The 55,722-nt window shown below is 72.0% G+C and carries 55 protein-coding genes and 1 pseudogene (2 of these 56 only partly in view); 30 read left to right on the forward strand and 26 right to left on the reverse strand.

The features are described 5' to 3' along the window. Positions 1-330: the 3' portion of a DUF7715 family protein gene (locus ABD333_RS03445; RefSeq protein WP_344537562.1), read on the forward strand. The gene continues 75 nt to the left of window position 1, outside the view; only the last 330 of its 405 coding nucleotides appear in the window; its start codon lies beyond the left edge, outside the window; the stop codon is at positions 328-330. A gap of 27 nt (positions 331-357) precedes the next feature. On the opposite strand, the gene ABD333_RS03450 is transcribed toward ABD333_RS03445, so the two are convergent. The 3 genes from ABD333_RS03450 to ABD333_RS03460 form a co-directional block, all read right to left on the reverse strand. Continuing rightward, entirely contained in the window at positions 358-747 is a 390-nt protein-coding gene (locus tag ABD333_RS03450) for an STAS domain-containing protein (protein WP_344537564.1), read from the reverse strand. A gap of 179 nt (positions 748-926) precedes the next feature. After that, complete coding sequence (locus tag ABD333_RS03455) at positions 927-1,121, reverse strand: CsbD family protein (protein ID WP_344537566.1); 195 nt, start codon at positions 1,119-1,121, stop codon at positions 927-929. Positions 1,122-1,178: 57 nt separating this feature from the next. After that, positions 1,179-2,669, reverse strand: a complete 1,491-nt coding sequence (locus ABD333_RS03460; RefSeq protein WP_344537568.1) for an FAD-dependent oxidoreductase — start codon at positions 2,667-2,669, stop codon at positions 1,179-1,181. A gap of 213 nt (positions 2,670-2,882) precedes the next feature. Here ABD333_RS03460 and ABD333_RS03465 point away from each other — a divergent pair, with 213 nt between their 5' ends. The 5 genes from ABD333_RS03465 (at position 2,883) to ABD333_RS03485 (ending at position 9,094) form a co-directional block, all read left to right on the forward strand. Then, a complete protein-coding gene (locus ABD333_RS03465) occupies positions 2,883-4,994 on the forward strand; it encodes a catalase (RefSeq protein ID WP_344537570.1) in 2,112 nt (703 codons plus the stop codon). Positions 4,995-5,261: 267 nt separating this feature from the next. Further along, positions 5,262-6,308, forward strand: coding sequence for a S1 family peptidase (locus ABD333_RS03470; RefSeq protein ID WP_344538828.1), 1,047 nt, complete (start codon positions 5,262-5,264; stop codon positions 6,306-6,308). Positions 6,309-6,425: 117 nt separating this feature from the next. Continuing rightward, the gene (locus ABD333_RS03475; protein ID WP_344537572.1) at positions 6,426-6,812 is read left to right on the forward strand and encodes a diiron oxygenase; all 387 of its coding nucleotides are present in this window, start codon (positions 6,426-6,428) and stop codon (positions 6,810-6,812) included. A 151-nt stretch (positions 6,813-6,963) separates the two neighbouring features. Further along, on the forward strand, positions 6,964-8,160 hold the full coding sequence (locus tag ABD333_RS03480; RefSeq protein WP_344537574.1) for a PucR family transcriptional regulator: 1,197 nt from the start codon (positions 6,964-6,966) through the stop codon (positions 8,158-8,160). 106 nt (positions 8,161-8,266) lie between these two features. After that, positions 8,267-9,094 (forward strand): phytanoyl-CoA dioxygenase family protein, encoded by an 828-nt coding sequence (locus tag ABD333_RS03485; protein WP_344537576.1) that lies wholly within the window; start codon positions 8,267-8,269, stop codon positions 9,092-9,094. 29 nt (positions 9,095-9,123) lie between these two features. Here ABD333_RS03485 and ABD333_RS03490 read toward each other — a convergent pair whose 3' ends face one another. Continuing rightward, entirely contained in the window at positions 9,124-9,843 is a 720-nt protein-coding gene (locus tag ABD333_RS03490; protein ID WP_344537578.1) for a 3-keto-5-aminohexanoate cleavage protein, read from the reverse strand. Between the two features lie 115 nt (positions 9,844-9,958). Here ABD333_RS03490 and ABD333_RS03495 point away from each other — a divergent pair, with 115 nt between their 5' ends. Together ABD333_RS03495 and ABD333_RS03500 are read left to right on the forward strand one after the other, a co-directional pair. Further along, complete coding sequence (locus ABD333_RS03495; RefSeq protein WP_344537579.1) at positions 9,959-10,762, forward strand: SAM-dependent methyltransferase; 804 nt, start codon at positions 9,959-9,961, stop codon at positions 10,760-10,762. Between the two features lie 33 nt (positions 10,763-10,795). Continuing rightward, on the forward strand, positions 10,796-12,022 hold the full coding sequence (locus ABD333_RS03500; RefSeq protein WP_344537581.1) for a cytochrome P450: 1,227 nt from the start codon (positions 10,796-10,798) through the stop codon (positions 12,020-12,022). Here ABD333_RS03500 and ABD333_RS03505 read toward each other — a convergent pair. The 5 genes from ABD333_RS03505 to ABD333_RS03525 all read right to left on the reverse strand — a co-directional run bounded on the left by ABD333_RS03505 (position 12,009) and on the right by ABD333_RS03525 (position 18,376). Further along, positions 12,009-13,313 carry an adenylosuccinate synthetase gene (locus tag ABD333_RS03505; RefSeq protein WP_344537582.1) on the reverse strand — a complete coding sequence of 435 codons (1,305 nt, stop codon included), beginning with the start codon at positions 13,311-13,313 and terminating at the stop codon, positions 12,009-12,011. The genes ABD333_RS03500 and ABD333_RS03505 overlap by 14 nt on opposite strands. 4 nt (positions 13,314-13,317) lie before the next feature. Further along, positions 13,318-14,286 (reverse strand): hypothetical protein, encoded by a 969-nt coding sequence (locus ABD333_RS03510; RefSeq protein WP_344537584.1) that lies wholly within the window; start codon positions 14,284-14,286, stop codon positions 13,318-13,320. Positions 14,287-14,301: 15 nt separating this feature from the next. Beyond that, entirely contained in the window at positions 14,302-15,393 is a 1,092-nt protein-coding gene (locus ABD333_RS03515) for a molecular chaperone DnaJ (RefSeq protein ID WP_344537586.1), read from the reverse strand. After that, entirely contained in the window at positions 15,390-16,208 is an 819-nt protein-coding gene (locus tag ABD333_RS03520) for an NUDIX hydrolase (RefSeq protein WP_344537588.1), read from the reverse strand. The genes ABD333_RS03515 and ABD333_RS03520 overlap by 4 nt, the downstream gene beginning before the upstream one ends. Positions 16,209-16,363: 155 nt before the next feature. After that, on the reverse strand, positions 16,364-18,376 hold the full coding sequence (locus tag ABD333_RS03525; protein ID WP_344537589.1) for an APC family permease: 2,013 nt from the start codon (positions 18,374-18,376) through the stop codon (positions 16,364-16,366). A gap of 237 nt (positions 18,377-18,613) precedes the next feature. Between ABD333_RS03525 and ggt the strand changes: the two genes are divergently transcribed. The 3 genes from ggt (at position 18,614) to ABD333_RS03540 (ending at position 21,872) form a co-directional block, all read left to right on the forward strand. Beyond that, on the forward strand, positions 18,614-20,464 hold the full coding sequence (gene ggt, locus ABD333_RS03530; protein WP_344537591.1) for a gamma-glutamyltransferase: 1,851 nt from the start codon (positions 18,614-18,616) through the stop codon (positions 20,462-20,464). A 48-nt stretch (positions 20,465-20,512) separates the two neighbouring features. Next, on the forward strand, positions 20,513-20,875 hold the full coding sequence (gene cutA, locus ABD333_RS03535; protein ID WP_344537593.1) for a divalent-cation tolerance protein CutA: 363 nt from the start codon (positions 20,513-20,515) through the stop codon (positions 20,873-20,875). A 145-nt stretch (positions 20,876-21,020) separates the two neighbouring features. After that, complete coding sequence (locus tag ABD333_RS03540) at positions 21,021-21,872, forward strand: oxygenase MpaB family protein (RefSeq protein ID WP_344537595.1); 852 nt, start codon at positions 21,021-21,023, stop codon at positions 21,870-21,872. Positions 21,873-21,905: 33 nt separating this feature from the next. Here ABD333_RS03540 and ABD333_RS03545 read toward each other — a convergent pair whose 3' ends face one another. The 5 genes from ABD333_RS03545 to ABD333_RS03565 form a co-directional block, all read right to left on the reverse strand. Continuing rightward, positions 21,906-22,202: a metal-sensitive transcriptional regulator gene (locus ABD333_RS03545; RefSeq protein WP_344537597.1), complete on the reverse strand. Its 297-nt coding sequence runs from the start codon at positions 22,200-22,202 to the stop codon at positions 21,906-21,908. A 141-nt stretch (positions 22,203-22,343) separates the two neighbouring features. Next, entirely contained in the window at positions 22,344-22,937 is a 594-nt protein-coding gene (locus tag ABD333_RS03550; protein WP_344537598.1) for a histidine phosphatase family protein, read from the reverse strand. A 20-nt stretch (positions 22,938-22,957) separates the two neighbouring features. Further along, entirely contained in the window at positions 22,958-24,073 is a 1,116-nt protein-coding gene (gene ald, locus ABD333_RS03555) for an alanine dehydrogenase (protein ID WP_344537600.1), read from the reverse strand. A 208-nt stretch (positions 24,074-24,281) separates the two neighbouring features. Next, positions 24,282-25,091 (reverse strand): SAM-dependent methyltransferase, encoded by an 810-nt coding sequence (locus ABD333_RS03560; protein WP_344537602.1) that lies wholly within the window; start codon positions 25,089-25,091, stop codon positions 24,282-24,284. Positions 25,092-25,127: 36 nt separating this feature from the next. Continuing rightward, a complete protein-coding gene (locus tag ABD333_RS03565; RefSeq protein WP_410558606.1) occupies positions 25,128-26,309 on the reverse strand; it encodes a glycerate kinase in 1,182 nt (393 codons plus the stop codon). Between the two features lie 165 nt (positions 26,310-26,474). Here ABD333_RS03565 and ABD333_RS03570 point away from each other — a divergent pair, with 165 nt between their 5' ends. Beyond that, positions 26,475-27,023, forward strand: coding sequence for a MauE/DoxX family redox-associated membrane protein (locus ABD333_RS03570; protein ID WP_344537605.1), 549 nt, complete (start codon positions 26,475-26,477; stop codon positions 27,021-27,023). 39 nt (positions 27,024-27,062) lie between these two features. Here the strand turns inward: ABD333_RS03570 and ABD333_RS03575 are convergent, their stop codons facing one another. Then, complete coding sequence (locus ABD333_RS03575) at positions 27,063-28,514, reverse strand: NCS2 family permease (protein WP_344537607.1); 1,452 nt, start codon at positions 28,512-28,514, stop codon at positions 27,063-27,065. 102 nt (positions 28,515-28,616) lie between these two features. Continuing rightward, the gene (gene uraH / locus ABD333_RS03580) at positions 28,617-28,946 is read right to left on the reverse strand and encodes a hydroxyisourate hydrolase (RefSeq protein WP_344537609.1); all 330 of its coding nucleotides are present in this window, start codon (positions 28,944-28,946) and stop codon (positions 28,617-28,619) included. Between the two features lie 89 nt (positions 28,947-29,035). Between uraH and ABD333_RS03585 the strand changes: the two are divergent. The 8 genes and pseudogenes from ABD333_RS03585 to ABD333_RS03620 all read left to right on the forward strand — a co-directional run. Next, positions 29,036-29,359: pseudogene (locus ABD333_RS03585) on the forward strand (PucR family transcriptional regulator); the annotation flags it as partial. A gap of 25 nt (positions 29,360-29,384) precedes the next feature. Beyond that, entirely contained in the window at positions 29,385-30,701 is a 1,317-nt protein-coding gene (locus ABD333_RS03590; RefSeq protein WP_344537611.1) for a tetratricopeptide repeat protein, read from the forward strand. Positions 30,702-30,768: 67 nt separating this feature from the next. Further along, positions 30,769-32,376 carry an AMP-binding protein gene (locus ABD333_RS03595; RefSeq protein ID WP_344537613.1) on the forward strand — a complete coding sequence of 536 codons (1,608 nt, stop codon included), beginning with the start codon at positions 30,769-30,771 and terminating at the stop codon, positions 32,374-32,376. Between the two features lie 90 nt (positions 32,377-32,466). Continuing rightward, the gene (locus tag ABD333_RS03600) at positions 32,467-33,045 is read left to right on the forward strand and encodes a copper resistance CopC family protein (protein ID WP_344537615.1); all 579 of its coding nucleotides are present in this window, start codon (positions 32,467-32,469) and stop codon (positions 33,043-33,045) included. Further along, the gene (locus ABD333_RS03605) at positions 33,042-35,069 is read left to right on the forward strand and encodes a bifunctional copper resistance protein CopD/cytochrome c oxidase assembly protein (RefSeq protein WP_410558607.1); all 2,028 of its coding nucleotides are present in this window, start codon (positions 33,042-33,044) and stop codon (positions 35,067-35,069) included. Before ABD333_RS03600 ends, ABD333_RS03605 begins: the two co-directional genes overlap by 4 nt. Before the next feature lie 76 nt (positions 35,070-35,145). Continuing rightward, positions 35,146-36,381 carry a sensor histidine kinase gene (locus ABD333_RS03610; protein ID WP_344537618.1) on the forward strand — a complete coding sequence of 412 codons (1,236 nt, stop codon included), beginning with the start codon at positions 35,146-35,148 and terminating at the stop codon, positions 36,379-36,381. After that, the gene (locus ABD333_RS03615) at positions 36,378-37,031 is read left to right on the forward strand and encodes a response regulator (RefSeq protein ID WP_344537620.1); all 654 of its coding nucleotides are present in this window, start codon (positions 36,378-36,380) and stop codon (positions 37,029-37,031) included. Before ABD333_RS03610 ends, ABD333_RS03615 begins: the two co-directional genes overlap by 4 nt. Before the next feature lie 59 nt (positions 37,032-37,090). Beyond that, entirely contained in the window at positions 37,091-38,641 is a 1,551-nt protein-coding gene (locus ABD333_RS03620) for an FAD-binding oxidoreductase (RefSeq protein ID WP_344537622.1), read from the forward strand. Between the two features lie 11 nt (positions 38,642-38,652). Here ABD333_RS03620 and ABD333_RS03625 read toward each other — a convergent pair whose 3' ends face one another. Further along, complete coding sequence (locus tag ABD333_RS03625) at positions 38,653-39,714, reverse strand: S1C family serine protease (RefSeq protein WP_344537624.1); 1,062 nt, start codon at positions 39,712-39,714, stop codon at positions 38,653-38,655. Positions 39,715-39,897: 183 nt separating this feature from the next. On the opposite strand from ABD333_RS03625, the gene ABD333_RS03630 reads away from it, so the two are divergent. After that, a complete protein-coding gene (locus ABD333_RS03630; RefSeq protein WP_344537626.1) occupies positions 39,898-40,992 on the forward strand; it encodes a baeRF3 domain-containing protein in 1,095 nt (364 codons plus the stop codon). A gap of 57 nt (positions 40,993-41,049) precedes the next feature. Here the strand turns inward: ABD333_RS03630 and ABD333_RS03635 are convergent, their stop codons facing one another. Beyond that, positions 41,050-42,816 (reverse strand): hypothetical protein, encoded by a 1,767-nt coding sequence (locus ABD333_RS03635; protein ID WP_344537628.1) that lies wholly within the window; start codon positions 42,814-42,816, stop codon positions 41,050-41,052. A gap of 100 nt (positions 42,817-42,916) precedes the next feature. Between ABD333_RS03635 and ABD333_RS03640 the strand changes: the two genes are divergently transcribed. From ABD333_RS03640 to ABD333_RS03650, 3 genes are read left to right on the forward strand one after another with little or no spacing between them, the layout of a single operon-like run. After that, positions 42,917-43,591, forward strand: coding sequence for a response regulator (locus tag ABD333_RS03640; RefSeq protein ID WP_344537630.1), 675 nt, complete (start codon positions 42,917-42,919; stop codon positions 43,589-43,591). Positions 43,592-43,596: 5 nt separating this feature from the next. Continuing rightward, the gene (locus tag ABD333_RS03645) at positions 43,597-45,054 is read left to right on the forward strand and encodes a sensor histidine kinase (RefSeq protein ID WP_344537631.1); all 1,458 of its coding nucleotides are present in this window, start codon (positions 43,597-43,599) and stop codon (positions 45,052-45,054) included. Continuing rightward, a complete protein-coding gene (locus tag ABD333_RS03650; protein WP_344537633.1) occupies positions 45,051-45,602 on the forward strand; it encodes a hypothetical protein in 552 nt (183 codons plus the stop codon). The genes ABD333_RS03645 and ABD333_RS03650 overlap by 4 nt, the downstream gene beginning before the upstream one ends. 6 nt (positions 45,603-45,608) lie before the next feature. On the opposite strand, the gene ABD333_RS03655 is transcribed toward ABD333_RS03650, so the two are convergent. After that, positions 45,609-46,328, reverse strand: coding sequence for a metal-dependent hydrolase (locus ABD333_RS03655; protein ID WP_344537635.1), 720 nt, complete (start codon positions 46,326-46,328; stop codon positions 45,609-45,611). 163 nt (positions 46,329-46,491) lie between these two features. After that, positions 46,492-46,848 (reverse strand): winged helix-turn-helix transcriptional regulator, encoded by a 357-nt coding sequence (locus tag ABD333_RS03660; RefSeq protein ID WP_344537637.1) that lies wholly within the window; start codon positions 46,846-46,848, stop codon positions 46,492-46,494. 89 nt (positions 46,849-46,937) lie between these two features. Here ABD333_RS03660 and ABD333_RS03665 point away from each other — a divergent pair, with 89 nt between their 5' ends. Beyond that, complete coding sequence (locus ABD333_RS03665) at positions 46,938-47,561, forward strand: NAD(P)-dependent oxidoreductase (RefSeq protein ID WP_344537639.1); 624 nt, start codon at positions 46,938-46,940, stop codon at positions 47,559-47,561. 48 nt (positions 47,562-47,609) lie between these two features. On the opposite strand, the gene ABD333_RS03670 is transcribed toward ABD333_RS03665, so the two are convergent. From ABD333_RS03670 to map, 3 genes are read right to left on the reverse strand one after another with little or no spacing between them, the layout of a single operon-like run. Continuing rightward, a complete protein-coding gene (locus tag ABD333_RS03670; RefSeq protein ID WP_344537640.1) occupies positions 47,610-48,647 on the reverse strand; it encodes a DNA polymerase ligase N-terminal domain-containing protein in 1,038 nt (345 codons plus the stop codon). 57 nt (positions 48,648-48,704) lie between these two features. Then, the gene (locus tag ABD333_RS03675; RefSeq protein WP_344537642.1) at positions 48,705-49,391 is read right to left on the reverse strand and encodes a ComEA family DNA-binding protein; all 687 of its coding nucleotides are present in this window, start codon (positions 49,389-49,391) and stop codon (positions 48,705-48,707) included. A 53-nt stretch (positions 49,392-49,444) separates the two neighbouring features. After that, positions 49,445-50,296, reverse strand: a complete 852-nt coding sequence (gene map / locus ABD333_RS03680) for a type I methionyl aminopeptidase (RefSeq protein WP_344537643.1) — start codon at positions 50,294-50,296, stop codon at positions 49,445-49,447. 67 nt (positions 50,297-50,363) lie between these two features. On the opposite strand from map, the gene ABD333_RS03685 reads away from it, so the two are divergent. Next, positions 50,364-50,561, forward strand: a complete 198-nt coding sequence (locus ABD333_RS03685; protein ID WP_344537644.1) for a hypothetical protein — start codon at positions 50,364-50,366, stop codon at positions 50,559-50,561. An 8-nt stretch (positions 50,562-50,569) separates the two neighbouring features. On the opposite strand, the gene ABD333_RS03690 is transcribed toward ABD333_RS03685, so the two are convergent. Together ABD333_RS03690 and ABD333_RS03695 are read right to left on the reverse strand one after the other, a co-directional pair. Beyond that, positions 50,570-51,472, reverse strand: a complete 903-nt coding sequence (locus ABD333_RS03690; RefSeq protein ID WP_344537646.1) for a cyclase family protein — start codon at positions 51,470-51,472, stop codon at positions 50,570-50,572. Positions 51,473-51,520: 48 nt separating this feature from the next. After that, on the reverse strand, positions 51,521-52,129 hold the full coding sequence (locus ABD333_RS03695) for a hypothetical protein (protein WP_410558583.1): 609 nt from the start codon (positions 52,127-52,129) through the stop codon (positions 51,521-51,523). 75 nt (positions 52,130-52,204) lie between these two features. On the opposite strand from ABD333_RS03695, the gene npdG reads away from it, so the two are divergent. From npdG to ABD333_RS03715, 4 genes are all read left to right on the forward strand, one after another. Beyond that, positions 52,205-52,897, forward strand: a complete 693-nt coding sequence (npdG, locus tag ABD333_RS03700; RefSeq protein ID WP_344537648.1) for an NADPH-dependent F420 reductase — start codon at positions 52,205-52,207, stop codon at positions 52,895-52,897. Between the two features lie 56 nt (positions 52,898-52,953). After that, positions 52,954-54,030: a potassium channel family protein gene (locus ABD333_RS03705; protein ID WP_344537650.1), complete on the forward strand. Its 1,077-nt coding sequence runs from the start codon at positions 52,954-52,956 to the stop codon at positions 54,028-54,030. A gap of 62 nt (positions 54,031-54,092) precedes the next feature. Continuing rightward, positions 54,093-54,449, forward strand: coding sequence for a hypothetical protein (locus ABD333_RS03710; RefSeq protein ID WP_344537652.1), 357 nt, complete (start codon positions 54,093-54,095; stop codon positions 54,447-54,449). Beyond that, positions 54,449-55,186, forward strand: a complete 738-nt coding sequence (locus tag ABD333_RS03715) for a hypothetical protein (RefSeq protein WP_344537654.1) — start codon at positions 54,449-54,451, stop codon at positions 55,184-55,186. The genes ABD333_RS03710 and ABD333_RS03715 overlap by 1 nt, the downstream gene beginning before the upstream one ends. Before the next feature lie 59 nt (positions 55,187-55,245). Here ABD333_RS03715 and panB read toward each other — a convergent pair whose 3' ends face one another. Next, positions 55,246-55,722: the 3' portion of a 3-methyl-2-oxobutanoate hydroxymethyltransferase gene (gene panB / locus ABD333_RS03720; RefSeq protein ID WP_344537655.1), read on the reverse strand. 372 nt of this gene lie beyond the right edge of the window; the window shows 477 of its 849 coding nt (coding positions 373-849); its start codon lies beyond the right edge, outside the window — the gene reads right to left on this strand; it ends in the stop codon at positions 55,246-55,248.

Genomic DNA, 55,722 nt, shown 5'->3' on the forward strand with positions numbered 1-55,722 from the left:
CTGGTGCACATCGGCGTGACCTGCGCCCGCGACCAGGCCGACCCTGACGGCGGGTGCGGCTGCGGGCGCGCCTTCGCCGGGCTCAACTCCCACCGCGCCACGACGACGGCCATGATCCGGGAGATTCCCGGCTTCTCCGACGACGACTACGTCCTGGCGATCCGGTCCAGCCTGGAGCAGCAGGGCTACGACTCCTCCTACGCCGAGCACGAGGCCGCCGAGCTGCGCATCCTGGTCCGTGACTGGCCGGTCGGCGCGATCGTCGAACGCAGGCTGAACGAGATCGTGGTGCGCGAGGTGATGCAGCCGGACCAGGAGGCCGACACTTGATCGGCCTCGGCCGCCCTGAGCCCCGCGTCAGTCGCGCAGCCAGTCGGCCAGGTCGGCGTCGGTGATCGGCAGCAGGCACCAGAGCGCCTCCTCGGTGGAGGAGCAGAGCGGGATGCGCTCGTGCAGCCGCAGCAGGCGGAACATCTTGGCCGCGAACGGGCGCACGCCCACGGTGGCGAGACCGATCCCGAGCTCGTCGCAGCGGCGGGCGGCGGCCGACACGACCCGCAGGCCCTCGGCGTCGAAGAACGACACTCCCGCCAGGTCCAGCACCAGCGGGCGGCCGGCGGCGCCCGCCAGGTCGAGCAGGCGATACCGCACCGCGGGCGCGGACACGCGGTCCATCTCGCCGGAGAGCAGCACGGTGACGTGCCGTTCCCTCTCCACGACGACCATGTCGACGGCGGTGTCCCTCATGGCGACCTCGCAATCCGATGCATCGGTAACTCAGAAGCATTGCGCGAGTACGGAGTGTTGCCAAGAGGGAAGCCGAAGTTTGTTTCGAGCGGCGTGGCCGCGAGCCGGAGCGCGAGCGGCGCGAGGAGCATGAGAAAAGCCCCTCGCCATCGAGGGGCCTTTCTCAGCGGGGCCTCAGATCACCGCTTGAAGGTGTCACGCGCCTCCTTGGCGGCGTCCTTCGCCTGCTCGCCGACCTGCTTGGCGCCTCCGGCCACGCGGTCCTTGCGGCCTTCGGACTCCAGGTACGGGTCGCCAGAGTCGCGCCCGGCCTGTTCCTTGCCCCGGCCCTTGGCCTTCTGGGCCTTGTTCTTGAGCTTGTCGAGGAATCCCATGACCCCTCCTTCCGTACGATCGTCGTACGCCGACGACCTTGCCCGCTCTTCCGTGATCTATGCGCCCGGTTCGTCCTGTTCGTTTGATTCGTCGGACGGGCCGCCGGATGGTTCGCCCGAGTCGAGCCTTCTGAGCGGCATCGTCGCCGGACCTTGGAGAACGGACCCGTCCGGCGCGAACCGGGAGCCGTGACACGGGCACTCCCACGCCTTCTCGGTGTCGTTGAAGGCGACGACACAGCCCAGATGGGTGCACTTGGCCGACAAGACCTGAAGCTCGCCGTCGTCATCGCGATGGACCGCGCAGGGCCGGCCGTGCCGCTGGACGACGGCACCCGAGCCCGGGCCGATGTCCTCGACGGACGTGGGCCGGGGACGGACACGGCCGGTCACGACGCGGCGCCCGTACGAGGCGGCGGTTTTGAGCACGGGGATCGCCTCCCGGGCCACATGGACCCGGCGCGGAGCGTACAGGTCCGTCCACTCCGCCCGCTCGCCGGTGAGCAGCCCGGCGAGCAGGCGGCCCGACATGACGCCATGGCTCATGCCGGACCGGGCGTATCCGGTCGCCACGTACAGGTGCTCGTCCATCTGGCCGACGTACGGGACCTTGTCGGCGGTGTCGAGGTCCTGGGCCGTCCACCAGTAGTCCACCTCGGAGATCTTGAAGTGCTCGCGCGTCCACTCCACGAGCCGCCGCTGGTGGTCGGCCACGTCGTTGTAGCCCGGAGGGAAGGACTCGCCGGTGATGAGCAGCAGCCGCTGCCCGTCCTTGTAGGGCGCGGTCCGGACCGAACGGGTGTTCTCCTCGCGGGTGATGAACATCGCGCCGGGGTCGTCCTCCTCGGCGATCGGCGCGGCCACCACCAGCTCGCGCAGCGGCGTCAAGCGGAAGGTGAGAAGACCCTGGTCGAACAGCGGGAAAAGGGTGGCGATCACGATGTCGCCGGCGGTGACGGCCCGTCCGCCGTCGGTGCACAGGCGGTGCGGCCCTTCCTGGCTCACGACCCGCGTGCGTTCGTAGATCCGGCCCCCGCGGCGGACCAGGTCCTCGGCGAGGCCCAGCAGGTAGCGGCGGGGATGGAACTGCACCTGGTCCTCGACGCGCATGGCCCCCGCGATGTCGTAGGGCAGGCTGGTCTCGGTCACGAACGACACGTCCAGCCCGGCCTCCTGGACGGCCTCGACCTCCGTCCTCAGATCGTCCACACGTTCCCCGGGCTCGACGTAGACGTGTGACGGGCGCCGTTCCAGGTCGCAGTCGATGCCGAGCTCGCCGGCCACGCGGCAGACGTGCTCGACGGCCTCCTGCTGGGACCGTGCGTACGACCGCGTGGCCTCCGGGCCGAGCGAGTCCCGGAGCGGCGCGTAGATCCAGGGATGTGCCGACGACAGCCGGCCGGTCGTGTGGCCGGTGACGCCCGCCGCGATCCGGTCCGCCTCCAGCAGCACGACCGAGCGGCCCGCCCTGGCCAGCTCCCACGCCGTGCTGATCCCGGCGATGCCGCCCCCGACGACCACCACGTCCGCCTCGATGTCCTCGGTCAAGGTTGGATAAAACGTCCGCTCACTCGACGCCATCCAGTACGACCGCGAAATCCCTTCGATCACAGGCCTTTCCTCACCTTCCGCGATGTCCCGTCACACCCGTACCCGCGGCTCCGGCGGGAAACGGGCGGCGCATGGCGGGTGGATCTCCGGGTAGCGCTGCTGTCAGACGGCCGAAACAGGCACAGGGCACGCGGAGTCGGAGGAAACAACATGACGGACCCGGGCGGGCTCGGCGATGACAAGCAGCGGCAACTGGAGCACCATCGGGTGCGGCCGGACGGCACCCGGCTGACCACCGACCAGGGCATCGTGGTGGACGACACCGACAACTCCCTGAGCGTGGGGGAGCGCGGCCCGACGCTCATGGAGGACTTCCACTTCCGGGAGAAGATCACCCACTTCGACCACGAGCGCATCCCCGAACGGGTCGTCCACGCGCGCGGCGCCGGCGCCTACGGCCACTTCGAGGTGTACGAGTCGCTCGCCGAGTACACCTCCGCCGAGTTCCTGTGCGACCCGTCGATCAGCACGCCCGTCTTCGTGCGGTTCTCGACCGTCGCCGGGTCGCGCGGCTCGGCCGACACCGTCCGGGACGTGCGCGGGTTCGCCACGAAGTTCTTCACCCGGCAGGGGAACTTCGACCTGGTCGGCAACAACATGCCGGTCTTCTTCATCCAGGACGGGATCAAGTTCCCCGACTTCGTGCACGCGGTGAAGCCCGAGCCGCACAACGAGATCCCGCAGGCCCAGTCGGCGCACGACACGCTCTGGGACTTCGTGCGGCTCCAGCCCGAGACCATGCACATGATGATGTGGCTGATGTCGGACCGGGCGGTGCCGCGCAGCTACGCGATGATGGAGGGATTCGGCGTCCACACGTTCCGGCTGGTCAACGCCGAGGGACGCGGCACGTTCGTGAAGTTCCACTGGAAGCCCAAGCTCGGGGTGCACTCGCTCGCCTGGGACGAGACGCAGAAGCTCGCCGGCAAGGACCCCGACTTCAACCGCCGCGACCTTTGGGACTCGATCGAGAACGGCGACTTCCCCCAGTACGAGCTGGGCCTGCAGCTGATCCCGGAAGAGGACGAACACCGCTTCGACTTCGACCTGCTCGACCCGACCAAGATCGTGCCGGAGGAGGAGGTCCCGGTCCGGCGCGTCGGGCTGCTGACGCTCGACCGCAACCCCGACAACTTCTTCGCCGAGACCGAGCAGGTCGCCTTCCACACCGCCAACGTGGTGCCGGGCATCGACTTCACCAACGACCCGCTGCTCCAGGCCCGGTTGTTCTCGTACCTGGACACCCAGCTCATCCGGCTCGGCGGGCCCAACTTCACGCAGATCCCGGTCAACCGGCCGGTCGCCGACGTGCACAACCACCACCGCGACGGCTACCACCAGATGGCGATCCACCAGGGCCAGGCCAGCTACCACAAGAACTCGCTGTCGGGCGGCTGCCCGGCGGTCGGCGGCAGCGGCGCGTACACCCACTACCAGGAACGGGTCGACGGCAACAAGATCCGCAAGCGCAGCGAGAGCTTCGCCGACCACTACGGTCAGGCGACCCTCTTCTGGAACAGCATGTCCGACTGGGAGAAGGGCCACATCGTCTCGGCCTTCCGTTTCGAGCTGGGCAAGGTCGTCGCCATGGACGTCCGCGCCGGCGTGGTCGAGCATCTCAACCAGGTCGACCACGAGCTGGCCGTCAAGGTCGCCGAAGGCATCGGTGTCGAACCGCCGGAGGCCCGGGTCACCACGCACGATCGCGGCTCGCCCGCGCTCAGCCAGGTCGGCCAGCCGGGCAGCGCCAAGGCCCGCAAGATCGCGGTGCTGGTGGCCGACGGCAGCGACTCCGGGGCCATCGGGGCCGTCGGCGACGCCCTGACCGAGGCCGGCGCGCAGGTGGAGGTGCTCGCGGCCAAGGACGGCTCCGTGCTCAGCGCCAACGGAGGGCGGATCGAGGTCACGCGTGCCCTGCCCACCGCGCCCTCGGTCACCTACGACGCGGTGCTCGTCCCAGGTGGCGCCGATGCCGTGGCCACGCTCCTGGCGGACGGGGACAGCGTGCACTTCGTGGCCGAGGCGTTCAAGCACTGCAAGCCGATCGCCGCGGTGGACGACGGGATCGCCCTCCTCGAACGCGCCCGGGTGGCCGGCGTCCGGCTGGCGGGCGAGGACACCTCGTCCGACCAGGGCGTCGTGTCCGACCAGGGCGTCATCACGTGCCGCGGGCCCGTCGGCGCGACCTTCGTCGACGAACTCGTGAACGCGCTGGTCCTCCACCGGCACTGGACGCGCGAGATCAGCGCCGTCCCCGCGTGAGCACACCCGCACGAGTGCACACGCGTGACACTGTTCGTCACGCTGTTGGTTCCCCCGCTCGTGGCCGCATCCGGCCACGAGCGGACGGGGCGGCCGGGACGGAACGATCCATTTGTCCCTGACATGGGGCTTGCGCAGGTTTGCCAGAGGAAGTCAGGCTATTGAGCAATTTCTCCCCCTTGTAGCCAACACGAGGCTTCTTCACGATTCACATGACTCAGGGCATGTCACCCGGACCTGCCTTGACTCGTTGGAGGCACAGTGAGGATGAGACCCATCCGCCCCGTCACTGTCGTAAGCCTGGCGGCCGCCACCGCCGCCGCCATGCTGACCGCCGTCCCTGCCGCGCAGGCGGCGCCCCCGTCCCCGTCCCCCGCGCCCGACGCGAGCACGCTGGCCACGTCCCTGGCCAAGAAGCTCGGCGCCCGCAGCGCCGGCTCGTACCTCGACGGCGGCAAGCTCGTCGTCACGGTCGCCGACGCCGACGCCGCCCGGCAGGTGCGCGCGGCCGGTGCCGTTCCCAAGACCGTCCTGCGCAGCGGCGCGGCCCTGAAGAAGGTCACCGACGCCATCGACCGCGCGGTCAGGGTGTCCGGCACGGCATGGGCCGTGGACTCGACGTCGAACCAGGTCGTGCTCTCCTACGACGACTCCGTCACCGGGGCGCGGCTCGCCAAGGTGCGCGCGGCGGCCGCGCGGCACGGCTCCGCCGTCCGGCTGGAGCACGTCCCCGGCACGTTCAACCTGACGATCTCCGGTGGCCAGGCCATCTACACCGGAGGCTCCCGCTGCTCTCTCGGCTTCAACGTGCGCAACAGCGCCGGCACCACGTTCTTCCTGACCGCCGGCCACTGCACCAACATCGGTGCCACCTGGTCGGCCTCGGGCGGGACCGTGCTCGGCACCCGGACCGGGTCCAGCTTCCCCGGCAACGACTACGGCATCGTCCGTTACACCAACACGACGATCGCCAAGGGCGGCGACGTCTACCTCTACCCCGGCACCCAGGACATCACCACGGCGCGCAACGCGGTCGTCAACGAGTCCGTCCGCCGCAGCGGCAGCACCACGCAGGTGCGCAGCGGACGCGTGACCGCGCTCAACCAGACCGTGCGCTACCCGCAGGGCACCGTGACCGGCATGATCCGGACCACGGTCTGCGCGCAGCCCGGTGACAGCGGCGGCTCGCTGTTCGCCGGCTCCGCGGCCCTCGGCCTGACCTCCGGCGGCAGCGGCAACTGCTCGACCGGCGGCACCACGTTCTTCCAGCCCGTCACCGAACCGCTCAGCGTCTACGGCGTGAGCGTCTACTAGTCCCCGGAAGGCTGGGATCCCCGGCGCCGGGCCGACGGCGCCGGGGATCCCGCGTGTCAGGACACTTCGCGGGCGTACTCGCGGTAGGCGGCCATGAAGAGGGTCGTGAGGAGGTCGATGACCTTCCAGCGCGCCGCGATGGACGACGAGCGCGTCCAGCCGATCGTGCGGCCGATCAGCCGCATCCACGTCGTCGAGGAGGCGCGCCACGTGCGCTACGCGCGGGAGGAGCTCGTGCGGAGCATGGCGGGCGCCGGCCGGGCCCGCCGGTCGGCGCACCGTCTGGTGGCGGCCGTCGGGGCCACCGCGGCGATGGAATACATGATCGATCCGGAGGTCTATCGCAGCGTCGGCATTCCACCGCGCGCCGGGCGCGAGCTCGCCCTGGCCAATCCCCACCACCGGGACACCCGGTTCTGGATGGGCGAGAAGATCGTTCCCTTTCTCGCCGAACTCGGCCTGGTCACCGGTCCGCTCTGGCGTCAGACGGGTCTCGTCCGCTGAACGCGCGGCCCCACGGCGACCGGACCGATGTTTTGCCTCACCGTGCCTCTTGAGCAATTGATGTTGCGTCGGTTACAAGTAGCTTGCCGTAATTTCACGGCAAGCTGTCTCCGACGACGAGAGGTGACGGCGTTTGGGTGCATCGGGTCGCTTGATCGATCTGCGGTTGCCCGTCGAAGGCGTGCCCGCCAAGGCCGCCGCGTTGCGCAAGTACGTGCCCGGCATCGCGGCAGAGGCGGTCCGCGAGATCGAGCGCGAGCTGCCGGAGTACGTGCGCCCCCACGATCCGCGGTACGCCGAGGTGATCGGGCAGGCCGTCGAATGGGTGATCGGGCACTTCGTCGACCTCATGATCGAGCCCGATACGCCGTCCGACGAGATCCTGGAGTTCCACCGGCAGATCGGCGTCGGCGAGGCCAAGGAGGGCCGCAGCCTCGACACCTGGCAGGCCGCCATGCGGATCGGCGCCGGCATCGCGGTCCAGCGGCTCACCGCCGAGTCCGAACGGCAGAGCCAGGGGTTCACGCCGACCGCCACCGGCATGGTCGCCCAGGCGGTCTTCGCCTATCTGGACCAGATCGCCCTCGCCGTCGCCGAGGGCCATGCCGAGGCCTCGGCGCGGGCCGCCGGGCAGGTGGAGGGCGGGCGGCGCCGCCTGCTGGAACTGCTGGCCGGCGACGCGCCCCAGCTGCGCACGATCAAGGAACTGGCCGGCGCGGCGGGCTGGCCGGTGCCCCAGACGGTCGCCGCGATCGCCCTGGTCGAACGAGGCCGTAACACCGGGCGGCCGAGCCTGCCCCCGGACGTCCTGGTCGGGCTGCACGTCGACGAGCCGTTCCTGATCCTGCCGGACCCCGACGGCCCCGGCCGCCGCCAGCTCCTCAAGAACGGGTTGCGCGGCTGGATCGCCGCGATCGGCCCGACCGCCGAGGTCACCGACGTCCGCACCTCGCTGCGCTGGGCCCGGCACGCCCTGGACCTGACCCGCCGGGGCATCATCTCGGACCCCAGCCCGGTGATCGCCGAGGAGCACCTGCCGGTCATGCTCCTGATGCAGGACCGCGACCTGGTCGAACGTGTCGCGGCCCGCCGGCTGGCCCCGCTCCAGGACGCCCGGCCGGCCCACCGCCGCCGCCTGGCCGAGACGCTGCTGGCCGCCCTCGAATGCGGCTTCAACGCGACCGAGGTGGCCGCCCGCCTGCGGGTCCACCCGCAGACCATCCGCTACCGGATGCGCCAGCTGGAGGCCCTGTTCGGCACCGACCTGGCCGACCCGGCCCAGCGCCTGGAGCTGCACATGGTCGTCTACACCTGGTTGATCACCCATGCCGATGCCGACGCGGGTTAGGGTGAGGATCATGACGACCGGTTTCACTTGACGCTGACGCGCGCGTGCTCCCCCGCCGTCTCGGACGTGTCCACGACCCGTACGAGACGAGCAAGGAGTAACACACGTGTCACAGCTGTTCAGCCACACCGACGTCGCGCACTACGAGGCGTTCGGCTTCGTCGTGCTCCGCGGCCTGCTCACCACCGCCGAGGCCGCCCGCCTCCGCGCCGAGGTGACCACCGAGCTGACCGCCGCGTTCGGCGGGCTCGGCACCGATCCCGGCGACGAGGGCGGCATCTCGGGGGACTACCTGCCGCTGACGGTGGACCGGGCGCCGTTCGCGCAGTCCCTGGTCGCCGACGATCCGCGGTTCTTCCAGGGCGCCACCGAACTGACCGGCTCACCGATGGTGCCGACGCCCGGCATGGCCGTCTGCTTCACGGCCAACGCCGGCTGGCACACCGACATCGGGCCCGACGTCCGCGGGGTGAAGTTCCTCGTGCACCTCGACGCGAGGACGGCCGAGACCGGGGCGCTGCGCGTTCTCCCGGGCTCGCACGAGCCCGCGTTCGCCCGCCGCGTCGAGCGGTACCTGTCCCGGGACCCCGCGAACCAGGGTTTCCGGCCGGGACTTCCCACGCCGGACACGGTCCTGGAGACCGAGCCCGGTGACGTGCTGGCGTTCGACGTGCACCTCCGGCACTCCTCCAAGGGCGGGCACAAGCGGCTCGCCTGGTCGATCGAGTACCTGGAGTGGCCAGGCATCGTCGACGAGGACAGGAAGCGGCTCGTCTGCGACCTGATCGACACCGACGCCGACCACTCCGACGAGGGCTTCGACCAGGACCGCTGGCCGGTCTGGCGCGAGTGGGCCGCGGGGGCCTCCGGCCGGCCCTCACGCCTGACCGCCCTTGAGCGGCTCCAGTTGCTCGGAGTGCCCGGCCTGGCGTAACAGGCCCCGGCCTGGTGTGACCGGCCGGGCTAGGCGGCGTTCCCGGAGAGGATGTCCCGGGCGGCTCTGACGAGCGCGGCGTTGTCGGGCGCGGCGGAGCCGTCCGGGAGCAGCAGCGTGTCCTCCAGACCGATCCGCGTGTCCAGCCCGAGTGAGGCCGCCAGGCGCAGGACGGGCCAGGCGCCGCCCTGCTCGCCGTGCAGCAGGACCGGACGTTCGTTCGGCGCCAGCTCGGTAAGCAGGGCGGCGGCCGTCGCGGGCGCCGTCTCCGGATCGGGGTCGACCACCTCGGCGAGCACGCGCAGCACACGGTGCCTGGACGGCCAGGCGAGGAAACGCCGGACCGCGCCGGCGGACGAGGCGCCGGAGAAGATGCCCGCCTCGATGTCCACGCCGTGGTCCAGCAGCGCGTCGGCCACCGGCTCGGCGCCCTCCTCGTGCCAGTTGACGGAGGCGTGGTCGGGAAGGACCTTCCAGGACTCGACGAGTTCGAGGCGGCGGCGCGGATCCGGGCACGCCCAGGCGCCGGTCGTGACGCCGACGCGGATTCCGGGCGCCGCCTCGCGGACGGCCGTCACCGCCGCGGCGACATGGTCGGGGTGCAGGGAGTCGGTGCCGTCCGGGGCCTTGGGATGCAGATGGACGTCCTCGGCGCCCGCGACGACCGCCTCGCGCACGGAGACGGCCAGTTCGCCGGGCGTGAGCGGCACGGAGCGGGCGAGGGGACCGTTGGGGCACACCTGGAGCATGGACCGATCCTGGCAGAGGCTTCTCGTGCGGCCATGGTGGAAACCTCGCCGTAGCTCGTAAGATCAAGTGAAAAGTCAACGCGGCGATGCCCGGTTCCCGGTCGGGGTGATGCTGATGGACGGCTGCCAAGGGCCTGGCGGCGTCGATCTGAACGTGCCGAACGTCGCCCGCATGTACGACTACTACCTCGGAGGCAAGGACAACTACGCGGCCGACCGCGCCCTGGCCGACCAGGTGCTCCGGGTGGCGCCGCAGACGCCCGCCCTCGCCCAGGAGAACCGCGCCTTCCTCCAGCGGGCGGTCCGCCACCTGGCGGGTCCCGCGGGGATCGGCCAGTTCGTCGACATCGGGGCCGGCCTTCCCACGCTCGAGAACACCCACGAGGTCGCGCAGCGGACGGCGCCGGGCGCGCACGTCGTCTACGTCGACAACGACCCGGTCGTGCTCGCGCACGGCCGCGCGCTGCTCCAGGGCGCCGCGGGCACCAGGGTGATCCAGGGCGACCTCCGCCGGCCGGACGAGATCCTCGGCTCGCCCGAGCTGACCGGGCTGATCGACCTCGCCCGTCCGGTGGCGATCCTGCTGGTGTCCGTCCTGCACTGCGTGCGCGACGAGGAGGACCCCTGGAAGATCGTGGCCTGGCTGCGCGACACGATGGCGCCGGGCAGCCATCTGGTGATCTCGCACATCACCGCCGCCGACCACGCCGAGAACGCGGAGGCGGGCGCGGACGTCTACCGGCGCGCCAGCACCGACATGACGCTGCGGACCCACAGCGCCATCCGGCGCTTCTTCGACGGTTTCGAGCTCCTCGAACCGGGCCTGGTACGGCTCACCGAATGGCGCCCACCCGAGGGCGTCACGCCCCGGCAGGACCTGCCGACCTGGTTCTTCTGCGGCGTCGGCCGCAAGACCTGAGACACCGAAGACTCTGAGAGCGGAGGCACCCGGGTGACGCAGCAGGACACGACGCGGCAGGACACGGTACAGCGGGACGCGGCACAGCAGGCCACGACGCATCCGCGGATCGACTTCAACCCGCTGGCGGGCACCCGCCCTGTCGGGACCACGGCCGGGCTCCTCGACGGGCTCCGCGACGCGCATCCCGGCTTCCACTCGACGTTCGGCCGCGGTTTCTGGGTGGTGACGCGGCACGAGGACATCCTGGCCGCCTTCCAGGACGCGGAGACGTTCTCCAACCGCTCGGTGACCGTGCTCGATCCGGAGCCGCGCTACCGCTGGATTCCCGAGATGCTCGACCCGCCCGAGCACACGCCCTGGCGGCGGCTGCTGCGCCCGCACTTCACCCCGGCCACGGCCAAGGCGATGGAGGGCCGGATCCGCGAGCACTGCGCCGGTCTCATCGACGGACTGGCGGATCGCGGCTCCTGCGATCTCGTCACCGACTTCGCCGTGAAGTATCCGTCGGTCATCTTCCTGGAGTTGATGGGGCTGCCGGTCGAGCGGCTGGAGACGTTCCTGGAGTGGGAGCGCGCCATCCTGCACGCCCCGCCGGACGCCAACGCGGCGCGTCTCGCCGCGATGGGCAAGGTGACGGAGATGTTCGCCGAGCTGATCGGCGAGCGGCGGGCCGAGCCGCGCGACGACCTGGTGAGCGCGGCCGTGTCGTGGCGGATCGACGGCGAGCCGATCTCCGACGAGGATCTGCTGGCGTTCTGCCTGCTGATGTTCATGGCCGGGCTCGACACGGTGACGGCGCAGTTGTCGTACGCCTTCTGGCACCTGGCGACGCACCCCGGCGACCGCGCGCGGCTGCGCGAGGACCCCGCGATCATGCCTTCGGCGATCGAGGAACTGCTGCGCGCGTATTCGGTCGTTCTGCCGGGACGCAAGGCGACGCGTGACGTCACCGTCGCCGGGTGCCCGGTCAAGGCGGGCGAGATGGTGATGCTCCCGCTGACCATGGCCAACCGCGACCCGGCGGTCTTCCCCGAGCCGGAACGGGTCGTCCTCGACCGGACGCCCAACCGGCACCTGGCCTTCGGAGCCGGGGCGCACCGCTGCCTCGGCGCACATCTGGCGCGCCTGGAGATCAGGATCGCGCTGGAGGAGTGGCACCGCCGGATACCGGATTACCGGATTCCCGACGATGCCGAGGCGGTCGAGCACGCCTACGGTCTCCTCGGACTGGACACGCTTCCCCTCACCTGGTCGTAGGAGCGCCGGGGTAGAGCGAGCCGGTGAAGGACTTATGGATGGCGGCCGGACCGTACGAGCGCAACCTGACAGGCGCCCCCGAGATCTCCTCCACCTTGGCGATCGCTGCCACCGCGTCGCCGAGGGGTTCGTAGACCGGGCGCGCCGTGAGCAGGCGCCGCGTCAGCGCGGCCTGCCGTACGAGGTCGCCCGGCGGGCCGGCCGGCAGCCGTTCCACGCGCCGCCCGCCGATCTCGTACGCCCGGCACACCAGCAGGTCGGCGCGCTCGCGGGGCAGGTCGAGATGGGTGAGCGCCAGCCCGTCGACGCCGCCCACCACGTCGAGGGCATAGCGCAGCGTCACCGCGTCGAGATGGCCGACGCGGAAGGCGCCCTGCCAGCGTCCCGGCCCGTTGTGGCGGTCCGGCAGGTCCGTGGTGAGCGCCGGGTCCTCGGTGACGAACGGCCCGGGGCCATGCCGCGTCGCGTACGTCCGGAGCACGCCCAGCCGTGTGCCGGTGGCACCCGCCTCGGCGAGCAGCGTCTCCGCGTTCGCGAAGGTGGTCGTCGACCAGGTGGTGTACGGGTGGAAGCCGTGCCACTCGTCCAGCAGCACGCCCTGCGCGCCCTCGAAGACCACGTTCCCCGTGCGCAGCAGCGTCCGGAGATGCTCGCCGCCGACGATCCGGACCCGTTCCCCGAACGCGAGGAACACCGCGAGGCACTCCTCGACCGACGGCACCCGCCCGCCGCTGCCGTCCGAACCCTGCGGAAACGTCTCCAGATACCAGTCGCGGAGCGCGGCGAGCCGGTACCGCAGGCGGCCGGGGGAGAGGCAGTCGCCCGCGCGCGGCGCGTCGCCGTGGGCCAGCGCGTACGACGCCGTCTCGCCGATGCCCATGCCGCACGAGCCGTGCCGGGCCTGGCCCCGGGCCGCCTCCCGTGCCTGGTTGGCGGCCCGGTGGTACGGCGTGGTCAACAGCGCGTCCCGGTCGACCGTGAGCCGGGCCAGCGGGTCGGGTGTCCCCAGCGTCCGCAGGTGATCGGCCTCGGAGGCGAGGGCCAGCGGGTCGACGAGCATGAACCGCGACAGGTGCGTCGCCACTCCGGGCGTGAACGTCCCCGACCCGAACTGGGCGAACGTGTGGTGCCGCCCGTCCGGGGCGACCACGTTGTGCGCCGCCTGCGCGCCCCCGTTGAACCGCACGACCGCGTCGACTGGTTCCGGCCCCCGTGAGCAGAACCAGTCCACGACGGTGCCCTTGCCCGCGTCGCCGAATCCCAGGTCGGCCACGATCACGTGCCGGCCCATGGCGCTACAGCCGGGTGGTGGCCGGCGGCGCGGCGCGCAGGTCGGCCGGGAGGGCGGACGACGCGACCGGGGAGCGGTTCGCGTCCAGCCTCCCGAGCGCCCGCGAGACCGAGGCGCCGGCGGCGGAACCGAACTCGTCGAGGTGCTCCAGCCCCTGGTCGAGGTCGATGGCGTCCTCGGCGAGCCCGACCGTGAGCGCGATGGTCTCGCAGACGGCGTCCAGATCGTCGAGGTAGAGCACGTGCTGGCCCAGCAGGCCCTGCCAGAAGTCCTTCAGCTTCCGGCTCTGCGAGTGGTAGGCGCCCTCCGGGATGATGAAGTAGACCTCGTACTTGCGCTGCAGTTCGCGCAGCATCTCCTCAAGAGGGACGTCCTCGCCCCGCCCGCCGCCGATGACCTCGGCGACCTCACGCCGGCTGACCTTGGGATAGGCCAGCTCGTCTCCGATCATGAAGAGATAGCCGCGCTTGCCGCGCTTCTCGTAGCAGTCGATCGAGGTGTGCCGGGCCATGAAGTACATGGCGAGCTCGTACGACTCGGTCAGCTGCCCGCCGCCTCCGCCTTCGAGGTAGATCCTGCCGAGGTCGTCGTCCATGCGGTTGTCCGCCTCGAACTGCCCGATCTGCAGCGGGGCGCGGTCGCACGTCGCGTCGCCGACCGCGCCGAACAGGATGTGCGGGTGCTCGACGTAGCCCTTGCGCAGCAGCAGCCCGAGCAGGTCGGGCAGCTTGGCCTGCAGCGTGCGGGGCACCGTGCCCATCGAGCCGGTGACGTCGAACAGCACCGCGATGGCCAGCGATTCGGGATGGTCGGCCGAGTCCCTGCTCTCCCGCACGGTCACGCCGTACGGGTCGAGGCTGGGATGGACCGTGGTGGCGCCGCCGTCGCTGTAGGCGAAGGCGCTCGCACCGGTGGCCGCGCGATAGCTCGCCGCGGCGGAGTAGACGTCGGTGGACCAGTATCCGCTTCCCATGGGTACTCCTTCAGATCACCTTGGGTCGGGTGTGGGATCGGGCATGTGGAACGGGCGGAACCGGCGCGGCCCGTACAGACGTTCCAGCAGCTCGTCGAGCTCGCCCAGCAGCCGCCAGGCGTCGTTCGGGCGGCGCTTTTGCGAGGTGAGCAGGCAGCCCTTGGCGAACAACCGCATCGGCTTGGGCACGTTGCCCGTACGGCCTGTTCCGGCGCCGGCGCCGGAGTCGCCCATGAGCTCGGCCATGCAAAGGGTCGCCATGTAGACGTCGGTGGCGACGCTTGCCTGCTGCCGTGCCGGCACCTCCGGCGGGTACCAGGACGCGTAGCGGTCGACCATGGCGGGCACGCGGCCCGTGGCGTCGGCGTAGGAGTAGCAGCCGGGCACCGAGTAGCACCAGTCGACGAGCACCAGGCCGTGCTTCTCCGGATGGATGAGCACGTGCTCGGGCAGCACCGCGCCGTGCAGGACGCCCGCGCGGTGCGCGAACCCGAGCGCGACCAGCAGCCGCCGCCATATCCAGGCCGCGTCGCGCGGATCGACCCCGTCCGGATAGGCGGCCCGCACCTCGGCGAGGCTGTGGAAGCCGTCGAGCGCGCCGATCGCGTTGGCCTGCCGTTGCTCGCCGGTGGCGGCGTCGCGGTGCCGGAACGTCTCGACGAGCCGCGGCACGTACGCCCGGAACCGTTCGTCGCCGTCCTCGGGGAGCTGGCGCAGCGCCACCGCCTCGCGTTCGATCAGGTCGCTGTCGCGCGGGTCGCGCGGCAGCTTGACGACCGCCTGGCGCGCGCCGTCGTCGTACGAGGCGGCGTAGAGGTTGGCGAGGTCGCCCTCCGCCTTCGTGCCGCCGAGCCGGTAGGAGTGGCGGCGGGTCGTCATCGTGGCCGCGTCGGCGCGGTTGTAGGTGCGCCAGAGTGAGTTGAGCCGGGTGAACGCGTCGCGGGTGCGGCCGCCGGTGGCGTCCGGATGGACCAGGCGGGCCAGCCGCCGGTAGGTCCGCGCGGCCTCGGCGGTGTCGGCGCCGAACAGGTCGGCGGGAGTGCGCACGCGGTCGAGCCGTGCCAGTGCGTCGTCGAGTTCGAGGGGTGGCCTGGAAGGTGCCGTCATCTGATCTCTTCCTCTCGGCTGGGCCGCAGCAGGGCCGGGTGCAGGAGGCGGGCGTCGCCCGCGCGGTAGAGCTTGGGCCGGGGACCGCCGCGCCGGCCGCCCTTGTCGGAGGTGCCGCCCGTGCTCTCCACGAAGCCGGGGACCGACAGCACCTTCCGGTGGAAGTTGCCGGCGTGCAGTTCCTCGCCCCAGACCGCCTCGTACACGGCCCGCAGTTCGGGGACCGTGAACTCGCCCGCGCAGAAGGCCGTGGCAAGCGGCGTGTATTCGAGCTTGGCGCGGGCGCGTTCGAGGCCGTCGCTCAGGATTCGCGCGTGGTCGAAGGCGAGCCTGCGCGTCGTGCCGGGGCGCTGCTCGGCCGCCTCGGTGAGGCCGAGCGCGTCGACCGGCACCCAGGCGGCGTCGACGGCGTCGCTGCCCGCCTCCGGGTCGGGGAGCTCGGGGGCGAACGCCAGATAGGCGACGGAGATGACGCGCATGCGCGGGTCCCGGCCCGGGTCGCCGTAGGTGCCCAGCTGCTCCAGGTGGACGCGGCCGAGCACACCGCCCTTGGCGCTGACCCCGGTCTCCTCGGCCAGCTCCCGGACCGCGGCGTCCGGCAAGTCCTCCGCGTCGCGCACTCCCCGGACGAAGCCGCCGGGCAGTGCCCACATCCCGGCGTACGGGGCGTTGCCGCGGCGGACGAGCAGCACGCTCAGGCCGCCGTCGCGGATGGTCAGCGCCACGACGTCCACGGTGACCGCGACCGGGTCGTAGTCGCGGGGGTCGTAGTTCGCGAGGAACTCCCGCTCGTCGCGCCGCGGATCCGGGGTCATCGTGTTGATCTCCCTCTGAGTAGGTCTCAGTGTGAGTAAATCTCGCTATGAGAAGAACATAACCCGGGGCTGTGCCGTGCGTCCAGTCCTTCGGGTGGCACAGAACGGCCAGAGGCCGCCTCCCTCTCCGGGAGACGGCCTCTGGCCTTTGTCGTCTAGCGGCGGTGCCGCCCGCCTGGCGGCGGCGGGTCGGGATGTTCGTCTCCCGGCTCGTTCGAGTAGGGCTCGTTCGCTTGGGGGTCGTTCGAGTACGGGGGACGGAACGGCGGGCGGCGGTGCGGCCCGCTCTGGTACGGATCGACCGGGTACTCGCCGGACGGGAAACGGCCGGTGAGGGACTGGCCGGTCGGGTATTGCCCGGTCGGGTACTGCTCTGGCGGCTGCTGGCCGGGCTGGCGCGACGGCTGCCGGTAGGAGTCACTCTGGTAGGAGTCACTCTGGTACGAGCCGCTCTGGTAGGAGTCACTGGGGTACGGGTCGTTCATGTACGGGTCGTTGGCGTGCGAGCCGTTCGGGTACGGGTCGCGCGGGCGTGCGCTGAAGTGGTACGGGTCGGCGGCGAACGCTCCCGTCGTCTGCGAGCGGGCGACCGGCGTACCTCCCGGTGTGGCGGACGTGGGGTACGAACCGGGCGGGGGAGCGGCGAGCGGCGCCGCGGCGTGCATCAGGGGCGGACCGGCGGCCGCCGTCTTCAGCAGCTCGCGCAGCTGGCTCTTGCGGCGCCCGTACGCGACGTACACGATCATCCCGATCGCCATCCAGACCGCGAAGTAACCCCAGGTCTGGACCTGCAGGTTGAGCATCAGCCAGCCGATCGCCAGGATCGTGACCAGCACGGTCAGCGACGCGGCCGGGACCTTGAACGGCCGGTGCAGGTCGGGCCGGTCGCGGCGGAGCGCCAGCACCGCCGCCGCCACGAACAGGAACGCGAACAGCGTGCCGATCACGACCATCTGCTCCAGCGTGAGCACGTCCAGCGTCTGCGACATCACGATCGCCGCGCCGCCGGCCACCAGGGTCGCGCGGGACGGCACCTTGAATCGGCTCATCGCGCCGACGCCGCGCGGGAGCAGGCCGTCGCGCCCCATGGAGAAGACCACCCGGGTGAGGCTGATGACCAGCACCAGGATGACGGTGGTCAGGCCGAGCACCACGCCCACGTCGATGATCTTGTTCATCGACTCGGCGCCGACCTTGCCGAACGCCACCGCCAGCAGCGGCTTGTCCGGATCCAGGCTCTTGTAGGAGATCATGCCGACCATGGCGATGGCGACGCCGATGTAGAGCACGATGGTGACGGCCAGCGAGACGATCATGCCGCGCGGCACCTTGCGCGGCGCGTCCTCGGTCTCCTCCGACGCGGTGGCGATCAGGTCGAAGCCGATGTAGCCGAACGCGATCGCGGGCGTCGCGGCCAGGATGCCCCAGACGCCGAACACCTGCGGCGCGCCGCCGGTCATGCCGTTCCAGATCGCGTCCAGGACGGTCTGGCTGCTGGTGTCCGGCGCGGGCTTGGCGGGCGGCACGAACGGGGTGAGGTTGGCCGGCTGGAAGAACTTCAGCCCGGTCGCGATCACGAGTCCGAGCACGATCAGCTTGGCCATCACCATGTACCAGAGCGTGCGCAGGCCGAGCCGGCTGCCGGTCGCCAGCATCACCACGACCAGGAGCAGGATCAGGAGCGCGAAGAGGTCGAACCCCTTCTCCTGCCCGATGATCCCGGCGAGGGGCTCCGGGATGGGGACGCCGAAGTCGGCGAGCGTCTGCGTCGCGTAGAGGGACCAGGCACGCGCCAGCACAGAGGCGGCGAGCAGCAGTTCGAGGATGAGCGACCAGCCCACCACCCAGGCCCACACCTCGCCGAACGCGACGTAGCTGAAGGAGTACGCGCTCCCCGCGACCGGGATGATGGAGGAGAGCTCCGCGTAGGAGAGCGCCGCCAGCAGGCAGACCACCCCCGCCACGGCGAACGAGACGATCACCGCCGGGCCCGCGTTGTTCACCGCCTGCTGGCCCGCGACCTTGAAGATCCCCGCGCCGATCATGACGCCCAGTCCGAGCACGATGAGGTCACGGGTCCGGTAGACGACGCGCAGCCGGTGCCGGCCCCCGTAGAGCTGTCCGGTCGCCTGCTCCACCGGCAACCGTCGGAACATGTCGTTACGCATGCGGATGTCCCAGGTCATAGGTATCCCTTGGCCTGAACCCGCGCCGCTGTTCGCGAGACAGAGCTTGTTGAAGTTCCTAAGAATTCACCAGGTAGAGGTAAAACCGCAACGTCTTCCCTTGATTCGGACATGTGTCGTCGGGTGGGAGCGATCCCGCGAGGCCGGGGTCGGCCGGGGCGGTGGCGGCGGGCGGAGATCGATGGGACGGTGGTGGCGTCGCGCATTCCAGGAGGTTCCGTGTCCCGCAGCACGAACTGGCGGCGTTCCGCGGTGATGGCCGCGCCCGTTCTCGCGTTCGCCCTCGTCGCCCCGCTCCCACCGGCCTCGGCCGCCCCCGCCGCGCCCGCCGCGCCGCCCGCGCCGCCGACGCGGCAGCCGGTGGCCACGGGCTACGGCGGCGCGGTCTCGACGGTCGACCCGGACGCCAGCCGCACCGCCATCGAGGTGCTCCGGCGCGGCGGCAACGCGATGGACGCGGCGGTCGCGGCGAGCGCGACGCTGGGCGTGACCGAGCCGTACGTGGCCGCCATCGGCGGTGGCGGCTACATGACCTACTACGACGCCAGGAGCCGCAGGGTCCACGCCCTCGACGGCCGGGAGACCGCGCCGGGCAGGATGACCGCGACGTCGTTCGTCGACCCCGCCACCGGCAAGGCGATCCCGTTCGACCAGGCCGTCACCAGCGGGCTGAGCGTCGGCGTGCCCGGCACGGTCGCGCAGTGGGAGCTGGCACTGCGCCGCTTCGGCAGCCGCGACCTGCGCACGCTGCTCAAGCCCGCCATCAAGCTCGCCGAGCGCGGCTTCGTCGTCGACCAGGAGTTCCGCGACCAGACCGCCGTCAACGAGGCGCGGTTCCGCGACATCCCGCCGTCCCGCGCCCTGTTCCTGCCCGGCGGCAGGCTGCCCGAGGTCGGCTCGACGTTCCGCAACCCCGACCTGGCGCGCACCTACCGCGAGCTCGGCAAGCGCGGGCCGCGCTGGTTGTACGAGGGCGGGCTCGGCCGTGAGGTCGCCGCGACGGTCAAGCGGCCGCCGGTCGACCCGGCGTCCACCCGCACCGTGCGCCCCGGCCTGATGGAGACGCGCGACCTGCGGGCCTACAAGGCGCTGTCGAAGAAGCCCACCCGCGTCACCTACCGCGGCCTGGACGTGTACGGGATGCCGCCGTCCTCGTCCGGCGGGTCCACCGTCGGTGAGGCGCTCAACATCCTGAGCAACTTCCGGCTCGGCCCGAAGGACACGGCACGGACGCTGCACTACTACCTGGAGGCGAGCAAGCTCGCCTACGCCGACCGTGGCCGGTACGTCGGCGACCCGGCCAAGGTGAACGTGCCGCTTGACGAACTGCTCTCCAGCGGGTTCGCCCGCGAGCGCGCCTGCCTCATCAAGCCCGGCCAGGCCGCCGAGGCCCCGGTGGCGCCCGGCTCGCCCGACGGGCGCTACACCCCGTGCATCCCGCCGGGACAGTCGACGCGCGCCCTGGCGTACGAGGGCCCGCAGACCACCCACCTCGTCGTCGCCGACAAGTGGGGCAACGTCGTGGCCTACAACGTCACCATCGAGCAGTTCGGCGGCAGCGGGCTGACGGTGCCGGGCCGCGGGTTCCTGCTCAACAACGAGCTCACCGACTTCAGCCTGCAGCCGCCCGCGCCGGGCGCGGCACCCGACCCCAACCTGCCGGGACCGGGCAAGCGGCCGCGCAGCAGCATGGCGCCGACGGTCGTGCTGAAGGACGGCCGCCCGATGCTCGCGGTCGGCACGCCCGGCGGCTCGACCATCATCACGACCGTGCTGCAGATCCTGCTCAACCGGATCGATCTCGGCATGGACCTGCCCACGGCCCTGGCCGCGCCGCGCGCGACCCAGCGCAACACGCCGGCGGTCCTCGCCGAACCGGCGTTCATCAAGCTGTACGGCGAGGCGCTCGCCGCGCGCGGCCACCGGCTGGAAACCGCCCCGGGGCCGCCCGCCGGCGTCATCGGCGCCGCCACCGGACTCGAATTCCTGCGCCCCGGCCTGGTCCAGGCGGTCGCGGAACCCGTCCGCCGCGGCGGAGGCGCCGCGCTCGTCGTACATCCCGCCAGGTAGGCGAACCCGAGCCCGACTACGATCGCTAGTGGGGGGAAGGAGCTTGCCATGGCGCAGGCGTATGTTCAGGTGACCACGACCACCGACGCACGGTCGGAGGCGGCGGAGCTGGCGAAGGTGGCGGTCGCCGACCGCCTCGCGGCCTGCGCGCAGCTCGTCGGGCCCATCGCCAGCACGTACTGGTGGGAGGGCGAGATCGAGCACGCCGAGGAGTGGATGGTCGTCTTCAAGACCACCGCCGACCGGTTCGACGAGCTGGCGACCCTCATCACCGAGGGGCACTCCTACGACACCCCGGAGATCATCGCGACGCCCGTGGTGGCGGGCAGCATGGACTATCTCGCCTGGGTGTCCGAGCAGACCGAGCCCGGCGAGGAGGACGAGGCCGTCGACGACGCCGCGGTCGACTGACACCGCACCGCGGCGCACCGCGGGGCGGTGTGACGCAGGTCATACCTGGGCAATAAGTCTTTAATTACCTCGACCGGTGTGATTCCCTCGGCCGCGGGGCGGGCTGACCTGAGCGAGGGGCCGGCCGAGGCGAAAGGCGGACCAGGTGGATGACGACGACTACGGGCTGTTCGGGCCCGGTTCGGTGACCTGGCGGATCATGGGCGAGCCGGTGCTCGTGGTCGGCGGCGTCCGGGCGCTGCTGCTGCAGGCGCTCCATCCGCGGTCGATGTGGGGCACCGCGCAGAACTCCGAGCTCATGGACCCGCAGGCCGCGTGGGCGCGGCTGAGCAGGACCGTCGAGTTCGTGCGCGTCCGCACCTACGGCACGCAGGCCGAGGTCGACCGCGTCGGCCGCCGGGTCCGCAAGCTGCACTCCAAGCTGACCGGGCTCGACATGCGCACCGGCGAGACCTTCCGTGTCGACGACGTGGAGAACCTGCTCTGGGTCCACCTGGGCGAGGTCGACTCCTACCTGGACGTCGCCCGCCGTGCCGGGGTGCCGCTGTCGGCCGCCGACGCCGACCGGTTCGTCGACGAGCAGCGGCGCGCCGCCGAGGTGGTCGGGCTCGATCCCGCCGTCGTCCCGGCCTCGGTGGCCGAGATGAAGGAGTACTACGAGGGGATGCGCCCGCGGATCTGGGCGTGCAGGGAGGCCCGCGTGGGGCTGCGCCGCATGTTCAACCCGAACGTGCCGCGGCAGCTGCTGCCGCTCAAGCTGGCGGCGCCGGGCATCGGGATGCTGGTCGTCTCCACGCTGCCGCGCTGGGCGCGCCGGATGTACGGGCTGCCCGGCCTCCCGACCTCGGACCTCGCCGCGACGCTGACCCTCAAGGGCCTCTACCGCACCACGCGGGTCCTGCCGGACCGGTACCGGTACTCGCCGGACGCCAAGCGCGCACGCGAGCTCACCCGCGAGCACCAGGAGGCGATCACCACCTGGTCGATGGCCTCGTGAGACACGCCGCGTCGACGAGCGTCCGTCACAAGGTCAGCCGCGGCGCATGAGACGGCCCACCGCGGCCATCAGCTCGGTGGACATGAGGTCGCTCTTGCCCTCCTCGGCGCCTTCGGCCACGCAGTGCCGCACGTGCCCGTCCAGCAGCCCGAGCGCGACCTTGTCGAGCGCCGCCTGGATGGCGCTGATCTGGGTCAGGATGTCGATGCAGTAACGGTCGTCCTCGACCATCCGCTCGATGCCGCGGACCTGCCCCTCGATCCGGCGCAGCCGGGTCTGGAGCTGGTCCTTGGTGGCGGTGTAGCCGCGGGTCGGAGTGTCGGTCGCCATCGTCGCCCTCGCAATCCATGCCTGCTTCGGCAGGGGTGCCTGCCCGTGAACGCCCGCCGGAGCGGCGTTACCCCCCAGGGGGTATCCTACCCGCTCGGGCCGGTGGCGGGGCCTGCGCCAGTGGGAGCTACGCCGGTGGGGCTACGCCGGTGGCGGGACGTTCCAGGACGTGATCACGGGCCGGTCGTGCTCGGTGCCGAGCGTGGAGACCGTGCCGGTGTCCAGCGCGAACAGCCGTCCCTGGGCGGGCTCCAGCCCCAGCCAGCGCGCCGTGAGGACGCGCAGCACGTGGCCGTGCGCGACCAGGGCCACGTCGCCGTCGGCCAGCAGCGGCCGGACCCGCGCCAGCACCGCGTCGACGCGTTCGCCGACCCGCTCGACGCTCTCACCCGGATGGTCAGCGTCGCCGGGGATCACGCCGTCGTCCCAGAGGTACCAGCCCGGCCGCTCCTCGCGGATGGCGGCACTGGTGATGCCCTCGTAGCCGCCGTAGTCCCACTCCCAGAGATCGGGATCGACGTCGTCCACCGTCAGCCCGGCGAGCTCGGCCGTGCGGCGGGCGCGTTCGGCCGGGCTGGTGACGACGTGGACGGGATGCCGCTCCGCCATCAGCGCAGCCACCGTACGGGCCTGCTCCTCACCGCGCGCGGTGAGCGGGAGGTCGGTCCGACCGGTGTGGCGCCGGTCCCGGCTCCACTCGGTCTCGCCGTGCCGCAGGATGATCAGTTCCCCCATGGGGTCTCACTGTACGGGGGTCAGGCGAGAACCTCGGAGACCGGGGTGAAGCCGAGGCCGTGGGCGTCGGCCACCTGGTCGTAGGTCAGCCGGCCGTTGTGGGTGTTGAGGCCGAGTGCCAGCGCGGGGTCGTCGCGGAGCGCCTGCTGCCAGCCCTTGTCGGCGATCGCCACGGCGTACGGAAGCGTGACGTTGGTCAGCGCGTACGTCGAGGTGTTGGGCACCGAGCCCGGCATGTTGGCCACGCAGTAGAAGACCGACTCGTGCACCTTGTAGGTGGGGTCGGCGTGCGTGGTGGGCCGGGAGTCCTCGAAGCAGCCGCCCTGGTCGATCGCGATGTCGACCAGCACCGAGCCGGGCTTCATGTGCGCGACCAGGGCGTTGGAGATCAGGGTCGGGGCCTTCGCGCCGGGGATCAGCACGGCGCCGATCACCAGGTCGGCGGCGCGGGCCTCCTGCTCGACGGTGTAGGCGTTCGACACCAGGGTCTTGAGCCGGCCCTGGTAGATGGCGTCGATCTGGCGGAGCCGGTCGACGTTGACGTCCAGGATCGTGACGTCCGCGCCCATCCCGACGGCGATCTGGGCGGCGTTGAGCCCGGAGACGCCGCCGCCGATGACGACGACCTTGGCGGGGGCGACGCCCGGGACGCCGCCCGGCAGGACGCCGCGGCCGCCGTTGAAGCGCATCAGGTTGTAGGCGCCCACCTGCGGCGCGAGCCGGCCGGCCACCTCGGACATGGGGGCCAGCAGGGGCAGCGAGCGGCTGGGCAGCTGGACCGTCTCGTAGGCGATGGCGGTCACCCCGGACTCCAGCAGCGCGTCGGTGCACTCGCGGGAGGCGGCGAGGTGGAGGTAGGTGAACAGGGTCTGGCCGCGGCGCATCCGGTGGAACTCGTCGGCGATGGGCTCCTTGACCTTCAGGATCAGGTCGCCCTCGGCCCACACCTCGTCGGGCCCGTCGAGGATCTTGGCCCCCGCCCCGGCGAACTCCTCGTCCGGGATCTGCGAGCCCAGGCCCGCGCCGCGCTCGACGAACACGTCATGCCCGTGGCGCGCGAGCTCGTGCACCCCCGCGGGGGTGATGGCCACCCGGTATTCGTGGTTCTTGATCTCACGCGGAACGCCGACCTTCACGATGTCCTCCGACGGTACCCGTGGTCGTCGTTGACCAGGGAGCTGACCAGGATGTACGCCTACAGGGTGCGGTGCGGCGCCATCCCTCTGCCATGTTCAACGTGTACCGGCATTCCCCGCATTCCTAACATGATGTAAACCGCCGCAGGTCCGGTGGCCGGGCCGGCGGCGGAGCGGGGTCTGCGAACGGAGGCCTTGCGACCGGAGGTCAGGGTTTACGGGCGATACCGCCGTACATGAGCCGCTGGCCCACCGTCAGATCCGCGGGCACGTCGCCGTCCGGCCGCCACAGCGGCAGGGGCACCACGCCGGGCTCCAGGAGCTCCAGACCGGCGAAGTACGCGGTGATCTCCTCGGGGGTACGGAACCGTCCGGTGCCGAGCAGGGACAGGTACTGGGCCTCGGCGTCGCGCGCCTCCTGGCTGGACGCGCAGAAGTGCGTCACGAACAGATGGCTGCCCGAGGGCACCGCGTCCATCAGGGTGTCGACGATCTCCTGCGGGCCCTCGTCGTCGTGCAGGTGGTGCAGGATGCCGACGAGCAGCACGGCCACCGGCCGGTCGAAGTCGATGAGGCGCCGCACCTCGGCGTTCGCCAGCACCTTCGCCGGTTCGCGCACGTCGGCGGTCACGACCGTGGTCCGGTCGTTCTCGGCGAGCAGGGCCCGGCCGTGCGCGAGCACGATGGGATCGTTGTCGACGTACACGACCTGCGCGTCGGCGGCGGTGGCCTGCGCGACCTGGTGGGTGTTCTCCACCGTCGGCAGGCCGGAGCCGATGTCGAGGAACTGGCGGATGCCCGCCTCGGCGGTCAGGTACCGCACGCCGCGGCCGAGGATCTCGCGGTTGTACGCGGCGACGTCGTAGATCTCGGGGACGACCTTGACGATCTCACGGACGAACGCCCGGTCGACCTCGAAGTTGTCCTTGCCGTTCAAGACCACGTCGTACGCCCGGGCGATGCTGGGCTTGGAGACGTCGATTCCCATGGACGCCCAGTCGTACTGCTGCTCCGCCATCGGCAGTTCCCCTGTTCAGTTCGCGTTGGAACGATCTTAAACGCGCGGGCCGCGCGGCGGCAGCCATTCGTCGGCGATCGCGACGGTGAGCTGTTCGAGCAGCGGGCCCGCCTGGCGCCGGCACCGGTCGGGGTCGGGCTCGATGTCGGTGAGCACGTACGCGGCCTGGATGCGGGCCCGGCGCAGCTGCTCGCCGGTCAGCCCGCGCCGCCCCGCCACGGCCACCACCGGCACGTCGGCCCGCGCTCCGGCCCTGGCCACCCCCACCGACGGCCTGCCGCGCAGCGTCTGGACGTCGAGCGTGCCCTCGCCTGTGACGATCAGCCGCGCGCCCCGGGCCTTGTCGGCGAATCCGAGCAGCTCCAGCAGCAGGGCCATGCCCGGCTCGAACCGGGCGCCGAGGAACGTCAGGGCCGCGAACCCGACGCCCCCGGCCGCGCCCGCGCCGGGCCGGTCGCGGGTGGGTCTGCGGGACGCCGCCTCGGCCAGGTCGGCCCAGCGGCGCAGGCCCGCCTCGAGAATCCGTATCTCCTCCCTGCTCGCGCCCCTGCGCGGGCTGTGCTGCCCCAACGACGAAGCGGCGGCGCCGTTGCGGCCGAAGAGCGGTTCGACGCCGTCGCCCGCGAGGACGATCGTGACGCCGGACAGGTCGGGCAGCGCGCGCAGGTCCAGGGCGTGCAGCGAACGCAGCGCCGCGCCGCCCGGCGGCAGGTCCCGGCCCGTGGCGTCGAGCAGCCGGCCGCCGAGGCCCTGGACGAGGCCCGCGCCGCCGTCGGTGCAGGCGCCGCCGCCGAGGCCCAGCACGATCCGCCGCGCTCCCAGCCGCAGCGCGTGCGCGACCAGCTGACCGGTGCCCAGGCTGGTCGCGGTGAGCGGCGCCGGCTTGCCGGCGGGAAGCCGCCGCAGTCCCGAGGCCTGGGCGAGCTCCACCACCGCGGTGCGCCCGTCGATCGCCAGGGCGGCGGTGACGGGGCGGCCGGTGGGCCCGCACACCTCCACCTCGACCCGCCGGTAGCCCGCCACGACGGCGGCCTCGGCGGTGCCGTCCCCGCCGTCGGCGACCGGCAGCTCGACGACGGGCACCGCGGGCCGGGCGCGGCGCAGCCCGATGGCGAGATGGCGGGCCACCTCGGGCGCGGTGAGCGTCCCCGCGAACCTGTCCGGCGCGAGCAGCACGTGACCGCGCGGGGGCGGATCGGGGGGATTGTCCGCGGACACCAACTGCCAGCCTTTCACGCAGGGGGGTAAGGCCCTACCTTCTGCTTACGCCATGACGGCACTATTTGACACCCAGAACTTCGTCGGCGGCGTTCGAATTGGAGTACGCGAGGAACCCGATTCCCACCTCTTGACTCCCGTCCCGCCCGGATTCATGATCGCCCGGTGGAGTACGTCGCGTTCGGGGCCCGCGTCCTGATCTGCCTGATCTTCGCCGTCTCGGCCGCCGGCAAGCTGCGCGGCCGGGCTGCGTTCACCGAGTTCACCCGGACGACCCGCGTTCTGCTCGCCGCGGCCCTGCGGCGGCGCGAGGTGGGCCGCACGGCCGCCGTGTGGACGGGCCGCGTCGTCGTCGCGGCGGAGGTCGCGGCGGTGCCGCTCGTCCTGGCCCCGGTCACGGCCGTGGCCGGGCTGGGTCTGGCCGCCGCGCTGCTCGCCGCGTTCGGCGTGGCCATGGCCGCCGCGCTCCGCGGCGGGGTGAGCACCTCGTGCCGGTGCTTCGGCGCGAGCACGGCCCCCATCGGATGGCGGCACGTCGCGCGCAACGCGCTGCTCGTCTGCGTGGCGGTGGCGGGTCTGGCCGCCGCCTCCACGGTCGGCTCACCGCCTCCCGCCGGGATGGCGCTCGCGGCCGTCTCCGCCGCCGTCCTCGCGCTGCTGGTGATACGGCTGGACGACCTGTACGACCTCTTCGCCGCCCCGAACGTCCGCTGACGACGCGGCCGTGGGGCCGGGGCCGTGGGGCCGATCCGTCTACTTCACGCCCAGCCAGTCCTCGATGGGGCTGATGGCGAAGAAGAGCAGGAAGAGCACGACGACCGGCCAGAGCCAGATGGAGACCGCACGCCACTGCCCCCGGGCGGCCTGGACGACGGCGTAGCTCACCACGCCCATGCCGATGCCGATCGTGATCGAGAACGTGAACGGCATGAAGATGATCGTGAGGAACGCCGGGACGGCGATGCCCAGGTCGTTCCAGTCGAGCTTGGCGACCTGCGTCATCATCAGCGCGCCGACCAGCACCAGTGCCGGCGCGGCGGCCTGGGCGGGGACGACCGCGGCCAGCGGGGTCAGGAAGAGCGCGACGGTGAACAGCGCGCCGGTGGCGAGGTTGGCCAGTCCGGTGCGGGCGCCCTCGCCCACCCCGGCCGCCGACTCCACGAAGACGGTGTTGGCCGAGGAACTGGTGACGCCGCCCAGCGAGGCCGACAGCCCGTCCACGGTGAGGACACGGCCCAGCCTCGGCACCTCGCCGCGCTCGTTGACCAGCCCGGCCTCGTCGCTGATGCCGAGGATCGTGCCCATGGCGTCGAAGAAGCCCGAGAGCACGAGGGTGAACAGCACCACGAGCGCGGTGATGACCCCGGCGCGCCCGAACCCGCCGAACAGGTCCACCTGGCCGAACAGGCCGAAATCGGGAGCGGCGAAAAGCTTGTCGGGCATGTCCGGGGTGACGACGCCCCAGCCGCCCTCGCGGATCGACGCGTTCTCCTGGATGATCACGGCCAGCGCGGTGGCGGCGACGATGCCGATCAGGATCGCGCCCGGCACCTTCCGCACGTACAGCACGACCATGAGCACCAGGGAGAACGCGAACACCACGGCCGGCCACGTCTGCAGGTGGCCGCCGGTGCCGAGGGCGAGCGGCGGGCTCTGGTCGCTGGAGGTCACGAAACCCGCGTCGATCAGGCCCACGAGCGCGATGAAGCAGCCGATGCCCACCGCGATCGCGTGCTTGAGCGCCAGCGGGATCGCGTTCATGATCCGTTCCCGTACGCCGGAGACGGCCAGCAGCACGATGATGACGCCCTCGATCACGACCAGGCCCATCGCCTGCGGCCAGGTCATCACCGGCGCCGCCTGGAAGGCGACCACCGCGTTGATGCCGAGGCCCGCGGCCACCGCGAGCGGCGTGTTGCCGACCAGGCCCATGATGACGGTGGCGATCGCTGCCGAGAGCGCCGTCATGGTGGTGAGCTGCGGGATCGACAGGCTCGCGCCCGTGACGTCCTTCGCCCCGCCCAGGATGATCGGGTTGAGCAGGATGATGTAGGCCATCGCGAAGAACGTGGTGACGCCGCCGCGGAGCTCGCGGGCGACGGTGGTCCCGCGTCCGGTCAGGTCGAAGAACCTGTCCAGCGGGCCGCGCGGGCCGCCCGCGGGCGGCGGGCCGTCGGTGGTCCCGGCGGTCTTGGCGTGCGACATCTACCGTGCTCCGAATCCGGTGCGGGGCGAAGAAACGAGCACACCCTAACTGCCCGTGACTCGATACGGCCGAACCGGTATCCATGTAACGGTCTGTTCAGATCAGCTGCCGCGATAGGTGGAATACCCGTACGGGCTGACCAGCAACGGCACGTGCTGGCGCGTCCCGCCGTCCGCCACGGCGAAGATCACGCACACCTCGGGGTAGAACGTCGTGACGCCGAGCCCGGTGAAGTACGGGCCGGTGCCGAACCTGAGCCGGTAGGTCCCGGTCTCCGGCGCCTCTCCGAGCGCCGTCCAGCGGCCGTCGTCGTCGGTCACGCCCTCCGCGAGGGACTGCCAGGTGTCCCCGTCGTGACGGTCGAGCCGGACCGGCACCCCGGTGGCCGGACGCCCGCGATGGGTGTCGAGGACATGCGTGGACACAGTCATGCGAGCCAGTACAACAGCAAACTCTGGTGCGGAATCGACGCACCCCCTTCTGTACTGCGAAGGGACGCCCTGTATAGCCTGCCGAGGTGCGAATGCGAGAGTTGGTCGGGGAGGTCGACTCGTACGCGCTGCTCCTGGCATCCGTGCCGGAGCAGGTGCGCTGGTCGTTCCGTACGCGACTGCTGGGCCCGCTGGAGGAGTACGACTCCGACAAGCGTGCCGACCTCGTGCACACGCTGGAGATGTTCCTGGCCTGCTCGGGCTCCTGGAGCCGCACCGCGACGCGGCTGCATGTCCATGTGAACACGCTTCGGTACCGGATCCGGCGAATCGAGGAACTAACCGGGCGGGATCTCGGCACACTGGAAGATCGAGTTGATTTCTTCCTCGCCCTGCGCGCGACGCAGCGGTGAGAACGCGGTAGGCGGTGGTCACACGATGGATCGGGAGACACTGGGACAGCGCATCCGGGCGTTGCGCATCAGGCAGGGCGTCAGCCAGGCCCAGCTGGCGTTCCCGGAGCTGTCCGACAGCTACATCTCGCTGATCGAGAGCGACAAGCGGGTGCCGGCGCCGAGCGTTATCGAACTGCTCGCCGCCAAGCTGAGCTGTTCGCCGACGTACCTGGTCAGCGGGGTCAGCGAGGACGTGGTCGACGAGCTCAGGGTGACGCTCGACTACGCCGAGATCGCCCTGCAGAACGGCGCGGCGGCCGAGGCGCGGGCGCGTTTCGCCGACGTCCTGGCCAACGCCGACGCGGTAGCGCTCCCAGAGATGCTGCACCAGGCGCGCTGGGGCCACGCCCTGGCGCTGGAGGCGGCGGGCGAGCTGGAGGAGGCGATCGCCGGGCTGCGGGCGCTGACCGCCGAGGCCTCCGCCGACGCCGATCTCGACCACTGGTCCAAGGTGCATGTCGCGCTCAGCCGCTGCCTGCGGGAACGCGGCGACATCAGCGCCAGCGTGCAGGTCGCCGAGGAGGCGCTGCGGCACCTCATCGCGATCGGCGCCGACTCGACCGACGCCGCCGTGCACCTGGGCGCCGCGCTGCTCGCCGCGTTCATCGAGCGCGGCGATCTGGTGCGCGCCCGCCAGCTCGCCGACCAGCTGATCGAACGGGCCGAGCGGATCGGCAGCCCGCGTGCCCGTATGGCCGCCTACTGGGAGGCCGCCTACGTCGCCGAGGTGCGCGGCGAGTACGAGGAGGGCGTCGCCCTGGCCGAGCGCGCGCTCGTGCTGGCGGGTGAGGAGCCCGAGGGCGGGCTGAGCGCCGACCCGCGCAACCTGCACCGGCTCCGGATCGCCTACGCCGGGCTGCTGCTGCGGGCGCGGCCCGACCAGGCGGGCAACGCCCACGACCTGCTCACGCGGGTGCGCGGCGAGATCAACGCCAGTGCCGCCGGCGAGATCGACGTCGCCTGGTGCCTGACCGAGCTGGCCCGCGCCGAGATCGCGCTCGGCCGTCCCGGCGAGGCGGCCGAGCTGGCCGAGCAGGCGCTCGACCTCCTCGGCGACGCCCCGCGCCGCGCCACCGCCTGGGCCCTCACGGTCCTGGGGGAGGCATGCGTGCGCCTCGGCCGCCGCGACCGCGCCATCGACGTGCTCACCCGCGCCGCGACCCATCTGGAGGAGATGGAGTCCTCCCGGGAGGCCGCCCAGGCGTGGTTCGACCTGGCCGAGCTGCTCGCCGAGACGGGCGCCGCGGACGAGCCCCGCATGGCCGCCTACCGCCGCGCCCTCACCTGCGCGGGCGTCTAGGGGGAGGGCGCCGAGGCGCGTTCCGGAGGTCTTGACCAAGCGATCGCTTGGGTGACACGCTCGCCGGGTGGCGAACGTGACCTTCGCGGACCTGCTGCTGGCGCGGGCCGGCGACGAGCACACCGGACTGCGCTTCGAGGACGAGTCGTACACCTGGGCCGAGGTCGTCACGGCGGCCCGGCGCCGCGCCGGGCTGCTGTCACCCGGCACGCACGTGGGCGTCCTGCTGGAGAACGTGCCGGAGTACGTCTTCTGGATAGGCGCGGCGGCCCTGGCCGGCGCCACGGTCGTGGGCATCAACCCGACCCGGCGCGGCCAGGAGCTCGCCGCCGACATCCGCCACACCGACTGCGAGCTCATCGTCACCGACACCGCCCATGCCACGCTCCTGGAAGGCCTGGACACCGGCGCCGGCCGCGTCCTGCTGGCCGACCTCATGGCCGAACCGCCGCCGCCCGCCGAGCCCGCCCGGGTCGACGCCCGGGACCGGTTGCTGCTGCTTTTCACTTCCGGTTCCACGGGGGCGCCCAAGGCGGTGTCGTGCGGTCAGGGCAGGCTCGCCTCGATCGCGGTGATGTCGGAGAGGATGGGCATCACCCGCGACTCCGTCACCTACATCGCGATGCCGCTCTTCCATGGCAACGCGGTCATGGCCAATCTCGCTATGGCCGTGCACGCGGGGGCGACCGTGGCCCTACGCCGGAAGTTCTCCGCCTCGGGATTCCTGCCTGACGTACGGCGGTTCGGCGTCACGTACTTCAATTACGTCGGCCGTGCCCTCGCCTACATCCTGGCCACCCCAGGACACCCGGACGATGCCGACAACACCCTCCAGGCCTGCTTCGGCACCGAGGCCTCAGCCCAGGACCTGGCGCGCTTCAGTGCCCGCTTCGGCTGCCGGATCATCGAGGGCTACGGCTCCAGCGAGGGCGCCATCTCCCTGCAGAAGACGCCCGAGACGCCCCCGGACGCCCTCGGCGTGCCACCGCCCGGCGTCGAGGTGGCCGTGCTCGATCCCGAGACGGGCGCCGAATGCCCGCGCGCACGGTTCGATGATCACCACGGCCTGCTCAACCCCGAGGCCATCGGCGAGATCGTCGGCCTGAACGTGGCGTCGGCGTTCGAGGGCTACTACAAGAACCCGCAGGCGGACGCCGAACGGGTGCGGGACGGCAGGTACTGGAGCGGCGACCTCGGCTACCGCGACGAGAAGGGCTTCTTCTACTTCGCCGGACGCGGCGCCGACCGCCTCCGGGTGGACAGCGAGAACTTCGCCGCCGCCCCGGTCGAGCGCGTCCTGTCCCGCTGGCCCGCCGTCGTCATGTGCGCCGTCTATCCCGTGCCCGACCCGCGCACGGGCGACCAGGTCATGGCCGCCCTCGAACTCCACGGCCCGTTCGACCCGGCCGCCTTCGCCGCGTTCCTGGCCGCCCAGCCCGACCTCGGCACCAAGTGGGCCCCGCGTTTCGTCCGCATCGTGCCCTCCATGCCGCTCACCGCCACGGGCAAGGTCGACAAGCGTCCCCTGCGCCGCCAGCACTGGGAGGCCGCCGACCCCGTCTGGCACCGCCCCGGCCGCGCGCTGGCCTACGAACGGCTCGGCCCCGCCCGCGCCGGCGCCTTCCGCGCCGAATTCGGCTCCCACGGCCGCCTCCACCTCCTCACCACCCTGTGACCCATCGCTTCACGACCCCTGGCGCACCCACGGCGGAGGCGCAATAGGGTGTGGATGGCTTCCGTTCCTACTGGAGAATCCCGGCCTCCTATGACGACCACCACACCGAGCGCGCCGTTCCGGCGCGCTGGTCTTGTCACCGCACTGCTCCTGCTGTTCGGAGTGGTCTTCGCCACGCCCGCGCTGGCCCACACCCGGCTGACCAGCAGCACTCCGGGCAAGGACGCCACCGCCGCGGGGGTGAGCCAGGTCGAGCTGGTCTTCAGCGACACGATCAGCATGGCGAAGGTGCTGATCAAGGACGACAGGGGCAAGGAGTTCCAGGCAGGGGAGGCCGCGCGGTCCGGGCCCAAGGTCACGCAGAAGGTGGCGGGCACTCTCCCGGCCGGCACCTACACCGTGGCGTACGCGGTGGTGGGCGAAGACGGCCACCGGATCGAGAAGGCGGACCTGAAGTTCACCGCGACGGCGAACGCCGGCGTCGCCGCCGAGCCCGCCGCGGCCGGGTCGCCCGCGCCCGAGGCGCCCGAGGCGCCCGAGGCGGCCGAGGGGTCCGGTGGCGGCGCCACGTGGATCATGATCGTGGTCGGCGGGCTGGTCGGCATCGGCATCGGGATCGGCATCGTGGTGCGGGCCAAGAACAAGCACGGCTCGTCCGGCGGTGAATGAAGGTGAATAAGGGAGCGCCGGCCGTCCTGCGGGTCGCTGTGATCGCCGTCGCGGCGGCGGTCGCCACGCTGGTCGCCGGGCTCGTGCTCGGCGGGTCGGTGGCGGAGAAGGTCATCCCCGGGCTCGGTGACGCGGGCACGGTGACGCGCTGGGGGCTGCCGGTCTCCCGCCTGCTGATGGACCTGTGCGCGGCCGTGACCGTGGGCACGCTGCTCGCGGCGGCCGTCCTGCTGCCGATCAGCGGCGGCCGGGCGGCGACGCTCTCCGACGACGCCGTGGGCTACCTGCGGGCCGGCTCCTGGGTCGCCGCCGCGTGGGCCGCGGCGGCCGCGGCGACGCTGATCTTCACGGTCGCCGACGTGCTCGGCGAGCCGGTGAGCCAGGTCGTCACCGGCAGCGAGCTCAGCGCCTACGTGGGCCAGCTTCCGCAGGGCACCGCGCTGATGCTGGTCGTGCTGCTCGCGGTCGTCGTCGCGCTGCTGGCCCGGACGACGGCCACGCCCGGCGCGGCGTTCGGGCTCCTCGTCCTGGCGATGGCGGCCCTGCTGCCACCGCCGCTGACCGGGCACGCGGCCTCGGCGGCCAACCACTCGGTGGCCGTCACGGGCGTCGCGCTGCACGTCGCGGCCGTGGTGCCGTGGGTCGGCGGGCTCGGACTGCTGGTGGTGCACGCGCTCACGAGGCGCGACAAGCTGGAGGTCATGGCCGACCGGTTCAGCCGGATGGCCCTGTGGTGCTACGTCATCGTCGGCACCAGCGGCCTGGTCAACGTGATCGCGCGCCTGCCCGACCCGGCGGAGCTGCTGAGCACCGACTACGGGCGGCTGGCCCTCGGCAAGATCGCGTTCTTCGTGGTGCTCGGCTGGTTCGGCTGGTGGCACCGCGAACGCACGCTCCCGGCCGTGGCCGCGCGCAAGCCGCTGGCGTTCACCCGGCTCGCCGGCGTCGAGGCCGCGGTGATGGCCGCGACCATGGGGCTCGCGGTGGCGCTGGCGCGCACCGCGCCGCCCGCGCCGGCCGAGGAGGAGTCGCGGGTCAAGGCGCTCACCGGGTACGACATGCCGCCCGAGATCACGCCGGGACGGCTGGCGTCCCTGTGGACGTTCGACCTGTTCTTCGCCGTGCTCGTGGTCGCGCTGGGCGGGCTCTACGTGGCCGGGGTGGTGCGGCTGCGGCGCCGCGGCGACGCCTGGTCGATGGGACGCACCGTCTCGTGGTTCATGGGGCTGCTCACCATCGTCGCGGTCACCGAGACCGGCGTGGCGCGCTACGCGCAGGTGCTGTTCAGCGTGCACATGGTCCAGCACATGGTGCTGTCGATGCTGACGCCGATCTTCCTGGTCATGGGAGCGCCGGTGACGCTGGCGCTGCGCGCGTTCAAGCCCGCCAGGATCCGCGGTGACCGAGGGCCGCGCGAGTGGCTGACCGTGGCCCTGCACAGCAAGGGCGCCGCGTTCGTCGCGCACCCGGGAGTGGCCACGGTGATCTTCGTGGCGAGCACGTTCGCGCTGTACTTCACCTCGCTGTTCGAGGGCGCGATGCGCAACCACCTCGGGCACATGGCGATGGGCATCCACTTCCTGCTCTCGGGGACGCTGTTCTTCTGGGTGCTGATAGGCGTGGACCCGGCGCCCAAGAAGCTGCCCTATCCGGGCCGCATCCTGCTGCTGTTCGTGACGATGCCGTTCCACGCGTTCTTCGGCCTCGCGCTGATGAACCTGGGGCAGCCGCTCGCGCAGGCCTGGTACACCGCCGTCAACCCGCCCTGGGGCACCTCGGTGATCAAGGATCAGCACACCGGCGGCGCCATCGCCTGGGGCTTCGGCGAGATCCCCACGTTCATCGTGCTGGTCGTGCTGGCCTTCCAGTGGTACTTCGACGACCAGCGGCAGGCCAGACGGCTGGACCGCAAGGCCGACCGCGCCGCCGCCGGGGACGGGGGCCAGGAGGGCGACGAGCTGGCGGCCTACAACGCGCGGCTGGCCAAGCTCGCCGAGAAGGACGACCAGAGCCGCAAGGGCTGACGTTCCCCCGTACGGGTGAAGCGGCGCCGGACCTGCGGGGGAGTCCCGGTGCCCGCTGATCTGCGAGGATCGTGGCGTGTCCCTGGTCCTGCGCCGCCTCACCGACAAGACCACCTGGCGACGATGGTCCTATCTCGTCGTCGGTGGCGCGCTGCTCATGCCCTACTGGTTCCTCGGCATGCTGCTCGTGGGGTTCGTCCCGCTGCTGCCCGACAACTGGATCTCGGCCGTGGCGGTGCTCATCACGCCGATCTTCGCGGCCTTCGTCACCGGGCTGGTCCCGACCGTGCGCCCGCTGGAGAGCGTGGCGGCCCGGGAGCTGCTCCGGGGCGCGAGCAGCGAGCTGAACGCGCGGCCACCGGACACCTGGGAGTCGCGGGGGCGCGCGGGGGCCTGGTTCAGCCTCCACCTGCACGTCGGTGTCGTGATCGCGGCGATGAGCCTGGCGATCCCGCCGTTCGCCATCGCTCTGCTGCTCTTCCCGTTCGTCGACATGGGCCGCTTCACTGACGAGGCGCCGCTGCGCGACTGGAAGCACAGCGCGTGGGCATGGCTCGGCCCTCCCGCCGGGCTGCTGATGGTGTTCGTGCTGATCGCGCTGATCATCGCGGCGGGGGAGACGCTGAGCCGGCTGGCGCCGCTCTTCCTCGGCCCGTCGCCCTCCGAGCGGCTGGCCGAGCTGGAGAGCAGGGCCGTGAAGCTGGCCGAGCGCAACCGGCTGGCGCGCGAGCTGCACGACTCGGTGGGCCACGCGCTGAGCGTGGTGACCCTGCAGGCCGGGGCGGCCGGGCGGGTGCTCGACACCGACCCGGCGTTCGCCCGCGAGGCGCTCGGCGCGATCGAGGAGTCGGCGCGGTCCGCGCTGGAGGACCTCGACCACGTGCTGGGCCTGCTGCGCGAGGACGCGTCGACGCGCACCGCCCCCCAGGCCACGCTCAAGGACGTGGACCGTCTCCTGGAGCAGACCCGGATCGCGGGCGTGAAGCTCGACGCCGAGGTGGCCGAGGACGTCGAGCAGGTGCCGCCGGCGGTGTCGCGCGAGGCCTACCGGATCGTCCAGGAGGCCCTGACCAACGCGCTGCGGCACGCGGGCAGGGTGCCGGTGCGGCTGCGCATCACCATCGGCGGGGACCAGCTGGAGATCGACGTGAGCAATCCGCTGGGCGGCGCGTCCGCCGGGCACCACAGCGGCGGGCGCGGGCTGGACGGCATCCGCGAACGGGTGACCGTGCTGCGCGGACACATGATCGCGGGCGTGGACGACGGCCGGTGGCGCGTCGCGGTCACCCTGCCCCTAAGGTCGGGGTCATGACCATAAGGGTGCTTCTGGTGGACGACGAGCGGCTCATCCGGGCAGGTCTGGCGGCCATCATCAATGCCGAGCCGGACCTGCGCGTGGTGGGCGAGGCGGCCGACGGCGCCGACGTGCCCGCCGAGGTGAAGCGGCTCGACCCGGACGTGATCCTCATGGACGTGCGGATGCCCAAGCTCGACGGCATCCAGGCGACCCGGCGCATCATGGAGAGCTCGGCGGAGCCGCCCCGGGTCATCGTCGTCACGACGTTCGAGAACGACGAGTACGTCTACGACGCGCTCAAGGTCGGCGCCAGCGGGTTCCTGCTCAAGCGGACCCGGCCCGAGGACATCCTCCAGGCCATCCGCATGGTCGCGCACGGCGACACGTTGCTGTTCCCGGCGGCGATCCGGTCGCTGGCCGCGGCGCACGGCGGCGCGGCGAAGGGCGGCGGCGCGCGCTGGCACGCCCAGCTGACCGAACGCGAGGCCGACGTCCTGCGGCTGATGGCCAAGGGACACTCCAACGCCGAGATCGCCACCGAGCTGTTCGTCAGCCCGCAGACGGTCAAGACCCACGTCGGCAACGTGCTGGGCAAGCTCCAGGCCCGGGACCGCACCCAGGCCGTGATCCTCGCGTACGAGACGGGCTTCATCACCCCGGGCTGATCACGCCGAGCTGATCACCCGGGGCTGACGCGGGCGGGCCGACGCGAGAGGGTCTGACCATGAGACGCAGGAGCCACTGGGCGTGGGGATACGCCGACGAGGAGCCGGGGCCCGCCGACATCGCGGCGGCGGCCGAGCTGATGGGCGCCGTGACGGGCTTCGATCTCGACGGTGAGATCGAGGCGCCGGTCCCGCTGGACGCCGTCCGGCTGCGCCCGCCGAGGGTCGCGCCGCCGCCGCTGCCGTTCTGCACGACCGAGCCGTACGAGCGGATCTCCCACACCTACGGGCAGGCCTACCGTGACCTCGTACGGGCCTTCCGCGGCCGTTTCGACGATCCGCCGGACGTGGTGGCGCGGCCGGGCGACGAGCACGACCTCATCCGCGTCTTGGAGTGGGCCGAGAACACCGGCGTCGCCGTCATTCCCTACGGCGGCGGCACGAGCGTCGTAGGCGGAGTGGAGCCCCGTGGCCTCGGTCCCAGCGTCAGCCTCGACCTCACCCGGCTCGACCGGGTGCTGGAGGTCGACGAGGTGTCGCTGGCGGCCCGGGTCCAGGCGGGCATGCTCGGACCGGACCTCGACCGCCACCTCGGCGGCCACGGCCTCACCCTGCGGCACTTCCCGCAGTCGTACGAGCTCTCCACGCTGGGCGGCTGGATCGCCACCCGGGCGGGCGGGCACTTCGCCACGCTCGCGACCCACATCGACGACCTGGTCGAGTCGATCCGCGCGCTCACCCCGCGCGGCGTCTGGGAGTCGCGGCGCGTGCCGGGCTCGGGCGCGGGCGTCTCGCCGGACCGGATGCTGCTCGGCTCGGAAGGCGTGCTCGGTGTGATCACCGAGGCCTGGGTAAGGGTGCGGCCCCGGCCCGCGCACCGCGCGTCCGCCGCGGTGCGGTTCCCGTCGTTCGAACGCGCGGCGGAAGCGGTACGGGCGATCTCGCAGTCCGGGCTCCACCCGGCCAACTGCCGGTTGCTCGACCCGGCCGAGGCGCGCCTGACGTCGGGCGGCGACGGTACGTACGCGCTGCTCATGCTCGGGTTCGAATCCGCCGATCACCCCGTGGACGCCTGGATGGACCGCGGCCTAGAGCTCGTCCGCGCACACGGCGGGACATGGGACGAGGTCCGCTCCGGCGGCGGCGGGCAGGGCGGCGCCTGGAAGGACGCGTTCTTGCGCATGCCGTACCTGCGCAACGCCTATCCCGCCATCGGCCTGGTCGCCGAGACCTTCGAGACCGCCGTCACCTGGGACCGGTTCGCCGCGTTCCACACCGCCGTCATCGGTGCCGTACGGGACGCGCTCGGTGGCGAGGGGATCGTCACGTGCCGCTTCGCGTTCACCTATCCGGACGGCCCGGCCCCGTACTTCACCGTGCTCGCGCCCGCCCGGCGCGGCGACGAACTCGCCCAGTGGGACGGGATCAAGCGGGCGGCGGGGGAGGCGATCCTCGCGGCGGGCGGCACCATCACCCACCACCACGCGGTCGGCCGCGACCACCGGCCCTGGTACGACCGGCAGCGCCCCGATCCGTTCGCCGCCGCCCTCCGCGGCGCGAAGGCCGCCGTGGACCCGGCGGCCATCCTTAACCCCGGCGTCCTGGTCTAGCCCGGGAGCGTCTAACCCGGGAGCTGGCCCAGGGTGACGTCGGTGGTCTTCCTGGTGCCGTCGGGCTGCTCGATCTCGACCTTGGCGGCGTCGCCCGGCTTGAGGGTGGCGAGCACCTCGGACAGGACGGTCTGGTTGGGCGTGGCGGTGCCGTTGACCGAAAGGATCAGTGAGCCGGGCCGGATTCCCGCCTTGTCGGCCGCGCCGCCCTTGGTGACGTCAACGACGCCGACCGCCGTCTGCCGCCCGCTGTCACGGTCGACGACCGTGCGGACGGTCACGCCCAGCGCGGCGCGGCCCGAGGCTCCGACCTTGCCGGACCGGATCAGCTGCGGTGCGATCGACTTGACCGTGTTGCTCGGGATGGCGAAGCCGATGCCCACGGCCGCGCCGCCCATCTGCGGGTCCGAGGCGGCCGCGGTCGGGATGCCGATGACCTCGCCGTTCAGGTTGACCAGCGCGCCGCCGCTGTTGCCGGGGTTGATCGGGGCGCTGGTCTGGATGGCGCCCGCCACCGTCGAGCCGGGGAACGCGCCCTCCTGCTTGGTGGAGACCGTCCGGCCGAGGGCCGAGACGATGCCGTTGGTGACGCTGCTCGACAGGCCCAGCGGGTTGCCCATGGCCAGCACCATCTGGCCGACCTTGAGCCCGCCGGAGTCGCCGAACGCGGCGGGCCTCGGCAGCTCGCCGCCGGACACCCTGACCACGGCCAGGTCGTCGGCCACGAAGGTGCCCACCAGTTCGGCCCGCAGCGGCGAGCCCCCGCTGGCGGTGGTGACCTCGATCTTCCGGGCGCCCGCGACGACGTGCGCGTTGGTGACGATGGCGCCCTTGTCGTCGAAGACCACGCCCGACCCCTCGCCCTGGTCGGTATCGATCTCCACGACGGCGGGCAGGACGGTGCCGACGACCTTCTCGAACTGCTGCTCGATCTGGCTCGCGGCGGAGCCGCCGGCCGCCGGGGCGCTCGTCGCCGCGACCGCCGCCTTCCTGCCCTCGCCGCCGCTGCAGCCCGTGAGCAGCGCCAGCCCGGCGAGCGCCGCGACGCCGGCCCTACTGATCCTCGTGTCCATCCGGAGCACCTCCCGGAGGAGGTTCTCCCCAGCCCCGCGGGGGGTCACCCGCCGGGCGCGCCCGGGCGACGTGATCTTGGTTCCGGCTTTAACCGGCCACGATCCGGAGGACCCTCTTACACCTCGTTTACCTGCCGCTCGTTACAAATGAGACGAGAGGGAACCACGACCGATCGGGGGATCATGGACGCCGTCACGCTGTCCGAGCTGCGCAAACCACGGACGTTCCCAGCGGTGTCGGTGCTGATGCCGACCAACCGCCGCGCGCCGGGCAACCGGCAGGATCCGATCCGGCTGCGCAATCTCCTCGCCGAGGTGCGCCGCCGGCTGCGCGCGGACGCGCGGGTGGCCCCCGCCGCCGTGGACGAGGTCGTCCGCGGTCTGGAGCGGGCGGCGGGCGAGGTGGACCTGCGGCACGCCGAGGACGGCCTCGTGCTGTTCGCCGCGCCGGACGGCGAGCACCATGCCTTCACCGTCGACCAGCCCGTGGACGAACGTGTGATCGTCGACACCACGTTCGCCACCCGGGACCTGGTCGCGGCCTACACCCGCACCCCGCGCTACTGGCTGCTGTCGATCTCCGACCAGCACACGCGGCTGTGGGACGGCCAGGGCGGCGAGCTCACCGAGATCACCCAGCACGGCTTCCCGGTCGGCCCGGCCGGCCAGGACGAGGAACAGGTCGTCCGGCGCGCCCCGCGCACCGCCCGGCACGGCGACGAGCAGCACCGGCAGCTGATCCGGGAGGTGGTCACGGCGCTCGACGGCGTGCTCTCCCTCGACCGGCGGCCCGTCATCGTCGCCGGGGTCACCCGCCACCAGGCGTTCTTCGACGAGCTCGCCGGCCCCGGCGTCACCGTCGCGGGCCGCATCGACGGCAGCTACGAGGGCACCTCGCCCGGGCGGCTCGCCGAGCTCGCCCGGCCGGTGCTGCACGCCTACGACGACCTCCGCGAGGTCGCGGTGCTCACCGAGCTGGAGGCGGCGCGCAGCATCCAGCGCTACGCCGGCGGGCTCGCCGAGGTCCTGTCCCTCGCCGAGGAGGGCCGCGGCGAGCACCTGGTGGTCGAGCGCGGCTACTACGCCCCGGCGGTGAAGACCGACGGCGAGCTCATCCCGGTGGACGGCCCGCTCGGCGCGCTCAAGGGCGCGGACGTCGTCGACGACGTCGTCGACAACATCATCGAGACCGTCCTGGAGTACGGCGGCGAGGTCACGTTCGTCTCCGACGGATTCCTGGTCGACCACGACCGCATCGCGCTCGTCACGCGCTTCTGATCGGGAACGGTCGATTTTTGGAACGATCCGATGCCCCGGGGCTCGTCCCCCGGGGCATCATCGTCGCCGTGGGCACGACGGAGCCCGCCAGGCCACCCACCCGTGGCCCCACGAGTCGCCCGTCGTGGCCGTCCAGCCGGCCGGACGTCGTGGCCAGGAGGCCCCCACGTCCGTCCCGGCGGGCCGGTTGACGACCACTGTGCAGACGCCCGGCCCCGGTGGTCCGGTGCGCGTGTCGACCCGCTCCAGCCGCGTCCACCAGACCGGGTACATCAGGATGATCCGCACTCCCCAGGACAGGGACCGGTCGATGGCCACCCGCCCGGCGGCCAGCGGGATGGGGGACGCGGGCGCCACCCGCTTCGTGCTCGTCCCCACGATGAAGGTCATCGCCGCCAGACTGACCGCCAGCAGCCCCGCCGCCACCGCTAGAACGTGCAGCCTCCGCAGGACGAGGAAGGCCGCCAGCAGCCCCATCGCCGACACCGAGGCCGTGGTCAGGTGGAACGCGTTCCGGTCGGCGGTCAGGAACGAGGTCTCGGGGAAGTCGAAGCCGATGAAGTGGGAGGTGCGGAGCCGGTCGCCCGCGTAGAGGGCCACCCAGGCGCCGCTGCCCGCCATGATGGCGGCCGCGCACGCCGCCAGCCCGGCCCGCTGCCGCCCGGTCGAACGGACCAGCGCGCCGATCCCGATGAGCGCGTGCACGAGCGCGAGGCAGGACAGGTACCGGCCATAGGCGAAGTTGCCCACCCGGTGCTCGTCGCTTAGCGCTGCGGACGAGGTGTAGGCGACGCCGAAGGTGGAGGCCAGCACGACGGCCGGAATCACGCGGCCCATGCCGTGCGACTCCCGCAGCCGGCCGCACAGGGCGGCGAGCAGCGCCACGAGCCCGACGCCCGCCAGGCCCCAGGTGGAGACGATGAGGTACCAGATCTGCCCGGCGGCCCCCGACCATGCCCACAGCTGGCCGTCGAGCGTTGTCAGGCGGGCCTCGATGTTGCCCGAGAGGTCCCGGACACCCTCGGGATACAGCGAGGCCTGGACGAGGCCGTGGAACGCCGAAACGGCCACGTAGCCGCCGACCGCCGCGCCGACGCCGGCCCTGGCCGCGAGGCGTCTCGCCACCACGCGGCCGGTGCGTGCCGCGGCGGCCTTCGGTGCCGTGTGATCTTTCTGTACCGCGAGGAAGAGAAGCGCGGCCGTGTGCACGCACAACAGGACCAGGCCGCGCGTGTGGACGGCGTACGCGTAGGAGGCGACGAGGCTCGACCCGGCCGCCCAGTACACGCCGCCGGTCCGGACGAACCGTTCGAGGAGCACGATCCAGCCGAGCACGATCACCGGCAGGACGGCGTCGGTCAGCGCGTACGCGCCGAAGAACGTCGTCGCCGGGAACAACGCCGCCGCCCACGCCAGAGCCAGCGCCGGACGCCGGGTGACGGCCATCCGGCGAAGGACCAGATAGCCGAGCGGGAACGCCGCCGCGGACACCAGGGCGTTGATGGCCATGACCAGGGTGTAGACGGTCACGGGATCGTCGGCGAGCCAGTAGGCGGGGGTGAGCAGCAGGGGATAGCCGCCCTGGTAGAACGTGTTGCCCGACAGGTCGCCGCCGGGTCCGCCGGCCAGCCACCGGGCGGCGATCAGGTAGCCGGTCTCGTCCGGGTTCGCTCCCGGCCCCGTCCGGGTGCGGGCGCACCAGAGCCGGATCAGCACCTGCCCGAGCCAGCCCGCGGCCAGGATCCACGGCAGGACGTTCCGGCGCCGCGGCCGGGATGCCGCCGCCTCGGACGCCGGACGGAGCCGCATGATCAGTTGCGCCATGCGACCCACCGTTCCGGCGGATTGTCGCGATCATGTCCGTCCGATGTCCGGATTTTGTGACATGCCGGGGGAAGGTCGTTCGTTGCCCGATAATGGGCCGGTGGCGAGCATCCTCTTCGTCGAAGACGACCCCTCCGCACGGGCGGCGCTGGAGATGGCGCTGCACCGGCTGGGCCACAGCGTGACCTCCCGGTGCACCGGAGAGGCCGGCCTGGAGGCGTTGCGGGCGCGGCGCCCGGAGATCGCCGTGCTGGACGTCATGCTGCCCGGCGTCGACGGGATCGAGACGTGCCGGCGCATCCGGCGCGACGACGACCTGCCGGTCATCCTGCTCACCGCGCGCGGCGACGACCTGGACGTGGTGCTCGGCCTGGAGGCGGGCGCCGACGACTACGTGGTCAAGCCGGTCGAGCCGCGCGTGCTCGACGCCCGCATCCGCGCGGTCCTTCGCAGGGCCGAGAAGGGGCACGCCGAACGCTCCGCCTACGGCGAGCTGGTCATCGACCGGGCCTCGCTCAAGGTCACAAAGGAGGGCGCCGACGTTCGGCTCACCCCCACCGAGCTGCGGCTGCTGCTGGAGCTGGCCCGCAGGCCGGGCCAGGCGATGACGCGCCAGCACCTGCTGGCCGCCGTCTGGGAGCACACCTATCCGGGCGACTCGCGGCTGGTGGACGCCTGCGTGCAACGCCTGCGCGCCAAGATCGAGGACGAGCCCGCCGAACCGCGCTTCATCGAGACCGTGCGGGGCTTCGGTTACCGGTTCGCCGGACGATGACGCCGATGAGGGCCGTCAACGGGCTGCGCGCCCGGCTGGTCGCCGCGTTCACCGCGGTGGCGCTGATGGCGTCGGTGGGCGCGAGCGGCCTGTCGTACGTGCTGGTCCGCCGGGAGATGGTGCAGCGTGCCCAGGAGACCGAGCTGACCTTCCTGCGCGAGACCCTGACCCGGACGGTGCCGGCCGAGCTTCCACCGGACGTCGCCGGGGATCTCGGCGTGGAGCTGGCCCAGGCGCTCAGGACGGTGGACGGGCGGCGCAAGGCGTACGTCAGGGCGCGGGGCACCGAGCAAGATCGTCCGGTGCCCCCTCCCGGCGCGCTGCATGCCCCGGTCTCGCCGGAGTTCGTCGAACGGGCCATGGACGAACTGGTCTTCCAACGTGTCGTCAGGGACGGGAACCCCTACCTCCTGATGGGCACCTCGGTCATGCAGTACACCGGCGATCCGCGGACCGAGGCCCCCGTCGTCCTCGTCTCGGTGAACCTTGAGGGCACGGCCCGCGAGCTGGCGTCGTTCGCGCGGTCGATCGCGCTCGCCGACGGGCTGGCCCTGCTGGCGGCGCTCGTCTTCGCCCTGCTCGCCAGCCGGGGGGTGCTCCGGCCGGTACGCCGGCTCGGCGGTGCCGCCCGCGCGCTCGGTGACGGCGAGCTGAGCACGCGGGTGTCGGTCCACGGCCAGGACGAGCTGGCCGATCTGGCGGTCACCTTCAACCGCACGGCCGAGGCGCTCGAACGGATGGTCACCGAGCTGCGCGCCAAGGACGCCGCCTCACGGCGTTTCGTCGCCGACGTCTCGCACGAGCTGCGGACGCCGCTCACCGCGATGGTCGCGGCCACCGAGGTGCTGGCCGAGGAGACGGCCTCCGCGGGGGACGGCGGTGCGGCCGCCCGGCTCGTGGCCGAGGAGACCCGCAGGCTCGGGACCCTGACCGAGCACCTGATCGAGATCAGCCGGTTCGACGCCGGGGCCGCGCTGCTCGTCCTCGACGACGTCGTGGTGGCCGAGGCGGTCGCGGCGACCCTGGCGGGCCGGGGCTGGACGGACCGGATCGAGGTCGCCGGCCCGGCCTGCCTCGTCGCCCGGCTCGACCCGCGACGCTTCGACGTCATCGTCGCCAACCTGGCCGCCAACGCGCTCAAGCACGGCCGGCCGCCGGTCCGGTTGTGCTTCGCCATCGCCTCGCGCGGGGAACGGGACGGGCTGGAGCTGACCGTGACCGACGACGGCCCCGGCATCCCGGCCGAGCTGCTCCCGGTGGTCTTCGATCGGTTCGTCAAGGCGGAGGCGGCCCGCTCGCGCAGCGAGGGAAGCGGGCTCGGCCTCTCGATCGCGCGCGAGAACGCCGTCCTGCACGGAGGGACGCTGGAGGTGGCCAACGCCACCGGCGGCGGCGCCGTCTTCACGCTGTGGCTGCCGTCGGCGCCGGAGGCGGGCCGCGTGAGCACGGAGGCGGCGTCATGAGAGGGGCCTGGTACGCGGCCGCGTCGGCGGCGGTTCTCACGATCGCGCTGACGGCGGTCGTCGTGAACGGCTACGGCATCCGGCCGAGCGGCGTCGTCGGCGGTGCGATGCCCACCGCCTCGGCCCGCACGGAGCAGATCACCCTGTTCCTGTTCAAGAAGGGCCGGCTCGTCGCGGTGAAGCGGCCCGGGATGCCGGACCGTCCCTACCTCGCGGTGTCCCAGCTGGGCGTGCCCCTCACCGAGGACGAACGCGCCGAGGGGCTGAGCACGCGAGTCCCGAGAATGAACCTCTGGGCCCAGGAGCCGATCAACGAGCTGCCTCCCGGCACGGCGGGTTCCCCCGGTGGGGGCGGCATCGCGATGCTTTTCATGGACATCATCCCGGGACGGGAGGTCCGGCTGCCGCGTGAAGCACTCGCGCAGATCGCCTGCACCGCCGAGGCGATCCCGGGGCAGCGGGGCATCCCCCGTTTGGGCAGCGCTCCCGAAACCCAGAAACTGAGATGGCGGGAGCTGCGGTGCGACGACTACCGGGACCTGCGCTGACGGTCGTCAGCCCGTGCGGTTGAGCCAGTCCGCGGCCACGTCGCCGAGGATCGAGCGTACGGCGAGGATCGCGACGCCCAGGCTCAGCAGCGGGGCGACCACGAAGCGCTCCACCTTGCCGTCCGTGCGCGGGATGACCGGCATCTCCACGCGCGACTTGAGGGGCCAGAAGACCGGGCAGCCGCGTGGTGTCAGGCAGTCTCCGGCGACGTGCGCCAGGCAGCCGAGCGTCACCGCGAAGCCGACGAAGCTCATGTCGAGATCGTGCATGAGCCAGACCGTGATGCCCGCGAGGGCGCAGTCCATCAAGGCGGACTGCGGCTCCTTGCCCTCGAAGTCGAAGCCCACGCCGCGCAGGCCGAGACCGACGATCATGAACAGGCAGGCCCACCAGGCGTAGACGTAGTGGGTGGCGAGGGCGTCCATGGCCCAGCCGATGAGGACCGCGAACAGGATCGAGTGGGTGGCCATCCGGTGCCCGCCGGCCAGCTTGCCGATCCACTTGCACATGACGTTCGTGATCGGGCCGAAGGTGTTGGCGATGCGGCCGTTGTGGTGATCGATGTCGGGAAGGAGCGCCGCGCCCGCGCAGACGACCGCGCCCGCGAGCACCTGCTGGGCGGACAGCGACACGGCGTAGTCGTGCAGGAGTCTCTCCTGGCTGATGACCGGTACGGCGGCCATCCAGGCCAGCGCCCCGCTGAGGGCGTGCGTTCGCCCCATCATGCGAGCTTCACCCGCGTATTCACCTTTTTCATCGCCACGGCCGGACTCTAACCGGATGGTGATCGCCACCGGCGACGGCGCGCCGGTCGCGAGTGTCACCGATTTGAGGTGGCCGGGGGCGGTGCCGGTTCCAGCCCGGGGGGATCGGGTTGGCGCGGGCGGATCAGCTCTGCTCGTGGGTGGAACGGGCCGCCATGACCTCGTGCACGTTCTCCTCGGCCCAGTCGGCGATGGCCTGGATGGGCCGCTGGAGGGAGAGGCCCAGCGGGGTGAGCTCATACTCCACGCGGGGCGGCACCTCCGGGAAGACCCGCCGGGTCAGCAGGCCGTCGTGTTCCATCGCCCGCAGGGTCTGGGTAAGGACCTTGGGGGTGACGCCGCCGATCGTGTCGCGGAGCCGGGTGAAGCGGCGTGGCCCCTCACGCAGGCTCAGCACGACCAGCACCGACCACTTGTCGCCGATGCGGTCGAGGATCAGCCGGGTGGGGCAGTCGGGGTCGAACGCGTCTCCGTGCAGCATGGTTTCCAGAGGATACCAATTGCCGTTGAAGTAACCAGTATCAAATAGATACTTTTGGCTCCGCAACGACGTTCACGGAGGTCAGAGCCATGAGAATTCTGCTGATCGGCGCCACCGGCATGATCGGAAGCCGGGTCGCCGCCGAGGCCCGCGACCGCGGCCACGAGGTCACCGGCACCACCCGGGGCGGGGCCGAGGGGACCGCGACGCTCGACGCCGCCGACGCCGCGGGCGTCGCGGCGCTCGCCGCCGGGCACGACGCCGTCGTGCTGGCGATCGCGCCGCCGCGCGACGGCTCGGACGCCGCCGGCCCGCTCCTCGCCGCCGGTCGCGCCGTGCTCGACGGCGTCCGCGAGGCCGGCGTGCGGCGTCTGGTCGTGGTGGGCGGCGCCGGGAGTCTGGAGGTCGCGCCGGGCGTCCGGCTCGTCGACGATCCGCACTTCCCGGAGGCGTACAAGGCCGAGTCGCTGGCGCAGGCGGAGCTGCTCGATCTGATCCGGAAGGAGGCGGGCGACCTGGAGTGGACCTACCTCTCCCCACCGTCGATCATCGAGCCGGGGGAGCGCACCGGCACGTTCCGGCTCGGCGGCGACCAGCTGCTGACCGATGCCGAGGGCGGCAGCCGGATCAGCGCCGAGGACTACGCGATCGCGCTCGTGGACGAGCTGGAGAACGGGAACGCGGTCGGCCGCCGCATCACGGTGGCCTACTGACGGCCCGACTCGACGGCCCGTCCCTGACGGGGCCGTCCCTGACGGGCCCTACTTGACGGGGATGTAGCGCCAGGCGTCGTTCTCCTCGCCCGGCGTGTACGGGGAGTCCAGGCGCTTGGCGAGCATTCCGGGCAGTCCCTGGTCCCGCGCCGCCTGCCGCACCGCGTCGCCGTCGCCGGGAAACCACGGAGTGGTCTGCCAGCGCGGCCCCGAGAGCTCCAGCTCGTCCAGCCGCCCGCGGCGCTCCTCGTAGGGCAGGTCGAGCAGCGGATGCCCGTCCAGATGCAGCAGATCAAAGATCAGATAGGTCTCGCGGCCCTCGACCTGCGCGAGCTCGCCGTCCAGCAGCGCGGGGCGGGCCCCCAGCGCCTCCCCGAGCTTGGAGCCGAGCCCGGCGGGGCCGCCGACCTCGCCGGCCCGCCCGTCGGTGAAGCGGGTGCGGCCGCCCGAGATGTAGGCGAGCAGCCGGCGGCCTCCCCACGCGAACTCGAAGCCGTGGGCGCTCTGGTCGCGCGGCAGGCGGCGGCCCTCGGCGGCGCGCATCGGCCGCAGCCTCTCGGGCAGCGGCTCGGCGTCCGGGTCCGCGGGCGGGTCCATCCGGTGGATCATCCAGTTCTTGCCGCGGGTCCTGAACAGCACGTACTTGCCCGACACCCGTGATCCGTGCAGCACGATCATGACCTCGCGCTCGGACCACTTCTCGGTCTCGTACCTCCCGCGGTCCCAGATCGTCATCGTCCCGGCGCCGTACTCCCCCCGCGGGATGTCGCCCTCGAACGTGGCGTACTCCAGCGGGTGGTCCTCGGTGTGGACGGCGAGGTGGTTGACCTTCGGGCTCGGCGGGATGCCCTTGGGCACCGCCCACGAGACCAGGACGCCGTCCCGTTCCAGCCGGAGATCCCAGTGCAGGCTGCGCGCGTGGTGCTCCTGGATCACGAACGTGTCGTTCTCGCCCCGGGGGAGCGCGTCCTCATCCGCCGGCACCGGCTCGGGGGTCTTGCCCGCGTCGCGCTTGCGCCGGTACTCGGCGAGCGGATCGCCGTCCTCGCCTTTCTTCTTCGTGCTCTTCGTGTTCTTCGCGGCCACGCACGCTTCCTACCCCGGAATCGCCGAGTCCTGCGTCGCGACCGGCGGCGGACGACGTCAGCGGATGAAGACGGCGTAGTCGGCGACGTCGGCCGTGAGGGACGGCGGCAGGCCCGCCACCGCCGACAGCTCCTCGGCGGACATGAACCCGCCGGTCTCGGCGCGCACCCGCTCGATCCGGACGGCGAGCTCCGGGGTGATGCCCGGCAGCAGCGTGAGCGCCTCGGCGGGCGCGTGGTTGACGTCGATCAGGCCGCCGTCGTTGTACTGGCGCGGCAGGTCGGGACGGCCGATGCGCAGCTCGCGGGCGAGGCCGGGATCATCGAGGGCCAGCTTGCGCGCCTTGTCGCGCAGCAGCCGCTGCCGCCGCACCCGCTCGATGACCGCGTCGTTGTCGACGCCGGAGAGCCCGTCGGGGTCGAACACCCGGCGGCGGATCAGGAAGGCGTGCCCGCAGCCGACGACGGCCAGCACGAACATGAGGATGCCGATGACGCGCCGGGTGCCGTCCTCCTCGATGTCCGGCATGAGCACGAGCAGCAGGGTGAACGCCGAGATGTAGGCCGCGGACGCCGCCAGGAGGTGGGCGCTGCGCCGCCAGAGCGCCGCCGCGGCGAAGGTGAAGGGAGTGGCGTAGCCGAGGGTGAGGAACGGCAGCGCCGCCCAGGTCACGCTCAACGCCGCCTTGCCCGGCGGCATGCTGTCGGAGGGGACCCGTGGTTCGTACGGCGCTGGGGCGTTCATCGAGCGATCTCCCGAGCCGGTATGGGTGATTTTGTTGGTGGGGCGGGGCGGAGTCAGGGGAGGGTCAGGATCTCGTGGCCCCCCTCGGTGACCAGGATCGTGTGCTCGAACTGCGCGGTGCGCCTGCGGTCCTTGGTGACGACCGTCCAGCCGTCGTCCCACATGTCGTAGTCGTGGGTGCCGAGCGTGAGCATCGGCTCGATGGTGAACGTCATGCCCGGCTGCATGATCGTCGTGGCGTTCGGGTCGTCGTAGTGCGGCACGACCAGCCCGGAGTGGAACGTGGTGCCGATGCCGTGGCCGGTGAAGTCGCGCACCACCCCGTACCCGAACCGCCTGGCGTACGACTCGATCACGCGGCCGATCACGTTGAGCGCGCGGCCCGGCGCGACCGCCTTGATGGCGCGCGCCGTGGCCTCGCGGGTGCGCTCGACCAGCAGCCGCGACTCCTCGTCGACGTCGCCGCACAGGAACGTGGCGTCGGTGTCGCCGTGCACGCCGTCGACGAACGCCGTGATGTCGATGTTGACGATGTCACCGTCGCGCAGCACGGTGTCGTCGGGGATGCCGTGGCAGATCACCTCGTTGATCGAGGTGCACAGCGACTTGGGGAAGCCGCGGTAGCCGAGCGTGGACGGGTAGGCGTCGTGCTCCAGCAGGAACTCGTGGCCGATGACGTCGAGCTCGTCGGTGGTGACGCCGGGCCGCACATGCCGGCCGACCTCCTCCAGCGCCTGCGCGGCGATCCGGCCGGCCACCCGCATTCGCTCGATGATCTCGGGCGTCTTGACGTCCGGCTCGCCCGTCTTGGGACGCTTCTTGCCGACGTACTCCGGCCGCGCGATGTGGGCGGGAACCTTGCGCATGGGCGACACGCGGCCGGGCCGGAGTAGTTGGGTCGTCATATACCTGGAGTGTAGTCAGCGGATCGGGGCACCAATTCGGAGCGGGGCCAAGATCGGAGGATTTGGGATGAGCGACACGGGCAACGACGGCGACTGGTGGTTCTGCCTCAAACATATGAAGGTCGAGCACGGTGCGGGGTGTCCGAACAAGGACCGAATGGGGCCCTACCAGAGCAAGTCAGAGGCGGCCAACGCCCTGGCGACGGCCCGCGAGCGCAACGAGGCCTGGCGCAAGCAGGACGCGACCTTCGAGGGAGACGACTAGGGCGGGCCTCAGCCGATGACGGCGTAGGCGCGGACCGTGAACGAGGACATCCCCTCGACCGCCGGCGGTGCCGCGTGGAAACGGAAGCCGTCCGGCGGCAGCCGGTCGAGCCCGGTCAGGTGTTCGACGATCGGGATGCCGGCGGCCAGCAGCGTGGTGTGCGCGGGCCGCGCGGGGTCGGCGGTGGAGTCGATGTTGACCGTGTCGATGCCGACCAGCGCGGCGCCGTGCCCGGCGAGCCAGGCGGCGGCGTCCGCGGTGACGTACGGGTGCCCGCCCGAGCCGTAGGCGGCGGTGCCCCAGTGCCGGTCCCAGCCGGTGTGGATGATCACCGCGCGTCCGTCCACGTCGTACGGGGCGAGCACGGCGGTGTCGATCGCACCGCCCTCGGTGACCCGTACCACGACGCCGTCGAGGTCGGCCAGCCGCGCCAGCGGCAGTCCCGCCACGTCCGCCCCGTCGGCGAACCGGTGGTTGGGGCTGTCCACGTACGTGCCGGTACCGGAGACCATCGTGATCTGGTCGAACTGGAAGCTGGTGCCGGGGGCGTAGCGCGCGGCCGACTCCGCGCGGTTCAGATGGTCGCCGATCCGCGGTCCCGGCAGGCCGGGCGTGGTGATCACGCCGTCCCGCAGGACGTGCGAGAGGTCGACGACGCGCCGTTCCGCGGGCCGGGCGGTCTCCACCCCGCGCGAGCCCTTGTGCGGTTCGGCCAGCACGGTCCTGTTGCTGATCGTGACCGTGTCGACCATGAGCAGGCCCAGGTGCCGGACGAACAGCGCGGCGAGGTCGTCGTCGGAGATCGTGTTCCCGGGCAGGTCGAGCCGGAACTCCCGGACCCGCAACCCGCCGCCGTTGCGGAACGTGACCTCGGCGTCGAACTGTGCCCGGAATTCGGTTGAGTCGCTCATAAGGTGCATTGTGCCTGGTGGGGCGCCAGAGACCGGCGGCGGAGCCCGTCAGCGGGGGTGCGGCTCGTCGGGGACGGTACCGCTGATCTTGTCGAGCACGCGGGCCAGCCGCTCGCGCAGCCCGAGGCCGCGCCGGGCGGGCGAGGCGTCCTGCCCCGCCGCCGCGCTGACCAGGTGCTGGGCGCCGTCGAAGGAGACGAGCGCCTCCTGCGGCGACACTGTGAGCGCCTCGTGCGCGAGGCCCTGGAGCTCGCGGTCTCCGCCGTCGAGCGCCAGGATGACCGCGCCGGTGCGGCGGGCGTCGTCGACGCGTTCCAGCAGCGGGACGGGTGCCTCCTCCTCCGCGACCACGAAGAGCGTCTCGCCGCGCTGGGCGCGTTCGAGGCGCTCAAGCCCCACCCGCAGGTGCGGCGGCGCGTCCGGCGGCGGCGACCAGCGCACCAGCGTGGGGGACAGTTCGGGCATCGCCCCGAGGCGGCTCTCGTCGTCGAGGTGGGCGGCCAGGTGCCAGGGGTCCTCGGCGGGGGTGCCCACGAGCAGCAGCCCGCCCGGGGTGCGGGCGCTGACCCGCAGCGCCCGGCCGAACTCGGCGGTCCGTTCCAGCCACCCGGTGGCGGCCAGCACCTCTCGCAACAACGTCACCTGCTCGGCGTCCACGCGCTCCATCGTGCCCCACCCGGCCCGGGGAGGGCGGGGGAATCGGGTTCCGGCCGGCCTGGCAGACTCGTGACCATGACTGAGCAGCAGACGAAGACGCCCTACGACCTGCCCGACGTGAGCGGTCTGACCATCGGCATTCTCGGTGGCACCGGCGACCAGGGCGGCGGCCTGGCGCGGCGCTTCGCGCTGGCAGGGCACCAGGTGATCATCGGTTCGCGCAAGGCGGAGCGCGCCCAGCAGGCGGCGGACGCCCTGGGCGAGGGGCTGCCGGTCCGCGGCGCGGAGAACGCGGTCGCCGCGAGCGAGTCCGACGTCGTGATCGTGGCGGTGCCGTGGGACGGGCACAAGGCCACGCTGGAGTCGTTGCGCGCCGAGCTGACGGGCAAGATCGTCGTTGACTGCGTGAACCCGCTGGGCTTCGACAAGAAGGGCGCGTTCCCCCTGCCGGTCGAGGAGGGCAGCGCCGCCCAGCAGGCCGAGGCCGTGCTGACCGGCAGCCGGGTCGTCGCCGCGTTCCACCACGTGTCGGCCAAGCTGCTGCTCGACCCCGAGGTCGACGAGATGGAGCTGGACGTGCTCGTGCTCGGCGACGACCGCGAGGCGACCGACCTGGTGCAGGCCCTGGCCGGCCGTATCCCCGGGATGCGCGGCGTCTACGGCGGCCGGTTGCGCAACGCGCACCAGATCGAGGCCTTCACCGCCAACCTGATCTCCATCAACCGCCGCTACAAGGCGCACGCCGGGCTGCGGGTCACCGACGTGTGATCTTCGTTATCGCGTAACCCGGGATTTTCGCCGCCCGACTCAGTACGGTGCTGATCGTGGGCGAGGGGGAGAACGGCACGCGGCGTCCGCGCGTACTGCTGCCCTCGCCCAAGATCGGACCGCTGCGCTCGGTGCTCTACCGGCTCGGCATCGCCACCGCCCTGCTGCTCTCGGTGGTCGCGGCCGTCTACCTCGACCGCGACGGCTACAAGGACAACAACGGCGGGACGCTGTCGCTGCTCGACTGCTTCTACTACTCCACGGTGACCGTCTCGACGACCGGGTACGGCGACATCGCGCCCGTCACCCCGCTCGCGCGGCTGGTCAACACCGTCTTCATCACGCCGGTACGGGTGCTGTTCCTCATCGTCCTCGTCGGCACGACCCTCGAGGTGCTCGCCGAACGCACCCGCCAGGACTGGCGGCTGTCCCGCTGGAGGCATCGGTTGCGTGACCACATCGTGGTGGTCGGCTACGGCACGAAGGGCCGCAGCGCCATCAAGACCCTGCTGAGCACGGGCGTCCCCCGCGCCTCGATCGTCGTGGTGGACCCCGACCCGCGCGCGGTCGCGGAGGCCGCCGAGGCCGGATTCGTCGGGGTCGTCGGAGACGCCACCCAGAACTCGGTGCTCCGCCAGGCGTCGGTGCACCTGGCCAAGGAGATCATCGTGGCCACCGCGCGCGACGACACCGCCGTGCTGGTCACGCTGTCGGCCCGGCACCTCAACCCGGGGGCCGGGATCCAGGCGTCGGTGCGGGAGTCGGAGAACCTCCAGCTGCTGCGGCAGAGCGGCGCCGACCACGTCATCACCTCGTCGGAGGCGGCCGGGCGGCTGCTCGGCGTCTCGACCTCGCAGCCGAACGTCAGCGAGATCATGGAGGACCTGCTGGAGCAGGGCAGGGGCCTGGACCTCGTCGAGCGCGAGGTGCGGGTCGAGGAGCTGGGCAAGCCGATCCGTGCCGTCCGCGAGCCCGCCCTCGCGCTGATCCGCGACGGCCGGACCCTGCCGTACGACTCCAAGGCCTGCCGCGAGCTGAAGCGCGGCGACCGCCTGATCGTGGTCAGGTCGGCGCCCGCGGACCCGGAGGCCGGCCAGGACGAGCCGGCGTCGAGCGGACGAGACGGCGCATGACCGAGCGGAACGCCCTCGGGCCTTCGCGCGTCGTATCATCTGAGTTGACAGGGCAGGTGGACATGAGGCAGAAGCGCTCGGCCGATCCGTGGAGCACGTTCCTGACCACTTCGGCGCGAGGCGGTGGCGCCTCCGCTTCGGCCGAACGGCACGTACCGTTGGCCGAGCCCGCTCCCGGGCGGGGCCATCCGGCCGGCGGCGGTGACCCCGCCGACCTGCCCGACGGCTGCCGCCGCGTGCTGAGCCAGCTGGACGCCGTCAACGCGCCGCAGACGCTCGAAGAGATCCACCACGGCACCGGGCTGGGACTGCTGGAGGTCGCCGAGGCGGTCGAGGCGCTGCGCGACCGCGGCCTGGTCGCGGTCGAGCGGGAGGTCGACGAGGTCGTCCGCCGGACGGGCGGCAGCGGGCCGGTCTGATGGCCGGCTACCTCGTCACGATCGCGCTGAGCTGTCTCGTCGGGGTCGCCGAGCTCATCAGCCGCTATCGCGATCACCCCGGCAAGCTCGTGCGCGTGCCGAGCACCTGGGCGTACGTGCTCATCAACGGCGCCGCGGGCGCGGGCTCGCTGCTGCTGCTCCACACGTTCGACTGGAGGCTCGGCGTGCCGTCGCCGGAGATGGCGGGCGCCGCCCAGGTGCTGGCCGCCAGCCTCGGCTCAATGATGATCTTCCGCAGCGCGGTGTTCACCGTGCGGGTCGGCGACGAGGACGTCGCCGTCGGGCCGAGCACCCTGCTCAGCGCGCTGCTGGCCGCCGCCGACCGCGGCGTCGACCGCATGCAGGCGAAGGTCCGGGCGAACGAGGCGGGCGACATCATGAGGGACATCTCGTTCGCCAAGGCCCGGCTGGCGCTGCCCACGTACTGCCTCGGGCTGCTCATGAACGTCTCGGCCGAGGACCAGGCCGCGCTGCGCACCGCCGTGGACGCGCTGGGCGGCACCGACGAGATGACCGACCGGCAGAAGGCCCTCAACCTCGGGCTGCTGCTGATCAACGTCGCGGGCCCGGACGTCCTCAAGGCCGCCGTCGAGACGCTCAGGTCCGAGATCGAGGTCGACGCCGTGTCCGGGAACGGGACGCGCGTGCCCCCGCCGCGGCGCGAGCTCCCCGACGGCGAACCGCAGCGCGATCCGGTTCGTTCCAACCCCGACTGAACGCCAGAACGGCCGGGGGAGTGCCCCGGCCGTTCGTGTGTCGTGTATGCCGCGTGGTGTCAGTGGTAGGCGTGCTCGGAGGTGGGGAAGGTGCCGCCCACGACCTCCTCCGCGTACTGCCGGGCCGCGTCACCGAGAACGGTCTGCAGGTCGGCGTACTTCTTGACGAACTTCGCGGTGTGCGGGGTGAGCCCGGCCATGTCCTGCCAGACCAGCACCTGCGCGTCGGTGTTGTCGCCCGCCCCGATGCCGATGGTCGGGATGGACAGTGAGGCGGTCACCTTGGCGGCGAGTTCCTCGGGGACGCATTCGAGCACGACGGCGAACGCCCCGGCCGCTTCGAGGGCCTTGGCGTCGGCCATGAGCTCGTCGCCGGCCTGGCCCCGGCCCTGCACGCGGTAACCGCCGAAGACGTTGACCGACTGCGGCGTGAGACCGAGGTGGCCCATCACCGGGATGCCGGCGGCGACCATCGCCTCGGCCTGGGGAAGGACGCGGCGGCCGCCTTCGAGCTTGACGGCGTGGGCGCCGGTCTC

The organism is Actinomadura fulvescens, from assembly GCF_039533225.1.
Classification (GTDB): Bacteria; Actinomycetota; Actinomycetes; order Streptosporangiales; family Streptosporangiaceae; genus Spirillospora; species Spirillospora fulvescens.

What these genes read in the sequence shown, in the direction of transcription:
- ABD333_RS03635 (WP_344537628.1), bottom strand. Translation starts at nt 42,816, where the DNA reads ATGGCGCAACTGATCATGCGGCTCCGTCCGGCGTCCGAGGCGGCGGCA.
- ABD333_RS03685 (WP_344537644.1), top strand. Translation starts at nt 50,364, where the DNA reads ATGAGCGACACGGGCAACGACGGCGACTGGTGGTTCTGCCTCAAACAT.
- ABD333_RS03620 (WP_344537622.1), top strand. Translation starts at nt 37,091, where the DNA reads ATGAGACGCAGGAGCCACTGGGCGTGGGGATACGCCGACGAGGAGCCG.
- ABD333_RS03675 (WP_344537642.1), bottom strand. Translation starts at nt 49,391, where the DNA reads ATGAACGCCCCAGCGCCGTACGAACCACGGGTCCCCTCCGACAGCATG.
- ABD333_RS03465 (WP_344537570.1), top strand. Translation starts at nt 2,883, where the DNA reads ATGACGGACCCGGGCGGGCTCGGCGATGACAAGCAGCGGCAACTGGAG.
- ABD333_RS03690 (WP_344537646.1), bottom strand. Translation starts at nt 51,472, where the DNA reads ATGAGCGACTCAACCGAATTCCGGGCACAGTTCGACGCCGAGGTCACG.
- ABD333_RS03615 (WP_344537620.1), top strand. Translation starts at nt 36,378, where the DNA reads ATGACCATAAGGGTGCTTCTGGTGGACGACGAGCGGCTCATCCGGGCA.
- uraH (WP_344537609.1), bottom strand. Translation starts at nt 28,946, where the DNA reads ATGACTGTGTCCACGCATGTCCTCGACACCCATCGCGGGCGTCCGGCC.
- ABD333_RS03475 (WP_344537572.1), top strand. Translation starts at nt 6,426, where the DNA reads ATGACCTTCCAGCGCGCCGCGATGGACGACGAGCGCGTCCAGCCGATC.
- ABD333_RS03630 (WP_344537626.1), top strand. Translation starts at nt 39,898, where the DNA reads ATGGACGCCGTCACGCTGTCCGAGCTGCGCAAACCACGGACGTTCCCA.
- ABD333_RS03650 (WP_344537633.1), top strand. Translation starts at nt 45,051, where the DNA reads ATGAGAGGGGCCTGGTACGCGGCCGCGTCGGCGGCGGTTCTCACGATC.
- map (WP_344537643.1), bottom strand. Translation starts at nt 50,296, where the DNA reads ATGACGACCCAACTACTCCGGCCCGGCCGCGTGTCGCCCATGCGCAAG.
- ABD333_RS03660 (WP_344537637.1), bottom strand. Translation starts at nt 46,848, where the DNA reads ATGCTGCACGGAGACGCGTTCGACCCCGACTGCCCCACCCGGCTGATC.
- ABD333_RS03560 (WP_344537602.1), bottom strand. Translation starts at nt 25,091, where the DNA reads ATGGCGGAGCAGCAGTACGACTGGGCGTCCATGGGAATCGACGTCTCC.
- ABD333_RS03710 (WP_344537652.1), top strand. Translation starts at nt 54,093, where the DNA reads ATGAGGCAGAAGCGCTCGGCCGATCCGTGGAGCACGTTCCTGACCACT.
- npdG (WP_344537648.1), top strand. Translation starts at nt 52,205, where the DNA reads ATGACTGAGCAGCAGACGAAGACGCCCTACGACCTGCCCGACGTGAGC.
- ABD333_RS03505 (WP_344537582.1), bottom strand. Translation starts at nt 13,313, where the DNA reads ATGGGCCGGCACGTGATCGTGGCCGACCTGGGATTCGGCGACGCGGGC.
- ABD333_RS03525 (WP_344537589.1), bottom strand. Translation starts at nt 18,376, where the DNA reads ATGCGTAACGACATGTTCCGACGGTTGCCGGTGGAGCAGGCGACCGGA.
- ABD333_RS03625 (WP_344537624.1), bottom strand. Translation starts at nt 39,714, where the DNA reads ATGGACACGAGGATCAGTAGGGCCGGCGTCGCGGCGCTCGCCGGGCTG.
- ABD333_RS03550 (WP_344537598.1), bottom strand. Translation starts at nt 22,937, where the DNA reads ATGGGGGAACTGATCATCCTGCGGCACGGCGAGACCGAGTGGAGCCGG.
- ABD333_RS03655 (WP_344537635.1), bottom strand. Translation starts at nt 46,328, where the DNA reads ATGATGGGGCGAACGCACGCCCTCAGCGGGGCGCTGGCCTGGATGGCC.
- ABD333_RS03490 (WP_344537578.1), bottom strand. Translation starts at nt 9,843, where the DNA reads ATGCTCCAGGTGTGCCCCAACGGTCCCCTCGCCCGCTCCGTGCCGCTC.
- ABD333_RS03515 (WP_344537586.1), bottom strand. Translation starts at nt 15,393, where the DNA reads ATGACGGCACCTTCCAGGCCACCCCTCGAACTCGACGACGCACTGGCA.
- ABD333_RS03495 (WP_344537579.1), top strand. Translation starts at nt 9,959, where the DNA reads ATGGACGGCTGCCAAGGGCCTGGCGGCGTCGATCTGAACGTGCCGAAC.
- ABD333_RS03600 (WP_344537615.1), top strand. Translation starts at nt 32,467, where the DNA reads ATGACGACCACCACACCGAGCGCGCCGTTCCGGCGCGCTGGTCTTGTC.
- ABD333_RS03510 (WP_344537584.1), bottom strand. Translation starts at nt 14,286, where the DNA reads ATGGGAAGCGGATACTGGTCCACCGACGTCTACTCCGCCGCGGCGAGC.
- ABD333_RS03715 (WP_344537654.1), top strand. Translation starts at nt 54,449, where the DNA reads ATGGCCGGCTACCTCGTCACGATCGCGCTGAGCTGTCTCGTCGGGGTC.
- ABD333_RS03645 (WP_344537631.1), top strand. Translation starts at nt 43,597, where the DNA reads ATGAGGGCCGTCAACGGGCTGCGCGCCCGGCTGGTCGCCGCGTTCACC.
- ABD333_RS03470 (WP_344538828.1), top strand. Translation starts at nt 5,262, where the DNA reads ATGAGACCCATCCGCCCCGTCACTGTCGTAAGCCTGGCGGCCGCCACC.
- ABD333_RS03520 (WP_344537588.1), bottom strand. Translation starts at nt 16,208, where the DNA reads ATGACCCCGGATCCGCGGCGCGACGAGCGGGAGTTCCTCGCGAACTAC.
- cutA (WP_344537593.1), top strand. Translation starts at nt 20,513, where the DNA reads ATGGCGCAGGCGTATGTTCAGGTGACCACGACCACCGACGCACGGTCG.
- ABD333_RS03575 (WP_344537607.1), bottom strand. Translation starts at nt 28,514, where the DNA reads ATGTCGCACGCCAAGACCGCCGGGACCACCGACGGCCCGCCGCCCGCG.
- ABD333_RS03450 (WP_344537564.1), bottom strand. Translation starts at nt 747, where the DNA reads ATGAGGGACACCGCCGTCGACATGGTCGTCGTGGAGAGGGAACGGCAC.
- ABD333_RS03665 (WP_344537639.1), top strand. Translation starts at nt 46,938, where the DNA reads ATGAGAATTCTGCTGATCGGCGCCACCGGCATGATCGGAAGCCGGGTC.
- ABD333_RS03590 (WP_344537611.1), top strand. Translation starts at nt 29,385, where the DNA reads ATGGATCGGGAGACACTGGGACAGCGCATCCGGGCGTTGCGCATCAGG.
- ABD333_RS03605 (WP_410558607.1), top strand. Translation starts at nt 33,042, where the DNA reads ATGAAGGTGAATAAGGGAGCGCCGGCCGTCCTGCGGGTCGCTGTGATC.
- ABD333_RS03455 (WP_344537566.1), bottom strand. Translation starts at nt 1,121, where the DNA reads ATGGGATTCCTCGACAAGCTCAAGAACAAGGCCCAGAAGGCCAAGGGC.
- ABD333_RS03545 (WP_344537597.1), bottom strand. Translation starts at nt 22,202, where the DNA reads ATGGCGACCGACACTCCGACCCGCGGCTACACCGCCACCAAGGACCAG.